Source organism: Streptomyces sp. a15 (assembly GCF_059026085.1).
This window is the reverse complement of record NZ_JBWLKM010000039.1, coordinates 13,948-70,451: the sequence shown is the minus strand read 5'-3', so window position 1 is coordinate 70,451 and position 56,504 is coordinate 13,948. Positions and strand designations below refer to the sequence as shown.

Below are 56,504 nucleotides of genomic sequence, written 5' to 3'. Positions count from 1 at the left end.
GCAGTGAGAAGAGCAGGACCGCCCCGGCCACCGTGAACGCGCCGCCGCTCGTCGCGCCGCGCTTCACGTCCCGCTTCAGCTGCGCCTTCGCCAGCGCGATCTCGTCGTGCACCAGCGCGGACATCTCGGTCGTCGCCGAGGCGAACAACTGGCCGATGCTGCGTTCGGCGCCGACCGGGCTGCCGTCGGGTGCGCTCATCGCGTTCTCCCTTTTCTGATGTGTGCCTGACTGATGTGCCTGACTGGGAACAGTCCTTTTGTGCCGTCCCGTCAGATCATGCCGGACGACCGTCCTCATCGCCTGCCCCGCCCGTCACTTCGGCAAGCGCGTGGCGTTCGGCGGCCTTCGCTTCGGCGATCCGGCGGTGCTCGGCGGCCTTGCGGTCGTAGATGGCGGCCATCCGCAGGTGGTACTCCGGCTCGTCCTCCTCGTAGACGTCCGGGATCCCGTCGAGGTCCTCGTCGCGCTCCTCGGCCTCCCACAGGCGGCGGTACTTGGCGTTCCGTATCTTCAGCAGCACGGTCGCCAGCACGGCCGCGATGACGGACCCCGTGAGTACGGCGGCCTTGACCTCGTCCGTCAGTGTCGCGTCGCCGTCGAAGGCCAGCTCGCCGATGAGCAGCGACACGGTGAAGCCGATGCCGGCGAGAGTCGCGACCGCGAACACGTCGGCCCACTCGAGGTCGTCGCTGAGCGAGGCCCGGGTGAAGCGGGCCGTCAGCCAGGTCCCGCCGAAGATGCCGACCGCCTTGCCGACGACCAGACCGAGAACCACGCCGAGCGTCTCCGGCCTGGTGAACACGTCCCCCAGCGCGCCTCCGGAGATCGAGACACCCGCGCTGAACAGCGCGAACAGCGGCACGGCCAAACCCGCCGAGAGCGGACGTACGAGGTGTTCGATGTGCTCACCTGGGGAGTGCTGCTCGCCCTCGCGGGTCGTGCAGCGCAGCATCAGGCCCATCGCGACGCCCGCGATCGTGGCGTGGACGCCGCTGTTGTACATCAGCGCCCAGATGACGAGCGCGAGCGGAACGTACACGTACCAGCCGCGTACGCCCTTGCGCAGCAGCAGCCAGAAGACGGCGAGGCCGAGGACCGCGCCGCCGAGCGCGGCGAAGTCGATGCTGTCGGTGAAGAAGACCGCGATGATCAGGATCGCGAAGAGATCGTCGACCACGGCGAGGGTGAGCAGGAACGCGCGCATCGCGCTCGGCAGGGAGGTGCCGATCACCGCGAGTACGGCGAGCGCGAAGGCGATGTCGGTGGCGGTCGGGACGGCCCAGCCCTGGAGTGAGCCGCCGCCGGTGACGTTGGTGAGCGTGTAGACGAGTGCCGGTACGGCCATCCCGCACAGGGCGGCGACGACGGGGAGCGCGGCCGCCCTGGGGTCCTTGAGGTCACCGGCGACCAGTTCGCGCTTGAGCTCGATGCCGGCCACGAAGAAGAAGACCGCGAGGAGCCCGTCGGCGGCCCAGTGGGCGACCGACAGGTTCAGGCCGAGGGACGCGGGGCCGAGGTGGAAGTGGCTGACGCTCTCGTAGCTGTCGTGCACCGCGGGGACGTTCGCCCAGACAAGCGCGGTGACCGCGGCGACGAGGAGCAGGACACCACCGACCGTCTCGGTGCGCAGCGCGTCCGCGACGAAGGTCCGCTCGGGGAGGGAGAGCCGGCCGAAGGCCTTGCGGGGGGCGGTGGGGCGGGGCGCGGTCACGGGGACCTCCGGTCGGTGGGCAGCATGGAGCACTTGCCGACCAGACTTCCCGGCGCACCTATTTGGTTAGCCTACCTAAAATAAGCGGGAGAGGAATCCGGCGATTCCTGCGTTAGGTGCGAAAGGGGCACCCGGCGCACTGATCGCCGGGTGCCCCAGACGGCCGTACTCAGTCCTCGCTGGGAGCCCCCGGCAGGTTCGCCTGGATGAGGTCCATGACGGTCGAGTCCGTCAGGGTCGTCACGTCACCGAGCTGGCGGTTCTCGGCCACGTCCCGCAGCAGGCGGCGCATGATCTTGCCGGAGCGGGTCTTCGGCAGCTCGGCCACCGGCAGGATCCGCTTGGGCTTGGCGATCGGGCCGAGGGTGGTGCCGACGTGGTTGCGCAGGTCGGCGACGAGGCCTTCGTCCTCGGCGTTCGCCGTGCCGCGCAGGATCACGAAGGCCACGATCGCCTGTCCGGTGGTCTCGTCCGCCGCGCCGACGACGGCCGCCTCGGCGACCGACGGATGGGAGACGAGGGCCGACTCGACCTCGGTGGTGGAGATGTTGTGGCCCGACACCAGCATCACGTCGTCCACCCGGCCCAGCAGCCAGATGTCGCCGTCGTCGTCCTTCTTCGCGCCGTCGCCGGCGAAGTACTTGCTCTCGAAGCGCGCCCAGTACGTGTCGAGGAACCGCTGGTCGTCGCCCCAGATGGTGCGCAGCATCGACGGCCACGGCTCGGTGAGGACCAGGTAGCCGCCACCGCCGTTGGGCACCTCGTTCGCCTCGTCGTCGACGACGGTCGCGGAGATGCCGGGCAGCGGCGTCTGCGCGGAACCGGGCTTGGTCGCCGTGACACCGGGGAGCGGCGAGATCATCATGGCGCCGGTCTCGGTCTGCCACCAGGTGTCGACGATGGGTGTCCGGTCGGCCCCGATGTGCTTGCGATACCACATCCAGGCTTCGGGGTTGATGGGTTCACCCACGGAGCCGAGGATCCTCAGCGAGGACAGATCGAATTTCGCGGGGATGTCGTCGCCCCACTTCATGAACGTACGGATCGCCGTGGGCGCGGTGTACAGGAGGGTCACTCCGTACTTCTGCACGATCTCCCAGAACCGGCCCTGGTGCGGCGTGTCCGGCGTGCCCTCGTACATGACCTGCGTGGCGCCGTTCGCGAGCGGGCCGTAGACGATGTACGAGTGGCCGGTGACCCAGCCGACGTCGGCGGTGCACCAGTAGACGTCGGTCTCCGGCTTGAGGTCGAAGACGGCGTGGTGGGTGTACGCGGTCTGCGTCAGGTAGCCGCCGGAGGTGTGCAGGATGCCCTTCGGCTTGCCCGTCGTACCGGACGTGTACAGGATGAACAGCGGGTGCTCGGCGTTGAACGCCTCCGGCGTGTGCTCGGCGGACTGCCGATCGACGATCTCGTGCCACCAGACGTCGTGGCTGTCGTTCCAGGCGACCTCCTGGCCGGTACGGCGGACGACGAGGACGTGCTCGACGTTCTCCACGCGGGCGACCGCGTCGTCGACGGCCGGCTTGAGGGCCGACGGCTTGCCGCGCCGCCAGCCGCCGTCGGTGGTGATGACGACCTTGGCGTCCGCGTCCTGGATACGGGTCGCGAGCGCGTCCGCCGAGAAGCCGCCGAAGACGACGGAGTGCGCGGCGCCGATCCGGGCGCACGCGAGCATCGCGATCGCCGTCTCGGGAATCATCGGCATGTAGACGGCGACCCGGTCGCCCTTCTGAACTCCCAGCTCCAGCAGGGCGTTCGCGGCCTTGGAGACCTCGTCCTTGAGCTCGGCGTAGGTGATGGCGCGGCTGTCGCCGGGCTCGCCCTCGAAGTGGATGGCGACCCGGTCGCCGTTCCCTGCCTCCACATGCCGGTCCACGCAGTTGTACGCCACATTGAGCTCGCCGTCCTTGAACCACTTGGCGAACGGCGGGTTCGACCAGTCCAGCGTCTCGGTCGGCTCGGTGGCCCAGGTCAGCCGGCGGGCCTGCTCGGCCCAGAAGCCGAGCCTGTCAGCCTTGGCCTGCTCATACGCCTCCGCGGTGACGTTGGCGTTCGCGGCCAGGTCGGCGGGGGGTGCGAACCTGCGCTCCTCGCGCAGCAGGTTGGCCAGGCTTTCGTTGCTCACGACATCTCCCAATCCCAGGGTTGTCCGCTGTGTCCCAGGCCACAGCTCATCAGACCCGGCGGCCCGGTGACAAGGGGCGACGGAAAATTGGTTTAGACCTGTACGTGCGGCTGTGGACGTCCGTTTCGGCGGCCGGGGTCATCCGTACCCACGGACGGCGACCAGGCAGAGTTCAGCCGATGTAACGCCTTTCACACCGGGCTGGGTGTCCGGCCCTCTGCCCGAGGGCCGCACACCCGCAGCACGCCTCGGCATCACACCGAGATGTCGGCCGCCCGCACACGGTCGAAGACCTCGTCCCCGTCCACCCCGGTGAGCAGGTACGCCTGGGCCTCTCCCACGTGGAAGTACATTCCGTGCAGCTCCAGCGCCCCGTCCCGCAGGGCCCGGGACACCGAGTCGTGGGCGCGCAGGTGCTCCAACTGCTGGACCACGTTGGTCAGACAGAGCTGCTCGACCGCGTCGGCGGGTGCCCGTCCGGCGAGTCGGGCCCACGGCCGGCTGTCGTCGGCCATGGACTCAAGGCTCGGCAGACCGTGCCGCAGCCACCGCTTGAGCGGTGTCTGGGCGCCCCCGGGCTCGGAGTTGAGCAGCGCCTGCATGGCCCCGCACCCGGAGTGCCCGCACACCGTGATGGAGCGCACCTTCAGCACCTCCACCGCGTACTCGATCGCGGCCGCCACCGAGTCGTCCCCGCTCTCCTGGCCGAGCGGCGGAACGAGGTTGCCCACATTCCGCACCACGAACAGGTCGCCCGGACCACTGGAGGTGATCATCGAGGTGACGAGGCGCGAGTCGGCACAGGTGAGGAAGAGCTGGGACGGCCGCTGCCCCTCGCGCGCCAGCCGGGCCAGCTCACCCCGCACGAGCGGTGCGGTATGGCGCTGGAACGCGCTGATGCCACGCGCCAGTTCATGCCCGCTCGCCTCACCGGGCGCGCGGCCGGGTGCGCCCGGTGTGCCGGGTCCGCCGGTACGTCCGTCGTGGGGCGACGCGGCCTGCGGTCGGTCGCACTGGTGGTTGCGCCAGGCCGTCCAGGGGCGGCAGCGGCAGCCGGCGGTGTCGGTGGCCGACTCGCTGTCCCCGTCCCCGGGGTGGAGGTCGGCCGTGGTTCCGGGCTCACCGATCCGGACGCCGGCGCGGCGGCCGGTGAGTTCGGCGGTGCCGCCCCGTGCGGTGTGCGCCTTCTGCCAGTCCTGCAGTGTCTCGTACGCCGCGTGGTCCATGAACGACCCGTCCAACTCCACGACGGCGTGGGCGCCTTGGGGTACGAGATGCAGGGCTCGGCTGAGCCGGGGCACCGCGAGGAACGTCAGCTGTCCTCGTACGTGTACGTGATGGACTCCTTCCTGCTCTTCGTGCGTGATGCGGGTGTGGGCGAGGCGGTTGAGGGCGACGGCCACGGCGACGGCGATGCCGAGCGTCACGCCCTCCAGGACGCCGAGGAGGACCACGCCGAGTGTGGTGACGGCGTACACCAGCACTTCTCGGTGGCGCGTGACCGTGCGGATGTGGTGCAGGGACACCATCTGGATGCCGACGGCCATCACCAGGGCGGCGAGCGAGGCGAGCGGGATGAGCTCCAGGATCGGGACCATCAGCAGCGCGGCGACTACTACGAGAACGCCGTGCACCATCGTGGAGTTCCGGCTGACGGCACCGGCCTGGACATTCGCCGAACTGCGCACGGCGACGCCCGCTACGGGCAGGCCGCCGAGCGAGCCGGAGACGATGTTGGCGGCGCCCTGTCCGAGCAGTTCGCGGTCCAGGTCGGAGCGTGAGACGCGGGCGGGCAGGCCGGGGCGGCCGGCCACCAGCTTGTCCACGGCGACCGCGCCGAGCAGCGACTGCACGCTGCACACCAGCGTGGTGGTGAGCACGGCGGCGACCAGGCCGAGCACCGGGCCTTCGGGAAGTCCGGCCAGTGCGTGGCTGCGCCAGGACGGCAGGTCGACCTTGGGCAGGGTCAGCCCGGCGAGCGAGGCGGCGGCGGTGGCCCCGGCGACGGCGACGAGCGCGGCCGGGATCCGGCGCAGCAGGCGTCCGGCCCGACCGGGAATCCGCGGCCAGAGCAGCAGCAGGGCCAGGGCCAGCGCGCTCACCGACACGGCGGCCGGGTGCAGGTCCGCCAACTGGGCAGGCAGCGCAAGGACGTTGTCGAGGACGGAGCTCTGCGGAGTGCCGCCGAGGACGATGTGCAGCTGGGCGACGGCGATGGTGACGCCGATGCCGGCGAGCATTCCGTGCACGATCGCGGGGCTGACGGCGAGGGCACTGCGGGCCACGCGCAGGCAGCCGAGGCCGAGTTGGGCGAGGCCGGCCAGGACGGTGATGGCGCAGGTCGTCCGCCAGCCGTAGCGCTGGATGAGGTCGGCGGTGACCACGGTGAGTCCGGCGGCGGGGCCACTGACCTGGAGCGGGGCGCCGCCGAGCCGGCCGGCGACGAGGCCTCCGACGGCGGCGGCGACTAGTCCGGCCTGCAGTGGCGCACCGGTGGCGAGGGCGATGCCGAGGGACAGCGGCAGGGCGATCAGGAAGACCGCGATCGAGGCCGAGATGTCGGCGCCCGCGATGCGGAAACGGCGGGGCGGGGACGGCGGCGGGCTGTGGGGCGGGTGGATGCGCTTCGGCCGAGTCGAGTCGGCGGTGCGGGCGGGGACGCAGGCTGACATTTTTTTCCCGTCTCCTCCGGGGCGGCGCGGTCGCGGATCTGGTGGTCCCCCGTCGGCGGGGGGTCGGGTCGGCGGCCGTGGGTCACGGCGTGCAGCGGCGGGATGATTCAACGCTCAGTAAATGGATCGTAATGCAGAGTAAAGACCGAGCATAGACTTTCCGGGCAAATGGGTGAATCAGTCACTCGGAGTGATGAAGCACCTATTTGATCGGCTTGTCGTACTAATTCCTTCTCGGTCCCGTGCGAGCTTGGCGGCCACAACACGCCCTCACCGGCGTCGGCCGAGAGAAGGAAGAAGGTGGGCGGAACATGGCCGCCACCCAGAGGATCGCCGCGGGCGCCGTGATCGCCGCGGTCTGTGCCGCATCCCTGGCCGGTTGCGCGATCGGCAGCGACGGTTCGAAGGAAGGAGCGCCGGGGCCGCAGAAGGCGAAGCCCGCCCAGGCGCCGCCCAAGAGCGCGGTCCGCCTGATCGGCGACGGCTCCACCTCGTACACCGGAGCCCAGCCCCACCTGCCCAGACCCGAACGTCTCAAGCCGGGCCAGAAGCCCCCGCAGTTCGTGGTGTTCTCCTGGGACGGCGCCGGCGAAGACGGCCAGAAGCTGTTCTCCCACTTCCGCAAGGTCGCCAAGGCGAACAACGCGACGATGACGTACTTCCTCAGCGGTGTGTACATGCTGCCGGAGGACAAGCGCGACCTGTACCGGCCGCCGCAGCACTCCCCGGGCCGCTCCGACATCGGCTTCAACGACGAGGAGGGCATCGCCGAGACCGTGAAGCAGCTGCGCATGGCGTGGCTGGAGGGCAACGAGATCGGCACCCACTTCAACGGCCACTTCTGCGGCAGCGGCGGCGGGGTCGGCGAGTGGTCGGTGGAGGACTGGAAGGACGAGATCGCTCAGGCGAAGCACTTCGTGAAGTCCTGGAAGACCAACACCGGCATGAAGAAGGCCTCCCCGCTGCCCTTCGACTACGACAAGGAGCTCATCGGAGCCCGCACGCCTTGCCTGGAGGGCCGGAAGAACTTCATGAAGGCCGCCCGCGAGCTGGGCTTCCGCTACGACACCAGTGGTGTCAACGACCAGGTCTGGCCCAAGAAGAAGCAAGGCCTGTGGGACCTGTCGATGCAGCTCGTGCCGTTCCCCGGGCACTCCTACGAGCAGTTGACGATGGACTACAACTTCATGGTCAACCAGTCGGGCACCACGACCCAGGGTGACCCCAGGAAACACGACCTCTGGGGCGACCAGATGCGCGACGGCCTCCTCAAGGGCTTCCACCGGGCCCACGACGGCAACCGCGCCCCCCTGATCATCGGCAACCACTTCGAGTCCTGGAACGGCGGCACCTACATGCGGGCCGTCGAGGAGGTCATCGAGGGCGTCTGCAACAAGCCCGACGTGCGCTGCGTGTCCTTCCGGCAGCTCGCCGACTGGCTGGACGCCCAGGACCCGAAGACCCTTCAGAAGCTGCGCTCCCTGAAGGTCGGCGAGGCCCCGAAGCAGAGCTGGGCGTCCTTCCTGTCGGGCCGCCCGGCCCCGGCCCCGAAGGGCGTGCCCGGAGCGCCGGCGGCCAACCGGCAGTAGCCATCAGGCAGTTACCGCGACGCTCTCGCCGAGTACGAAGGAGGGGTCGACCTGCGCCGCCAGGTCGGCCCCGGTGCGCTCGTTGCCCCAGGACCGGGCGCTCTTCAGGTGGAAGTGCACCATCTGGCGTGTGTAGCGCTCCCAGTCGCGCAGTTCGTACGTCGCGTCGACGGCCGACTGCAACCGGCTCAGGGCGCGGCGGTTGGCGTCCTCCAGGAGCTCGAACCGGGGCGGCCGGCCCTTCTCCAGCGCGCGCACCCAGTTGGAGTGCCCCACCGTCATGAGCAGGTCGTCCCCGACTTCGGCGCGGAGGAAGTCGAGGTCGTCCTGCCCCTGCACCTTGTTGCCGACGACCTTCAGGGTGACGCCGAAGTCGCGGGCGTACTCCTTGTACTGGCGATAGACGGAGACTCCCTTCCGGGTCGGTTCGGCGACGAGGAACGTGATGTCGAAGCGGGTGAACATGCCGGAGGCGAAGGAGTCCGAGCCCGCCGTCATATCCACCACGACGTACTCGTCGGGGCCGTCGACGAGGTGGTTCAGGCACAGCTCCACCGCTCCGGTCTTGGAGTGGTAGCAGGCGACCCCCAGGTCGGCGTCCGTGAAGGGGCCGGTGACCATCAAACGGACGGCGCCGCCCTCCAGTTCCACCGGCCGGGCACAGACGTCGTACACCGGGTTGTCCTCGCGCACCCGCAGCAGCGGGGAGCCCTCGCCGGGCGGGGTGGTCTTGATCATCGTCTCGGTGGAGGCGATGCGGGGGTTGGAGCCGCGCAGGTAGTCCTTGATCAGCGGCAGGCGCTCGCCCATCGCGGGCAGCGCGGCCGCCTCCGCCTCGTCCAGGCCGAGGGCCGGGCCCAGGTGCTGGTTGATGTCGGCGTCGACGGCGACGACCGGCGTTCCCCGTGGTCGCGAGGTGGCGGATGAACAGGGAGGACAGGGTGGTCTTACCGCTGCCGCCCTTCCCGACGAAAGCAATTTTCATGTTCACCAAGCGTAGTTGCGGGATAACTACAGGTGGCGGGTGTGCGTGAAGAAGACCACTCCTTCGTGGGGTGCGCGCCCGGGCTGCGTAGGGTCGTACTTATGAGTACGACAGGCGCGACCGCCGATCCGCTCGGGGCCCTGGGTTCGCTGCCCGGGGTGGCCGAGTCCGTGGAGTCCGTGCGCAAGGCCGTGGACCGGGTCTACGGGCATCGGGTCATGCGGCGCCGCAGCAACGAGATCACCTCCGAGGCCGCCCTGCGCGGCGCGCGCGGCTCGGGGGCGCTGTCCGGAGCGGACTGGGCCCTGGAGGAGGTGCGCCGCCGCACCGACTTCAGTGGTGACGACGAGGCGCGTGTCATGGGCGCCGCCCTGCGGCTGACCGCCGAGGCGGGGCAACTGCTGTCGATCTGGCGGCAGTCGCCCCTGCGCGTGCTGGCCAGGCTGCACCTGGTCGCGGCCGCCACCACGGGCGACGAAGTCGGGCGTCCGCGCCAAGCGGGCGAGCCGGTCGAGGAGCCGCTGGTCGAGCTGCCGCTGCCGAGCGCGACGGAGGTCTCCGGCCGTCTGGAAGGGCTCTCCGAGCTGATCATCGCGGGCGGTTCGGCGCCCGCGCTGGTCACGGCAGCCGTCGTACACGGCGAACTGCTCGCCCTGCGTCCGTTCGTCTCGCACAACGGCCTGGTGGCGCGCGCCGCCGAACGCATCGTGCTGGTCGGCAGCGGCCTGGACCCGAAGTCCGTCTGTCCGGCGGAGGTCGGTCACGCCGAACTGGGCCGCGCGGCCTACCTGGCGGCGCTCGAGGGGTATGTCTCCGGCACCCCGGAGGGCATGGCCGCCTGGATCGCCCACTGCGGCCGGGCGGTCGGACTGGGGGCGCGCGAATCGACAGCGGTGTGCGAGGCGCTGCAGCGCGGGGCGGCGTAGGAGGCCCCGGAAAGACTCCGGGAAAGGGTTGCGGCGGTACGAGGATTCGTACCGCCGCTGGCATGTCCACCGGGGTACCAAGCGTCCTCGAATGGTGCCCATCAGGTCGGGAACTTTGCCCGTCCCTGGTGCGGCTGGCCCGTAATCGACGGGTCGACGTCGCGTGGGTGCCCGGTGTGCATGCTCGGTCCGTGGGGCCAAATGCGTTCTTAAGGTGATCCTTTCGGATGTCCTTGGTCTCGCGGGCCGTTAACCCCTTTGTACTCCAGGACCGGAGCAAGCGGAAGCCCAGGAAGCACTTCTTTACTTTTGGGTTCAAAAGACATTAAACGGGCGTCGCCCTGGTCAGGCCGGAGTTGAACGGCGCCGGCTCGCGTACCAGACGAGGCCCGCGGTGGCCGCCGCGGCGCCTATTGCCGCGACCGCGACGAGCGCCGGACGGGGCGGCACGGAGAAGGCGGGGAGCCGCTGCTTGAGCCGGACCGGCCGGTGGAAATCGAGAATCGGCCACCCGCGCGCGAGCGCCTCGCGGCGCAGTGTGCGGTCGGGATTCACCGCGTGGGGATGGCCGACGGATTCCAGCATTGGCAGATCGGTCGCCGAGTCGCTGTAGGCATAGCAGCGCGAGAGGTCGTAGCCCTCGGACTCGGCCAGCTCCTTGATCGCCTCGGCTTTCGTCGGCCCGTATGCGTAGTACTCCACCTCTCCGGTGAAGCAGCCGTCCTCGCCCACCACCATGCGGGTCGCCACCACGCGGTCCGCGCCGAGCATCTCGCCGATCGGCTCGACCACCTCGGCGCCCGACGTGGACACGATGACGACGTCGCGTCCGGCGGTGTGGTGCTCCTCGATGAGGGAGGCGGCCTCGTCGTAGATGATCGGGTCGATGAGCTCGTGGAGCGTCTCGGCGACGATCTCCTTGACCTGCTGGACGTTCCAGCCGCGCACGAGCGCGGACAGATACTCGCGGGTGCGCTCCATCTGGTCGTGGTCCATACCGCCCACGAGGAAGACGAACTGGGCATATGCGGTACGCAAGGCCGCCCTGCGGTTGATCAGCCCGCCTTGGTAGAAGGACTTGCTGAAGGTGAGCGTGCTCGACTTCGCAATGACCGTCTTGTCCAGGTCAAAGAAGGCCGCTGTGCGGGGCAAGGAGTGGTTTTCCACAACCATGAGCATAGGCGCTGCCCATTCGGCGTAAGGTTGGCGCGTTGGTTTGCCTGAGAGGCCTCTCGGGTACACCATGGAAGTCACGGATCGTTCGCGACCGTGCTAACCCGGTCCGACTCCTCCCCCCCGAGTCGGCCGTGGAGACGACCCCCGCTCTCCCCCCCGGCGGGGGTCGTCGCATGTCCGGGTGGGTTTTTCCTCTTCTGTACGCGGCCGCTTGGCCGTGCTGAGGCGGCTGCGGCCGCCTCTTTCGCATGCCCATGATCCGTCACTGTGTGTAGCCAACGCGCTGCTCTCCGGAAGTCGCACAGCGGGTGGTACAGGGGTCACCGGTTTGGGTGACGGCGATATTCACAGGCGCTGAGTTGTCCACAGTTTTCGTCCAAGATCCACAAGATTTCCGGGATCGCTGCACCGTGATTCCAACGCGCCCGGCTCGCACCGAGTTCATGGCTGGTTCCGGTTAGTCGGATGCGTTTGGCCGGTTGGTATCGGCCGTTCATATGGAGGCCGGTTGCCGGTTCTTCACACGTTCGGGAATCGCGGGGCCATGGGGGCGCCGCGGAAGGGGGATGGACACCGTGGCCGCAGCCGTCACACACGATCCACCCGCCGCCGGAGGGCGGCAGGGCAAGCCGTTGATCGTCACGGAAGACGCCGAACTGCTGGACGACCTGCTGCGCCTGTGCGCGGCCGCCGGCGCCACACCAGAGGTCCACCACGGACTGCCGGACAACAGAGGCAGCTGGGAGGCCGCACCGCTCGTGCTGGTCGGCGACGACGCCGCACGGCGCGTGCGCGGGGCCGCACGCAGGCGCGGAGTGGTCCTGGTCGGGCGCGACCAGGACGACTCGGGGGTCTGGCAGCGGGCCGTCGAGATCGGCGCCGACCACGTCCTGATGCTGCCTGACGGCGAGCAGTGGCTGGTCGACCGCATCGCCGACGTGGCCGAGGGCATCGGCCGGCCCGCCCTCACCGTCGGCGTCATCGGCGGCCGGGGCGGGGCCGGGGCGTCCACGCTCGCCTGCGCGCTCGCCGTCACCTCCGCGCGCGAGGGACTGCGCACGCTCCTGGTGGACGCCGATCCGCTGGGCGGCGGACTCGACGTACTCCTCGGCGGCGAGAGCGCCGAAGGACTGCGCTGGCCCGCGTTCGCCGCCTCGCGCGGGCGGGTCGGCGGCGGCGCCCTGGAGGAGTCGTTGCCGCGACTGCACTCGCTGCGGGTGCTGAGCTGGGACCGCAGCGACTGTGTCGCCGTCCCGCCGCAGGCCGTACGTGCGGTGCTCGCCGCGGCCCGGCGCCGGGGCGGCACGGTCGTCGTCGATCTGCCGCGCCGCATCGACGACGGGGTCGCCGAGATCCTCGCCCAGCTCGACGTGGGGCTTCTTGTGGTCCCCGCGGAGCTGCGTGCCGTGGCCGCGGCGGGCCGGGTGGCCTCCGCCGTCGGCATGGTCCTGCGCGACCTGCGGGTCGCCGTCCGCGGGCCCTACACACCCGGGCTCGACGACCGCGAAGTGGCCCGGCTGCTCGGACTGCCGCTGGCCGGCGAGGTGCCTGTGGAGTCCGCGCTGCTGCGCCAGCACGGGGGCGAGACGCCGCCCGGCGCGGCCGCACGGGGGCCACTCGCACGCTTCTGCAAGGAGTTCTGGGAGCGGGCGTTGATGGAGGCGGGTGCCGCGTGAGTACGTTCTCGGGGCTTGAGCGGGTTGGCGGGGCCGGCGTCGGTTCGGCGAGCGGGGCGGGCGAGCGACGGCTGTCCGGTGGCGTGGCGGCAGAGGGACGGCTGTCCGGTCGCGTGGGGTCCGAGCGGTGGCTGTCCAACGGCGCGGCGGTCGCTCTCGAGAGCGGTGCGGACGTGACGCCGGGGCTGCTCGACGGGGTGCGGCAGTGGCTGGTCGAGAGCGGGGCCGAACCGACGCCCGCGCGCGTGGCACAGGCGTTGCGGGAGCAGGGGCGGGTGCTCGGGGATGCGGAAGTCCTCGGCGCGGCCGAGCAATTGCGTTCCGAGCTGGTCGGCAGCGGCCCGCTGGAACCGCTGCTCGCCGACCCGTCGGTGACCGACGTACTGGTGTCGGCACCCGACCGGGTCTGGGTGGACCGGGGCGGCGGCCTGGAGCTGACCACCGTCTCCTTCCCGGACGCGGCCGCCGTACGACGGCTCGCGCAGCGCCTGGCCGCGGTGGCCGGCCGCCGGCTCGACGACGCACGCCCCTGGGTGGACGCCCGGCTGCCCGACGGGACCCGGTTGCACGCGGTGCTGCCCCCGGTCGCCGTCGGCTGCGCCTGCCTGTCCCTGCGGGTCGTACGGCCGCGCGCGTTCACGCTCGACGAACTCGTGGCGGCCGGCACGGTGCCGCCGGGCGGGGACCGGGTGCTGAGGGCGCTGCTTCGGGCGCGGCTGTCCTTCCTCATCAGCGGCGGCACCGGCACCGGCAAGACGACGTTGCTGAGCGCCCTGCTGGGACTCATCGGGCCCGACGAGCGGATCGTGCTCGCCGAGGACTCGGCGGAGCTCAGGCCGGACCATCCGCACGTCGTACGGCTGGAGAGCAGACCCGCCAACCAGGAGGGCGCGGGCCTCGTCACGCTCCAGGACCTGGTCCGGCAGGCGCTGCGGATGCGGCCGGACCGGCTGGTCGTGGGCGAGGTGCGCGGGCCCGAAGTGGTCCATCTGCTGGCCGCGCTGAACACCGGTCACGAGGGCGGCTGCGGGACCGTGCACGCGAACGCGGCTGCCGACGTGCCGGCCCGGCTGGAGGCGCTGGGTACGGCGGCCGGGCTCGACCGGGCCGCCCTGCACAGCCAGTTGGCGGCCGCCTTGTCGGTCGTACTGCACCTCGTCCGCGACCGGACCGGGCGGCGGCGGATCGCCGAGGTGCACGTGCTGGAACGGGACCCTTCGGGGCTGGTGCGGACGGTGCCGGCCCTGCGGTGGGGCGCGGAGGGATTTGCGTACGAACGGGGGTGGGGGCGGCTGCGGGGGCTGCTTCGGGAGGAGTGCGGCTCGTGCGAGGCGAGGGATGAGTGCGCCTCGTACGAGGCGGGAGCGGGGTGCGGGGAGCGCTTTGGGTGCTCCGGAGTGCGGATCGAGGAGGCGCGTGGTGGTGAACGGGATGGGTGAGATGTCGACGGGAGCGGCTGTGATGTGCGTGGGGGCTGCTCTCTGGCTGCTCGGTGGGCGGCACCCTGGCGCTCGGCGGGCCCAGTTGCTGCTCGCGGGTGGCGGAGTGGTGGGTGCCGGGCCGCCCGCTTGGCGGCAACTGGCCAAAGAGCTGCGGCGGATTCGCGGGCGGCTGCGCCCCGAGTGGTGGGCGGTGGCCGTCGGGCTGGTGCTGGCGGTGCTGGGTTCCTCCGTGCTGCCAGCCGTCGCGGGGGCGGCCGGGGTGCCGTTGCTGCGGCGGGTGCGGTTGGCGGGGGAGGCGCGGCGCGCCCGGGAGCGTCGAGGGGACGCGGTGATCGCGTTGTGCGGGGCGCTGGCCGGGGAGGTGCGGGCCGGCCGGCAGCCGGGGGAGGCGCTGCTGCGGGCGGTACGGGAGGCCGACGGCGCTCTTGGTGAGGAAGAGGCGGCGGCGCGGGACACCGAACGGCTTGGTGACGCGCTGGTGGCGGTGCGGGGCTTTGGAGGGCTGGGTGGAGCTCGGGCTGCGCGGGGCTTCGGAGGGGCTGGTGTCGCTTGGGCGGCGAGAGGCTTCGGTGGGTCTGGTGGGTCTGGTGGGTCTGGTGGGTTTGGTGGGTCTGGTAAGTCCGGTAGGTCCGGTGGTGCTCGAGTGGCGCAGGACGCTGGTCGGCTTGGTGAGGCTCAGGCGGCGGTGCTGGCGGCGGCGCGGTTTGGGGGTGACGTTCCGGCCGCGCTTGCTGTTGCCGCGCGACAGCCGGGTGCCGAGGGGCTGGTGGGGCTTGCGGCCTGCTGGCGGGTTGCCGTGGACCAGGGCGCGGGCCTCGCGGCCGGACTCGACCGACTCGAAGGGGCATTGCGCGCGGAGCGTGATCAGCGGGCGGACCTGCGCGCGCAGCTGGCGGGTGCCCGGTCGACAGCGGTGATGCTCGCGGGCCTGCCGGTCCTGGGCCTTGCCCTCGGTACGGCCTTGGGTGCCGATCCGCTGCATGTACTGCTGCACACCGGGGCGGGACTGGGATGTCTGCTGGTCGGCGGGCTGCTGGAGGCGCTGGGGATGTGGTGGGCGATGCGGATCGTGCGGGTGGCGGAGGCGATGTGAGGGATGGGGCCGAGGCGCGGGGCGGGTGGCGGAGGCGATGTGTGGGACGCGGTCGGCGGACGGACGTGGCGGAAGCGGGAGTAGGCAGTGGTCTGGGAAGGGAGGCGGCGACGTGAGTGCGGAAGTTGTCCACAGGCTGGGGGCGGTGGTGGGGGTGGTGCTCGTCCTCGGGTGGCTCGCGCGGTGGCTGGAGTCGGTACGGCGGGAGCGGAGAGTGCGGCGGCGGTTGGCCGAGCTGTTGGTGGCGGAGGGGGAGACGTCCGCGGGGTCGCGTATCGACCTCCGGGACGTCGCTCGGCGGTGGCTGCCGATGGTGGGGGTGGCGTGTGCCGGGTGGGTTCTGGTCGGTGGGTTCGCCGGTGCGGTGGTGGGTCTGGTGGCCGCCGCCGGGTTGTGGCGGTGGCGGCTTCGGCAGGCGGCCGCCGGGGCCGAGACGGAGTACGACGCCCAAGAGGCGGCTCGGCAACTACCCCTCGCGGCCGACCTCCTGGCGGCCTGCATCGCGGCGGGCGCCGGTCCGGTGATCGCGGCCCAGGCGGTGGGCGAAGCCCTTGGTGGCCCGGTCGGAGAAGGGCTGGCACGGGGCGCGGCGGAGGTGAGACTCGGCGGCGAACCGGGCGAGGCCTGGCGACGGCTCGCCTCCACGCCGGGCGCCGGCACGCTGGCGCGGCTCCTGGAACGGGCCGGCGTCTCCGGACTCCCCGCGTCCGCACCGGTCGCCAGGCTCGCCGCGGACGCCCGCGCCGACTGGACGCGCGAGGCGACGGCACGGGCACGGCGGGCGGCCGTCATGGTCAGCGCGCCGGTGGGGCTGTGCTTCCTGCCCGCGTTCATCGCAGTCGGCGTACTGCCCGTGGTGATCGGACTGGCGGGCGGGGCGCTGGGAGGGGGTGGTGGATGACGCAGGACGGGAGCGACGGCACGTAGGAGGCGTAGGAGGCGTAGGCCAAGTGGCCGACGCACGGCAAGAAGTCAGCTGGTCAACGGAACGGAACCTCACGGGGGTTGAGATGCACAAGACGGTACGGGCACGGCTGGTTGCCCTGGTGCGCAGGGCGCGGGCGGCGCGGAGGGACGCGGGGATGGTCACCTCCGAGTACGCCATGGGGATCGTCGCGGCGGTGGCGTTCGCGGTGGTTCTCTACAAGGTGGTGACGAGCGGTCAGGTCAACGCGGAGTTGCAGAACATCGTGAAGCAGGCCCTCGATGCGCAGATGTGAGCGGGAGACGGACCGGGGTTTCGTCACGGCGGAGTCGGCCATGGTGCTGCCCGTGCTGGTGATCTTCGCAATGGCGCTGGTGTGGGGGCTGCTCGTGGTGGCCGCGCAGATCCAGTGCGTGGACGCGGCGCGTACCGGCGCCCGCGCCGCGGCCCGCCAGGACGCCGCCGACGCGGTCGTCGAGATCACCCGGCAGACGGCACCGCGCGATGCGGAGGTCACCGTCAGCAGGGAGGGGGGCCAGGTGCGGGTGGCGGTCGTGGCGAAGCCGCCTGCGCTGCACGGTCTGCCCTTCGAAGTGCGGGAGGAGGCCGTGGCGTTGGTGGAGGAGACGGCGGGGGAGGGGAGATGAGCGGCGGTTTCTCGGCCCGCCTCCGTGCGGCCGTTCGGAGCAGGGACCGCGGCTCCGCCACCGTGTGGAGCGTAGGGGCGATCGCCGTGCTGTGCGTGGTGTTCGGTGTCGTCCTCGCCATGGGACAGGCCGTCGTGACCCGGCATCGAGCGGCCGGCGGTGCGGATCTCGCGGCGCTCGCGGCGGCGGACCACTGGGCGGACGGCGGCACGGCGGCCTGCGCCCGGGCGGACCGGGTGGCGCGAGCCCAGGGCACGCGGCTCGTGCGGTGCGCGATCGTGGGCGAGACCTCGGACGTGACGGCGGCGTCGGGGCGGGGTCCGTTCGCGGCGGAGGTCAGGGCGCGGGCGGGACCTGCGGGACCGCCGGATCCGGTGCCGCCCCCGATTCCTCCGGCGCCTCCGCACGAGGCCCCTGCGGAGCATCTCCCGCCGCCACCGGAGATCCCTGCGGAGCAACCCCCGCCCCCACAGCCTCCTCCCCGGGTGCCCCCTGCAACAGCACCGTGAGCAACCGCACCGCCCCCCTCTTGTGCAGCGGGTCGTTGCCGTTGCCGCACTTGGGGGACTGGATGCAGGACGGGCAGCCGGCGTCGCACTCGCAGGAGGCGATGGCCTGGCGGGTGGCGGTCAGCCACTCGCGGGCGGTGTGGAAGGCGCGCTCCGCGAAGCCCGCGCCGCCGGGATGGCCGTCGTAGACGAAGACGGTCGGCAGGAGGGTGTCGGGATGCAGGGGGATCGACACGCCGCCGATGTCCCAGCGGTCGCAGGTGGCGAAGAGGGGCAGCATGCCGATCGACGCGTGCTCGGCGGCGTGCAGGGCGCCGCCGAGGATCTCCGGGTTGATGCGGGCGGCGTCCAGCTGGTCCTCGGTGACCGTCCACCACACGGCACGCGTGCGCAGCGTACGAGGAGGGAGGTCGAGTTTCGTCTCGCCCAGTACCTCACCGGTGATGAGTCGTCGACGCAGGAAGGAGACCACTTGGTTGGTGACCTCGACGGAGCCGTAGCACAGGCGGCCCTCGCCCCACGGGATCTCTACGTCCGTCTCCAGGACGGAGATGGACGTGGTGTCGCGGGCGACCGTCGAATACGAAGGGCTGGCCTGCTCGACCAGGGCGACCGAGTCCTCCAGGTCCAGCGAGCGCACCAGATACGTACGGCCCTGGTGCAGGTGGACCGCGCCCTCGTGCACGGTCGAGTGAGCGGCGCCCTCGTCGACCGTGCCCAGCAGGCGGCCCGTGCCGGCCTCGACGACCTGGATCGGCCGGCCGCCCTCGCCGCGGATGTCGGTGAGGTCGGCGGCCCGCTCCCGGCGGGTCCAGTGCCAGGCCTTCGTACGGCGGCGCAGCAGCTTCGCGGCCTCCAGCTGCGGGAGCAGTTCCTCGGTCGCGGGGCCGAACAGCACCAAGTCCTCGTCCGTCAACGGCAGTTCCGCGGCCGCCGCGCACAGGTGCGGGGCGAGCACGTACGGGTTGTCGGGGTCGAGAACCGTGGACTCGACGGGCTGGTCGAACAGGGCCTCGGGGTGGTGAACGAGGAAGGTGTCCAGCGGGTCGTCCCGGGCGACCAGCACTGCCAGCGCCCCCTGCCCGGCGCGCCCTGCGCGGCCCGCCTGCTGCCACAGGGACGCGCGGGTGCCCGGGTAGCCGGCGATCAGGACGGCGTCGAGGCCGGAGACGTCGATGCCGAGTTCGAGCGCGGTCGTCGCGGCGAGGCCGAGGAGTTCGCCGGAGTGGAGGGCCTGTTCGAGGGCGCGGCGTTCCTCGGGGAGGTAACCGCCGCGGTACGCGGCGACGCGCCGGGCGAGGGAGCGGTCGACCTCGGCGAGGCGTTCCTGGGCGATCACCGAGATGAGCTCGGCGCCTCGCCGGGAGCGTACGAAGGCGACCGTGCGGACGCCTTGGACGGCGAGGTCGGTCAGCAGCTCGGCGGTCTCGGCGGTGGCGGTACGGCGGACCGGCGCGCCCTTCTCGCCCTGCATCTCGGTGAGCGGGGGCTCCCAGAGCGCGAACACCAGTTCGCCGCGTGGGGAGGCGTCGTCGGCGACCTCGACCACCGGGAGGCCGGTGAGGCGGCCGGCGGCCACCGAGGGCTGGGCGGCGGTCGCGGAGGCCAGCAGGAACACGGGGGAGGCGCCGTAGCGGGCACAGAGGCGGCGCAGGCGGCGCAGCACCTGGGCGACGTGGGAGCCGAACACGCCGCGGTAGGTGTGGCACTCGTCGATGACGACGTACTTCAGCGACTTCAGGAAGGAGGACCAGCGGGGGTGGGACGGGAGTATGCCCCGGTGCAGCATGTCGGGGTTGGTGAGGACGTAGTTGGCGTACTGGCGGACCCATTCGCGTTCTTCGACCGGCGTGTCGCCGTCGTACACCGCGGGGCGCACGGAATGGCCGAGCGGTTGTGAAAGTTCCTTCACGGAGCGGCACTGATCCGCCGCGAGGGCCTTCGTGGGGGCCAGGTAGAGGGCGGTCGAGCCACGGCCGTTCGGGGCCTCGGAGCCGTCCAGGAGCGTCGACAGGACCGGGACGAGGTACGCCAGGGACTTGCCGGAGGCCGTGCCGGTGGCGACGACCACGGACTCGCCGTCCAGGGCGTGCTCGGCCGCGCGGGCCTGGTGTGCCCAGGGATGTTCGATGCCGCAGGCCTGCACCGCGGCGATGACCTCCGAGCGGATCCGGTCCGGCCAGACGGCATGGCGGCCCTCACGTGGGGGCAAGTGCTCCGTATGAGTGATGCGCGAAGCCCGGCTCGGTCCCGCGGCGAGCCGGTCCAGGATCGTGCCCGGCGAGAGCCGGGAGACGGGCTGCGCCGAGTGTCGATCGGATCGGTGATTCTTGGCCATCGGCACCGAGTGTGTCACTGGCGTGACGGACAATGGGACCAAGGCGTCGTGCACGCCTGCCGGTAAGTGATTGAATGCCATCGCGGCTGGCGAACCGTCCTGGGGGCTTCAAGCCGAGGTGTCCCGAGGGGCGACCGCTCGATAGCAAGGTGCTGGAGGATCCGTGGACCTGTCTCTGTCGACCGAAACCATCGGCGATCGCACGATCGTCAGGGTCGGTGGCGAAATCGACGTATATACCGCGCCCAAGCTGCGCGAGCAGCTGGTCGAGCTGGTGAATGACGGCAGTTTCCACCTTGTCGTCGACATGGAGGGCGTGGACTTCCTCGACTCCACCGGGCTCGGCGTACTGGTCGGCGGACTGAAGCGGGTGCGTGCCCATGAGGGCTCGCTGCGCCTGGTCTGCAACCAGGAGCGCATCCTGAAGATTTTCCGTATCACCGGCCTCACCAAGGTGTTCCCGATCCATACCTCGGTCGAGGAAGCGGTGGCAGCAACCGACTGACCACCGATCCGGGTGCGGGCACCCGTCCGCACCCGGACGGCAGAAGTTGACAAGGGGTCCGGGCGCCGGCAGCCCGGTCCCCCGACAGCACGCGCCCGTAGTTCCGAGGGGGATGCATGGCCACCGTTGAGCTCCGCTTCAGCGCGCTGCCCGAGCACGTCCGGACCGCCCGACTGGTGGCGGCAGCGGTGGCGCGCAGGGCCGGAGTGGACGAGGCCGTCCTCGACGAGGTCAGGCTTGCCGTGGGCGAGGCCTGTACCCGTGCCGTCGGACTGCACCAGAACGGTGGCATCACGGCACCGGTGAAGGTGGTGCTGACCGAGGAGGAGAAACAGTTCTCCATCGAGGTCGGCGACGAGGCGCCGCGCCACGCTCCCGGCGACCGGGCACCCGGTGCCGCCGGCGAGGAGCAGGATGCCGAGACCGAGGAGGACGAGATGGGCCTCGCGGTCATCAGTGGCCTCGTCGACGACGTGGAGGTCACCGCCGGGGAACACGGCGGATCGATTCGTATGACGTGGCCGACCACAACGTCGGTCACCGTGCTTCCCTGACGCCCCCGGCGTCGCCGACACACCCGTAACACTTCACCTCCGAGGGCCCTGCTGAGCAGGGCCCTCAGTGTTTTTTCAAGAGCATTTTGAATTCGTGAAGTAATTCACGATCAATTTCCGATCATTGGATCGAGTGAAAATGCTTTCGAGGCGTTACTCCGGGTGCAGCAGATTCCGGTTGCCGCATACTGTTTTGATCAGGAACAGATCTCTAGAATCCGTCCACATCTTGAGCTCAGCCCCAGCGTCAAGGAGGACGAATGGCGGGGCTTTCTTCCCCAGACCAGCTTGACCACTCCACAGCCCTCGCGGCAGCGGTACTGACCGACGGAAACCGGGTCCTGGTGTCGGTCATCGGCATCGTGGCCCTGGCCGCCCTCGTGGTGGCAGGTGTCCTGGTGCGCCAGGTACTCGCGGCGGGCGAGGGCACCGACAGCATGAAGAAGATCGCGACGGCGATCCAGGAGGGCGCGAACGCCTATCTGGCCCGGCAGTTGCGCACGCTCGGCGTATTCGCCGTGGTCGTGTTCTTCCTGCTCATGCTGCTGCCCGCGGACGACTGGAATCAGCGCGCAGGACGATCGGCGTTCTTCTTGATCGGCGCGGCGTTCTCGGCGACCACCGGCTATATCGGTATGTGGCTCGCCGTACGGAGCAATGTGCGCGTCGCCGCCGCCGCGCGCGAGGCGACACCGGCAGAAGGAGAGCCGGAAAAGGATCTCACCGCTGTCTCGCACAAAGCCATGAAGATCGCTTTCCGCACGGGCGGCGTCGTCGGCATGTTCACGGTGGGGCTCGGTCTGCTGGGCGCCTCCTGTGTGGTGCTGGTGTACGCGGCCGACGCGCCGAAGGTCCTTGAGGGCTTCGGTCTCGGCGCGGCGCTCATCGCGATGTTCATGCGTGTCGGCGGTGGCATCTTCACCAAGGCCGCCGACGTCGGCGCCGACCTGGTCGGCAAGGTCGAGAAGGGCATTCCGGAGGACGATCCGCGCAACGCCGCGACCATCGCCGACAACGTGGGCGACAACGTCGGCGACTGCGCGGGCATGGCGGCCGACCTCTTCGAGTCGTACGCCGTGACGCTGGTCGCCGCGCTGATCCTCGGCACGGCGGCCTTCGGCGACGCCGGACTCGCCTTCCCGCTGCTCGTCCCCGCGATCGGTGTCCTCACGGCGATGATCGGCATCTTCGCCGTGGCCCCGCGCCGCTCCGACCGCAGCGGCATGTCCGCGATCAACCGCGGCTTCTTCATCTCCGCGGTGATCTCGCTCGTGCTGGTGGCGATCGCCGTCTTCGTCTATCTCCCGGGAAGTTACGCCGACCTCGACGGCGTCACCGACCCGGCGATCCTGGGCAAGGGCGGCGACCCGCGGATCCTGGCCCTCGTCGCGGTGGCGATCGGCATCCTGCTCGCCGCCGTCATCCAGCAGCTGACCGGCTACTTCACCGAGACCAACCGCCGGCCGGTCAAGGACATCGGCAAGAGCTCGCTGACCGGCCCGGCCACCGTCGTCCTCGCCGGCATCTCGGTCGGGCTCGAATCGGCCGTCTACACCGCCCTGCTGATCGGCCTCGGCGTCTACGGGGCGTTCCTGCTCGGCGGTACGTCGATCATGCTGGCGCTGTTCGCGGTGGCCCTGGCGGGTACCGGCCTGCTCACCACGGTCGGCGTGATCGTCGCGATGGACACCTTCGGGCCCGTCTCGGACAACGCGCAGGGCATCGCCGAGATGTCCGGCGACGTCGAGGGCGCGGGCGCCCAGGTGCTCACCAACCTGGACGCGGTCGGCAACACCACCAAGGCCATCACCAAGGGCATCGCCATCGCCACCGCCGTCCTGGCGGCGTCGGCGCTCTTCGGGTCGTACCGTGACGCGATCATCACGGGCGCGCAGGACGTCGGGGAGAAACTCTCCGGTGAAGGCGCGCCGATGACCCTGATGATGGACATCTCCCAGCCCAACAACCTCGTCGGTCTCATCGCGGGCGCGGCGGTCGTCTTCCTCTTCTCGGGGCTCGCGATCAACGCCGTGTCGCGGTCGGCGGGTTCCGTGGTGTACGAGGTGCGGCGGCAGTTCCGCGAGCATCCCGGGATCATGGACTACAGCGAGAAACCGGAGTACGGCAAGGTCGTCGACATCTGCACCAGGGATGCCCTGCGCGAGCTCGCCACGCCCGGACTGCTCGCCGTGTTGGCGCCCGTCTTCATCGGGTTCACGCTCGGTGTCGGTGCCCTCGGCTCGTTCCTCGCCGGTGCCATCGGGACGGGCACGCTGATGGCGGTGTTCCTCGCCAACTCCGGTGGCGCGTGGGACAACGCCAAGAAGCTCGTCGAGGACGGCCACCACGGCGGCAAGGGCAGCGAGGCCCACGCCGCGACGGTGATCGGCGACACGGTCGGCGACCCCTTCAAGGACACCGCCGGCCCGGCGATCAACCCCCTGCTGAAGGTGATGAACCTGGTGGCGCTGCTCATCGCGCCCGCGGTCATCAAGTTCAGTTACGGCGACGACGAGAACCTCGGCGTACGGATCGCGATCGCGGTCCTGGCGTTCCTGGTGATCGCGGGCGCGGTCTACGTCTCCAAGCGGCGCGGGATCGCCGTGGGTGACGAAGACAACGCCGAGGAGCCCAAGTCGGTTGATCCTGCCGTGGTTTCGTAGCGGGGCTTGCCAGGGGCCCAGCTCACCGGGGCGGGCGGGAGGCGCGCGATGTCGCGCCGACCGCCCGCCCCGGTGCGTTCACGCCGTCATCGTGAGCCTTCTCTCTCAAGGCGTATAAGGCTTCAAAGTGTTACGAAATGGTCATCTGTCACACGGCTGACGCCCGCATGCCGTGTATGTTCCGGGGCCGAGAGCCATGGAAGGGACCAATCCGGTGAACAAGAAGCTCACGGCCGCACTGTCCGGCGGTGCGGTACTGGTACTGGCGCTGACGGGATGCAGCAGCGACGAAGGCAACAAGGAGCTGGACGCCTGGGCCAAGCGGATCTGCGACGCGGCGCCGGCGCAGAACGCGAAGATCGCGGCGGCCGACGCCGCGATCACGAAGGCGGCCAAGGACAGCCCGCCCAAGGAGCTCCAGAAGGTCGACGCCCAGGCCTTCCAGGACCTCTCCGAGGGCTTCAAGGCACGCGCGACTCTCCTGGAGGACGCCGGAGCGCCTCCGGGTGTCGACGACGGCGCTAAGAACCAGAAGGATGCCATCAAGAAGCTCACCGCCCTGTCCGCGACCTACGCCGACCTGAAGAAGCAGATGGACGGGCTGAACACGAAGGACCAGGGGAAGTTCGCGTCCGGGCTGAGCGAGGTCTCGGACGAGATGAAGGACGTGGTGAGCCAGCGCAAGAGCGCGCTCGACGCGCTGAAGAAGCTGGAAGCGAGCGGCGACACCAAGCAGGCACTGCTCGGCCAGGAGGGCTGCAAGCAGGCAACCGCGTCGGCCTCGGCCACCGACAGCTGAGTCGCCCTCGGCGGCCGGACGAGGGTCACAATGGGGGCGTGAGTAACGCCAGCCTGCACTCCCTGCCCTCCGTCGACCGCCCCGACGCCATCTCCCGGCTCCGGGACGCCCTGCTCGGGGCCTCCTTCACCGCCGACGGGTTGCTCGAGCTGCTCAGTGCGCCCGCGTACGCGGCGCTCGCCCGGAGCGAGATCGTGCCTGCACTCCGGGCGACACGCGGAGACACGCCGCTGGAGACGCTCGTACGGCTGTTCCTCTTGCAGCAGCCCGTGCCGCACGCGCGCGTGGAGGACGTTCTGCCCGTGGACGCCTGCCTGGAGAGCGGGTGGCTGCTTCGCGTCGACGGGGACCAGGTGGCCGCGGCCGTGGACGTACGGCCGTACGGCGGGCCCGATGGCGAGGACTGGTTCATCGTGTCCGACCTCGGGTGCGCGGTCGGCGGCGCCGGTGGCATCGGCAGCCGGGACGAGGGTGTCGTGCTCGGGGTGGGCGGCGCGTCCACGACGCTGGCCGGCATCACCGTCCGTACGCCCGTCTCCGCGGCCCTCGACCTCGGTACCGGCTCCGGGATCCAGGCGCTGCACGCCGCGCGGCACGCCATGCGCGTGACGGCCACCGACCTCAACCCGCGCGCCCTGCACATCACCGCGCTCACGCTGGCGCTGTCCGGCGCGCCCGCCGCCGACCGGCGCGAGGGCTCGCTGTTCGAGCCCATCCGGGACGACGAGACGTACGACCTGATCGTGTCGAACCCGCCGTTCGTGATCTCGCCGGGCGCCCGGCTGACGTACCGCGACGGCGGGATGGGCGGGGACGATCTGTGCCGCACGCTCGTTCAGCAGGCGGGGGAGCGGCTGAGCGAGGGCGGGTTCGCGCAGTTCCTCGCCAACTGGCAGCACGTGGAGGGGGAGGACTGGCAGGACAGGCTCAGGTCGTGGGTGCCACGCGGGTGCGACGCGTGGATCGTGCAGCGCGAGGTACAGGACGTCACGCAGTACGCCGAGCTGTGGCTCAGGGACGCCGGCGACCACCGGGGTGACGTGGCCGAGTACCAGGCGCGGTACGACGCGTGGCTGGACGAGTTCGAGGCGCGCAAGGTCAAGGCCGTCGGCTTCGGCTGGATCACGCTGCGCAGGACGGATGCCGCGGTGCCCTCGGTGACCGCGGAGGAGTGGCCGCACCCGGTCGAACAGCCGCTCGGCGACACGGTCCGGGCGCACTTCGAGCGCCTCGACTACCTGCGGGCGCACGACGACGCGGCCCTGCTCGCAGGGCACTTCAAGCTCGGCGCCGAGATCGTCCAGGAACAGGTCGGGCTGCCCGGTGCCGAGGACCCGGAGCACGTCGTGCTGCGCCAGAACCGCGGGATGCGGCGGGCCACGAAGGTGGACACGGTCGGCGCGGGCTTCGCGGGCGTCTGCGACGGCTCGCTGAGCGCGGGCCGCATCCTGGACGCGATCGCCCAACTGGTCGGCGAGGATCCGGTGTTGCTGCGCGACCGTACGCCCGCCCAGATCCGGCTGTTGGTGGAGCAGGGATTCCTCGACCCGGCCTGATCCCAGAGGGCCGGTCCCTCTACACGTCGTCACGTCTGAGGCATGCGTGCCCTCTTGAGTCGCGTGGGTCCGGTCTGGCGGGATTGCTCCGGAAAAGGGCTCCTGTCAGTGGTGGGTGCGAAGCTACCTTCGAGGGACAAACTTCGCGCGTTCTCGGGGGAGGCGCGCAGTCTCGGGGGAGGCGTGATGGCGGGGGAGACGCCGGATCAGGGCGAAGGAAGGGTCATCAACGGGCGGTACCGGCTGCTGCGGGCGCTCGGGGCGGGCGGCATGGGCCGCGTGTGGCTCGCGTACGACGAGGAGTTGGCCTGCGAAGTCGCGATGAAGGAGATCGCGCTTCCGGACGTGCCGATGGACTCGACCGAGCCCGTGATGGGGGTCCCCCCGCTCGAGCGAAGCCGAGAGTGGGGGAGCGTCGCGCGGGCCCGCAGCGAGGCCCGGCACGCGGCCCGGCTGCGCGGACACCCGCACGTGGCGACGGTGCACGACGTGGTGGTGCACGAGGGGCTGCCGTGGATCGTCATGGAGTACGTCCCGGACGCGATCGACCTCCAGGCGGTCGTACGGCGTTCGGGACCGCTCGAGCCCGCACAGGCGGCGCGCGTCGGACTCGCCGTCCTCGACGCGCTCACCGCGGGTCATCGCATCGGCATCCTCCACCGGGACGTGAAACCGGCCAACATCCTTCTGGCCCCGGACTCTTCGGGCGACCCGTACGCGCGCGTGCTGCTCACCGACTACGGCATCGCCCTCCAGCCCGAGTCCCAGGAGCCGCGGCTCACCGCCGCGGTCGGCATCCTCGGGACACCCGGCTATCTCGCCCCGGAGCGGGCCCGCGGTGAACCGCCCACGCCGGCCGCCGACATGTTCTCCCTGGGCGCCACGCTGTACGCCGCCGTCGAGGGCCGCGGCCCCTTCGACCGCCACGGCGACTACGCGACCCTCACGGCGCTGCTCGGCGAGGACCCGACCCCGCCGGTGCGGGCGGGCGAACTGACCCCGGTTCTGCTGGGTTTGCTCGTCAAGGATCCGGTGCGCAGGTTCTCGCCGGAGACGGTCGCGCGGGGACTGGAGCGGGTGGTGCAAGGGGGCGCGGGGCCTGGGGCGCCACCTGGTTGGGGTGCGGCGCCGGTCGCGGCGGCGGGCTTCGCCGCGCCGCCGGGAGGCTTCGGGCCGCCCCCCGAGGGGTTCGGCGCGACACCGGCGGGGGCGGGGTGGTCGCCGGAGGGCCAGGGTGCGGCCCTGGAGGGTCATGACGCGATGCCGCGGGGCCATGGCGGGGCATCGGGAGGCCAAGGTGCTTCGCCAGGGGGCCAAGGCGCTTCGCCGGGCGCCGGGGCGGTGGACGGCCCGCCGCCCGGGTACGTGGCGAGCACGCCGCCGGGCGGGTGGGGCGGCGGACCGGCGCAGGGGAGTCCGCAGCCGCCGGGTGCGCCACCGACGCCGAACACGCCGCAGACGCCGCACACCCAGGCGGGCACCGCCGGTGCGGGCGCTCTCGCGGGCCCCGGGGCCGGGGGCCCGGCCACTCCGGGATCCGGCGGTCCTGGCTTCGGCGGTGTCGGCTCGGGCGGTCCTGGCTCGGGAGGCCTGAGCGGTGGCGGGGCGGGATCCGGCGGTCCAGAATCCGGCGGCCCCGCGACACCCGGCGGAACGCCCGGCCCGTCGGCGTACGACCCGTGGCGGCAGCCCACGGCTCAGCCTCCGGAGGCCGGCAACCCTTATGCGCGGGCGTCCGGTTCGCCGTACGCGAGCGGCGGTGCCCAGCGGCCGTACGGTGGCAGTGCCCAATCGCCGTACGGCAGCGGCTCCCAGGCCTCGTACGGAGGCAGCGCCACGCAGTCGGCGTACCCCGGTGGCGTCCCCGCGCAGCCCGGATACGGCGGTTACGGCGGCCCGGGTGGGCCCGGCGTTCCCGGTGGGCAGGCTCCGCCCCCGCCGTCCCCCGCGAAGAAGCGGATCGCTCTCGTCGCCCTTGTCGTGGCCGCCGTGCTCGTCATCGCCGGTGGCGCGTGGGGGGTCGTTCTGGTGACCGGGGGCGACGACGGCAAGAAGGACGCCGCGACGAAGCGGTCGGCCTCGCCCAGTGCGAGCGGATCGCAGGGGTCGGCCTCGGCGCCGCCGGCGGGACCCGTGCTGCCGTACGGCGATGTCGTCGGGCTCGGAGAACCGCTGGAGCCCGGGGACTGTGTGCAGGCGGTGTGGTCGGGGACGCCGTTCAAGTCGGAGCCCAACCTGGGGCTGGTGGACTGCGCCGAGGACTGGCCGGACGGGCAGGTCGTCGCGATCGACACCGCCGCCGACCACGCAGACGCCCGCGCGCAGGGCGCGAAACGCTGCGAGAACCAGACCCGGACGCTCGTCGACGCGCTGCCGGACGCGGCCGGCTACGCCGTCGTACCGACGGAGGAGGGCTTCACCGCGGCGGCTGGCGGTACGGCGTGTCTCGTACTCGGCCGCCATGCCGCGATAGGCGGTGAGGTCGGCCGTTTCCGCGACGCGGGCACCGACTTGTGGGTCGGTCAGATGAGCGTCGGCGACTGCTGGGTCTACGAGGAACAGGAGGACAGTTACAACGCCCCGCTCACCGACTGCGCCAAACCCCACACCGACCAGGTCATCGGCAGCGTCCAGGCCCCGACCGGGATGACGTACAAGAAGGGCACCGACAACGCGACCAAGCTGTGCGGCAACAAGTTCGAGTCGACCTGGGCACCGGGGCAGGATCGGACCGTCTACGGCTGGGTGGCCGACCAGGACGACTGGGAAGAGGGCTTCAACAAGGTCGTGTGCACGGTGAGCCGGGCCGACAACAAGAAGACGACCGGAAAGATACCCGCGCCCGGCGCGGTCTGAGGCCGGCCGGCAGGCGCGGAGCGGAGGAGTCCACAGCCGCGTCGGTCCCGCGTTCACCTGGGGTTCGCCTGTCCGCCGCCCATGCGTGTCAGCCTCCACGGGCTGGGCACACGGGCTCGGGAGAAAAGGGGCAAGGGGAGCCATGGAGAGCGGACCGGCGATCTTCTCGGGAGTGGTGTTCGCCCTCTTCGGAAGTGGGCTGCTGGCGTGGACCGCAGCCCGCGTACGGCACCGGGAACCGGTCGCCCTCGGTGTGAGTCCTGTCGCATCGGCGACCGTCGCGAGCCTCGTCGCGCTGATCGCGCTGGCCCTTGGCATGTGGTGCTTCACGCGCGTGTAAGAACCGCGCGAGAGCTGCCTGAAGGCCGAGGCCCCGATAATTGGGAGGTCACCCTCCGGATAGGCGAGAAAAGGCCGGTGGGCACTCCGGGCGGCAGGAATGGCGGGAGTCGGGTTACCGTTCGAGTGGCCGTTGCGGGCTTTTCCCGTTTGACACGGGGGCGGGATGTACCGTCACACTCCGCAGCGTCACCATGACCCGACCCCGGGAGCAAGGCCTGGGGAGGCCCCAGCGTCGACCGGAGAGAAGAGCGAAGTTGTCCCCGACCAGCGAGACCGCGAAGGGCGGCCGCCGACTCGTCATCGTCGAGTCGCCTGCCAAGGCGAAGACGATCAAGGGCTATCTCGGCCCCGGATACGTTGTCGAGGCGAGCGTCGGGCACATCCGCGACCTCCCCAGCGGCGCCGCGGAGGTGCCCGAGAAGTACACCGGCGAGGTCCGCCGCCTCGGCGTGGACGTCGACCACGACTTCCAGCCCATCTACGTCGTCAACGCCGACAAGAAGGCCCAGGTCAAGAAGCTCAAGGACCTGCTGAAGGACTCCGACGAGCTCTACCTCGCCACCGATGAGGACCGCGAGGGCGAGGCGATCGCCTGGCACCTCCAGGAGGTTCTCAAGCCCAAGGTCCCGGTCAAGCGGATGGTCTTCCACGAGATCACCAAGGCCGCGATCCAGGCCGCCGTCGCCAACCCGCGCGAGCTGAACCAGAAGCTGGTCGACGCCCAGGAGACCCGCCGCATCCTCGACCGTCTCTACGGCTACGAGGTCTCGCCGGTCCTGTGGAAGAAGGTCATGCCGCGCCTGTCGGCCGGCCGTGTCCAGTCGGTCGCCACCCGGCTCGTGGTGGAGCGGGAACGCGAGCGCATCGCGTTTCGTTCTGCTGAGTACTGGGACCTGACGGGCACCTTCGCGACCGGCCGCGCGGGAGACGCGTCGGACCCGTCGTCGCTGGTCGCCCGCCTCCAGACCGTCGACGGCAGGCGGGTCGCGCAGGGCCGCGACTTCGACTCCCTGGGACAGATCAAGAGCGCGAACACCCTCCACCTCGACGAGGCCAACGCCCGCGCGCTGGCCGCCGCCCTGGAGAACACCCAGTTCTCGGTGCGGTCCGTCGAGTCGAAGCCGTACCGCCGCTCGCCGTACGCCCCGTTCCGTACGACGACGCTCCAGCAGGAGGCCTCGCGCAAGCTCGGCTTCGGCGCGAAGTCGACCATGCAGGTGGCCCAGAAGCTGTACGAGAACGGCTTCATCACCTACATGCGTACGGACTCCACGACCCTGTCGGACACGGCGATCAACGCCGCCCGCGCCCAGGTCACCCAGCTGTACGGCGCCGACTACCTCCCGGCCCAGCCGCGGACGTACGCCGGAAAGGTCAAGAACGCGCAGGAGGCGCACGAGGCGATCCGCCCCTCGGGCGATCGTTTCCGCACCCCCGCCGAGACCGGACTGACCGGCGACCAGTTCAGGCTGTACGAGCTGATCTGGAAGCGGACCGTCGCCTCCCAGATGAAGGACGCCACCGGCAACTCCGTCACCGTGAAGATCGGTGGCGCCGCCGCCGACGGCCGGGACGTCGAGTTCAGCGCGTCCGGCAAGACGATCACCTTCCACGGCTTCCTGAAGGCGTACGTCGAAGGTGCCGACGACCCGAACGCCGAGCTGGACGACCGCGAGCGCCGGCTGCCCCAGGTCAGCGAGGGCGACGCGCTGCGCGCCGAGGAGATCACGGTCGACGGGCACGCCACCAAGCCCCCGGCCCGCTACACCGAGGCCAGCCTGGTCAAGGAGCTCGAGGAGCGCGAGATCGGCCGCCCGTCGACGTACGCGTCGATCATCGGCACGATCCTCGACCGCGGCTATGTCTTCAAGAAGGGCACGGCCCTCGTGCCGTCCTTCCTGTCCTTCGCCGTGGTCAACCTCCTGGAGAAGCACTTCGGGCGGCTCGTCGACTACGACTTCACCGCCAGGATGGAGGACGACCTCGACCGCATCGCCCGCGGTGAGGCGCAGGCCGTGCCGTGGCTCAGGCGCTTCTACTTCGGCGAGGGCGCGGGCGGCGGCGGTGCCGCGGACGCCGGCAACGGCGACGGGGACCACCTCGGCGGCCTCAAGGAGCTGGTGACCGACCTGGGCGCCATCGACGCACGTGAGGTGTCGTCGTTCCCGGTGGGCGACGGCATCGTGCTGCGGGTCGGGCGCTACGGCCCCTACGTGGAGCGCGGCGAGAAGGACTCCGAGAACCACCAGCGGGCGGACGTGCCCGAGGACCTGGCCCCGGACGAGCTGTCCGTCGAGTTCGCGGAGGAACTGCTCGCCAAGCCGAGCGGCGACTTCGAGCTCGGTGCCGACCCGGAGACGGGCCGTCAGATCATCGCCAGGGACGGCCGCTACGGCCCGTACGTCACCGAGGTGCTCCCCGAGGGCACCCCGAAGACCGGCAAGAACGCCGTCAAGCCGCGTACGGCCTCGCTGTTCAAGTCGATGTCGCTCGACACGGTGACGCTGGCGGACGCCCTCAAGCTGATGTCGCTGCCGCGCGTCGTCGGCAAGGACGCCGAAGGCGTGGAGATCACCGCGCAGAACGGCCGCTACGGGCCGTACCTGAAGAAGGGCACGGACTCGCGCTCGCTGCAGACCGAGGACCAGCTCTTCACGATCACCCTCGAAGAGGCGCTGGAGATCTACTCCCAGCCCAAGCAGCGTGGCCGGGCCGCCGCCAAGCCGCCGCTGAAGGAACTGGGCGACGACCCGGTCAGCGGGAAGCCGGTCGTCGTCAAGGACGGCCGCTTCGGGCCGTACGTCACCGACGGGGAGACCAACGCGACCCTGCGCTCCGGCGACAGCGTCGAGGAGATCACCCCGGAGCGCGGCTTCGAGCTGCTCGCCGAGAAGCGGGCCAAGACGCCCGCCAAGAAGACGGCGAAGAAGGCGCCCGCCAAGAAGGCTCCGGCCAAAAAGGCTCCGGCCAAGAAGGCGACGGCGGCCAAGAAGACCGCCGCCAAGACGACCACCGCTGCGAAGAAGACGACCGCCAAGAAGACCACCGCGAAGAGGGCGACGGCTTCGAAGACGGCCGCCGACGAGTGACGGTCACCGTATTTCTGCACTGAGGGTTCGCAAAACGAACGCCCCGGCATCACTTTGGTGTCGGGGCGTGCGCACGTTCGGACGCGCGCCCCGGCCTGTCGGTGGGTCCCGATAGGCTGAAAGCATGACCCCAGCGGAGCAGCCAACGGCCCCTCACCCGGCCCCCGACGACGCCCTGGTCGCGGACTCCCGCGAGCGCGCCGTCCGCGCCCTGCTGCGCCGACCACAGCTGAAACGGCTGTGGAGCGCACAACTCGTGGGCGGAGTCGGTGACACCCTCGCGCTTCTGGTACTGGTCGTCCTCGCCCTCCAAGCGGCGATCGCCGAGGGCTCGTTCGGCGGCGGCTACCGGGGCGTGGCGTTCGCAGTGGCGACCGTTTTCGGGGTGCGCATCCTCGCGACGCTACTCTTCGGGGCCGTTCTCCTCGGCCCGCTGACCGCGCTCACCTCCCAGGACGGCCTGCTGGACCGCCGCTGGACGATGGTCGGCGCGGACGGGCTGCGGGCCGCGATGCTCATCGTGGCGCCCCTGTGGATCGACTGGACACCCGAGGACGCGCTGGCCGTCCTGTTGGTCACCGCCTTCGTGACCGGTGTCGCCGAGCGCTTCTGGACGGTGTGCCGCGAGAGCGCGGCGCCCGCACTGCTGCCCGCCCCACCCCCGGAGGGGGCGACGGTGCGACCGCTGCCGGACCACATGGACGCCCTGCGCCGCCTGACGCTGCGTACGACCTTCGTGGCGATCCCGCTCGCGGCCGCCGTGCTCGTCGTCGCGGGTCTGCTCAACAACCTGCTCGGCTCGGGAATCGCCTGGTTCGCCCAGCACCAGGCGGCCCTGGCCTCGTATGTCGCGGCCGGACTGTTCGCCGCGTCCCTGTCCGTGCTGACCTTCCTGGAGCTGCCCGGCACACGCACCCCGCGCGCGCGGTCGCCGCTGGAGGGGCTGCGCCGGCCCAAGACGGGCACCGGCGTCGACAAGGGCCGTACCGGCGCGATCCCGCTGCTGGTGCTCGCCTGCGCGGCGATCGCCGGGGCGGTGGCGGCCGCGGTCGCCGTGTCCGTGCTGCACGCCAAGGACCTGGGCGGCGGCCCGGTGATGTACGGGCTGCTGGTGAGCGCCCTGACCGGTGGCGTGGTCGTCGGCATCCGTACGGCGCCTTCGCTGCTGCCGACGCTGTCGCGGCGCCGCCTGCTGGCACTGGCGCTCGCCTTCACCGGCGTCGCGCTGCTGGCCGCCGGGCTCGTCCCGGACGTCACCAGCGTGGTGCTGATCCTCGCGCTGGCCGGCGTCGGCGCGGGCGTGGCCGCCAACACCGGGCACACGCTGCTCGACCTGGAGGCCGAGGAGTACCGCCGGGCGCGGACCACCGAGCATCTGCACGCGGTCGTACGGGTCTCCGTGGCCCTGGGCGCGCTGGTGGCGCCCCTGGTGGCGGCGGCGATCGGCCCGCACCGTCTGGAGAACGGCAAGTTCGTGTTCGCGCACGGCGGCGCGGCCTTCACCCTGATGCTGATCGGCGCGCTGCTGCTGCCGGTGGCCGCACTGGTGCTGGCCAAGGTCGACGACCGCTCCGGCGTGCCCCTGCGGCACGACCTGCGGGACGCGCTGCTCGGCGGCGACGACCCCGTGACGGCACCCGCCGGCACCGGTTTCTTCATCGCCCTGGAGGGCGGCGACGGGGCCGGGAAGTCCACCCAGGCCGAGGCGCTCGCCGAGTGGATCAGGGCGAAGGGGCACGAGGTCGTGGTGACGCGGGAACCGGGCGCCACCCCGGTGGGCAAGCGGCTGCGGTCGATCCTGCTGGACGTGTCCAGCGCCGGGCTGTCGCACCGGGCGGAGGCGCTGCTGTACGCGGCGGACCGCGCGGAGCACGTCGACACGGTCGTCCGGCCGGCCCTGGAGCGCGGCGCGGTGGTCGTCTCCGACCGCTACATCGACTCCTCGGTGGCCTACCAGGGCGCGGGCCGTGACCTGTCCCCGACCGAGATCGCCCGGATCAACCGCTGGGCGACGGACGGGCTCGTGCCCAACCTGACGGTGCTGCTGGATGTCTCTCCGGAGATCGCGCGTGAGCGGTTCACCGAGGCACCCGACCGGCTCGAGTCGGAGCCGGCCGAGTTCCACGCGCGCGTGCGGTCCGGTTTCCTGACGCTGGCCGCCGCCGACCCGGGGCGCTACCTGGTCGTGGACGCGGGCCAGGAGCCCGAGGCCGTCACGACCGTCGTACGGCATCGGCTCGACCAGATGCTGCCGCTGTCCGAGGCCGAGATCCAGGCCCAGGAGGAAGCCCGCCGGAAGGCCGAGGAAGAGGCCCGGCGCAAGGCGGAGGAAGAGGCCGCCCGCAAGGCCGAGGAGGAGCGCCTGGAGCGCGAGCGCCAGGAGCAGCTCGAACGGCTGCGCGCCGAGGAGGAGGAGCGCAAGCGGCGCGAGCTGGAGGAGGCGCAGCGGCGCGAGGCCGAACGGCAGGCGGAGGAGGCCCGGGTGCGGGCCGAGGAAGCGCGCCGCCGTGCCGAGGAGGAGCGGGCGCGGCTCCTCGCCGAGGAGAAGGTACGCGCCGAGGAAGAGGCCCGCCGCAAGGCCGCGGAGGACCGGCGCCGCAAGCAGGCCGAGGAGGAGGCGCGACTGCGTGCTGAGGCCGAGGCGCGGCGCCTGGAGAAGCAGCGGAAGGCCGAGGAGGCGCTGCTGCGCGCCGAGGAGGCCCGGCGGCTGGCCGAGCAGGCGGCGGCCGCGGCCCAGGCGGGGCCCAGGGCGCCGGGAAATCGGCCGGCTTCCGGCCCCGCGGCGGACGCGGCGACCGTGCCGACGCCCGTGGTGACGCCGACGAACGCGTCGGGCGGACCGGTGGACGAGACGGCCGTACTGCCGTCGGTGGCGCCGGGGGCCGCGGACGACGAGACCGCGGTGCTTCCCCCGGTGGCGCCGAGGGACACGGACGAGACCACGGTGCTGCGTCCCGTGCGGGACGAGCAGACGGACGGGCGGTCGTCCGGGGAGGCCGCCGGAGGGCCGGACGCCGAGGTGACGGCCGAGCTGCCGCAGCCGCCGGCTCCTGCGGGGGCGGCGGACGAGACGGCGGTGCTGCCGCCCGGTGCGGCGGACGAGACGGCCGTGCTGCCTCCCGTGCGGGACGAGACGCCCGGGGACCGGGTTCCGCCGGGGTACTTCCGGGACGATCCGGCCGGGGCCACCGGCGCCGGGGCGCAGCCGGACGGGACCGAGGACCGGACGCGCGAGATGCCGCAGGTCGACGAGTCCGGGGCACCGCGGCGACGCGGGCGGTCGGACTGGGCCGAGGAGACGCCGCTGGACGATCTGCCGACGTTGGCGGACGAACTGCTGGGGCCGCGCGGGGACGAGGAGTTCGACGAGGAGCAGGGGCGGCGCGGGCGCGGCCGGCGGGGTTGAGTTCGGCGGGGTTCAGTTCGCTGGGTCGGGGCCGACCCAGCGGCACACTGCCCGCAGGCCGCGTGGCCCGGACGTCCCCAGGCTGTACGTCTGCTCGCGGCCGGGGCGGCACGGTCCGCCCCGGCCGTTGTCAGTGCCACCCCACACAATGGAAGCCGCAACGCGAAACGTGACGAAAGGGCGGGGTGAGGGATGACCGTCTGGGACGACCTGGTCGGCCAGGAGAGGGTGTGCGAGCAGCTCGGTGCCGCTGCCCGGGACGCCGACGCCCTGGTCACCGCGGCCGCCGCCGACACACCGCCGCCCGAGGCGTCGAAGATGACCCACGCCTGGCTGTTCACGGGGCCGCCCGGTGCCGGGCGGAATCAGGCGGCGCGGGCCTTCGCCGCCGCCCTGCAGTGCGTCAGCCCGGACCGCGCACTCGGCGGGATCCCCGGCTGCGGGTTCTGCGAGGGGTGCCATACGGCGCTGATCGGCACCCATGCCGACGTCTCCACCGTCGCCGCCGTCGGGTCGCAGATCCTCGTCGACGACATGCGGGACACCGTCCGCAAGTCGTTCACCTCGCCGGCGAACGGCCGCTGGCAGGTCATCCTCGTCGAGGACACCGAGCGGCTGAACGAGAAGTCGGCCAACGCCGTCCTCAAGGCCGTGGAGGAACCCGCCCCCCGTACGGTCTGGATGCTGTGCGCCCCCTCCATCGAGGACGTGCTGCCGACCATCCGCTCCCGCTGCCGTCACCTGAACCTCTCGACGCCGGCGGTCGACGCCGTCGCCGACATGCTCGTACGCCGGGAGGGCGTCGAACCGGCCGCCGCGATGGCCGCCGCGCGCGCCACGCAGGGGCACGTCGAGCGGGCCCGCCGCCTCGCCACCGACCCCGCTGCTCGCGCGCGCCGGGCAGCCGTGCTGAAGCTGCCGCTGCGGGTCGACGACGTCGGCGCCTGTCTCAAGGCCGCCCAGGAACTGGTCGACGCGGCAGCGGACGACGCCAAGCAGCTCGCCGAGGACATGGACGGCAAGGAGACCGACGAACTCAAGACAGCGATGGGCGCCTCCCAGAGCGGCCGGATGCCGCGTGGCACCGCGGGCGTGATGAAGGACCTGGAGGACAAGCAGAAGCGACGCCGCACGCGTACGCAGCGCGACAGCCTCGACCTCGCCCTGACCGACCTCACCGGCTTCTACCGCGACGTCCTGGCCCTCCAGCTCGGCTCCCGCGTGGCGATCTCCAACGCCGACGCGGAGGAGGCCCTGGAGCGACTCGCCCGCGCCGGCTCCCCGGAGTCCACGCTCCGCCGCATCGAGGCGATCGCCGCGTGCCGCGAGGCCCTCGACCGCAATGTGGCTCCGCTACTCGCGGTGGAAGCGATGACGATGGCGCTGAGAGCGGGCTGAGGCTGAGCTGAGGGGAGGGCAGGGGAGCGGAGGGGGACGGGCGGGGACAAGTTGACCATGTCACTCGTACGAGCCATGGCATGCACGGAGGGCATTCAAGTAGCTGCGCAGAGTTACGCTCGGTTGATGTACATCAGGCGCAGCTTCCGCCCCCTCACCACGGCAGGCCAGACCGATCCGCCCGTCCAGTGCTCCCGAACACGCAGAGCCCGCACCAGCGGTGTTCTCCTCGCCGCCGCCGCGCTGCTCGTCTCAGCCTGCTCCTCCGGGAGTACGACGAGCTCCGGCAGCGCGGCGGCTCAGGCGGCGCTTGTCGCGTTGCCGGAGGCCACGCCGGCCGCCCTCGCGTCGTACTACGGACAGAAGGCGAACTGGCGCAGCTGCGGCGTCCCCGGCTTCGAGTGCGCCACGCTGAAGGCGCCGCTCGACTACGCGAAGCCGGCCGACGGCGACGTCCGGCTCGCCGTGGCGCGCAAGAAGGCCACGGGTCCGGGCAAGCGTCTCGGGTCGCTGCTGGTGAACCCGGGCGGGCCGGGCGGCTCGGCGATCGGCTACCTCCAGGCGTACGCCGGGATCGGCTACCCGGCCGAGGTCCGCGCCCGCTACGACATGGTGGCGGTCGACCCACGTGGCGTCGCCCGCAGCGAGCCCGTCGAATGCCTCGACGGGCGGGACATGGACGCGTACACGCAGGCGGACATGACGCCCGACGACGAGCGGGAGACCACCGAACTCGTCGACGCGTACAAGGAGTTCGCGGAAGGCTGCGGCGCCGACTCGCCTCGGCTGCTGCGCCATGTGTCCACGGTCGAGGCGGCCCGGGACATGGACATCGTGCGGGCGGCGCTGGGCGACCCGAAGCTGAACTACGTGGGGGCGTCGTACGGGACGTTCCTCGGGGCGACGTACGCGGGCCTCTTCCCGGAGCGGGCCGGCCGCCTCGTCCTGGACGGCGCGATGGACCCCTCGCTGCCCGCGCGCCGGATGAACCTCGACCAGACGGCGGGCTTCGAGACGGCGTTCCAGTCGTTCGCGAAGGACTGCGTGCAGCAGCCGGACTGCCCGCTGGGCGGCAAGAGCACGACGCCCGCCCAGGTCGGCCGCAACCTCAAGGCATTCTTCGAGAAGCTCGACGCCCGCCCGATCCCCACCGGCGACGCGGACGGCCGTACGCTCGGCGAATCCCTCGCCACCACCGGCGTGATCGCGGCGATGTACGACGAGGGAGCCTGGGCGCAGCTGCGCGAGGCGCTGACCTCGGCGATGAAGGAGAACGACGGCGCGGGTCTGCTGGTCCTCTCCGACAGCTACTACGAGCGGGACGCCGACGGCCGCTACGCGAACCTGATGTTCGCCAACGCCGCCGTGAACTGCCTCGACCTCCCGGCCGCCTTCGACACCCCGGACGAGGTACGAAACGACCTCCCCGCCTTCGAGAAGGCGTCCCCCGTCTTCGGCGAGGGCCTCGCCTGGGCCTCCCTGAACTGCGCGTACTGGCCGGTGGGCGCGACGGGCGAGCCGCACCGCATCGAGGCGAAGGGCGCGGCCCCGATCGTCGTGGTCGGCACCACCCGCGACCCGGCCACCCCCTACCGCTGGGCCCGGGCTCTGTCCGCCCAGCTCTCCTCCGCCCGCCTCCTCACCTACGAGGGCGACGGCCACACCGCCTACGGCCGCGGCAGCGCGTGCATCGACTCCACGATCAACGCGTACCTGCTCCGCGGCACCCCTCCGGTGGACGGAAAGCGCTGTTCATAGCCCCTGCGACGGGCCCCGGGGACCCCGCCCCCGGGGCCCGTACGGAGCACCCCCGGAAACTGTGTAGACTTTCCCACGTTGCTGATCGCACCATGGTGCGGACGGCGTGCCGCCTTAGCTCAGATGGCCAGAGCAACGCACTCGTAATGCGTAGGTCTCGGGTTCGAATCCCGAAGGCGGCTCTTTCAAACCCCGGGACAGACACGTCTGACCTGGGGTTTTTGCTTGCCTGGATGACGCAGGGCCCTCCGTGGGTGATCACGGAGGGCCCCTCTGCGTGAGCGTGTTGGGACAGTGTTGGGACACTGAACTGATGCGGTGTCAGGCAGTACGCGATCCCCGCTCAGCCCGAGAGGAGCTTCCCGGCCTCGGCCGGGTCCATCAGGTTTGACCATGCCTGTTCGGCGGGGAGCAGGTCCCGGTCGGGGAGGCGTGATTCGGGGAACCAGCCCTCGCGCTCGCAGCCGGGGACGATGTCCAGCACGATGCGGACGAGGTCGCCGGGGACGGAGCCGGTGATTCGTACCGCGACGTACGCCTCGTGCCCTTCCTGGGCGCGGATCTGGACGCCCAGGGTGAAGGTGTCGTACGCGACGGTGTGCTCTGCGCCGTCGAGGAGTGAGTCGCGGGCGAGCTGGGGGATCACGCTCTCCAGGCGGCGTACGAACCGGGTGCCCTCCTCCAACCGGTAGCGCAGGTGGTCATCCCGATCCGGGAGCAGACCGCCGACGTATGTCTGCGTGGTCAGCGGACGGGAGTGCTGGGCGTTGTAGGCGCTGCGGGCGGCCTTCGCGTCAGTGGCCAGGGCCGCGTAGAAATCATCGGCCGAGCCGTCCTCGCGCATGCCGGCGGCCACCAGCCATGGACACGGTTCGGACCGCCAGACAGCGCCTCGCCATCGTTGCACTTTGACCTTGAAGAGGACCTGGTCGTCGATTGCGCGGATGCGCTCATGCTGCGGCTCACTGTTGCCGTCGAACTGTTCGTGCGCCTTGTTCAGTGCGGGGTGATCGACTTCGTCGAGCGGTGCCGTGATCGGGGGAACGGGTAAGCGCAGATCCTCCGTCAGGCAGCGCAGGGTCGGGCGGGTTCGGTCCACCGCGGCGCTACCTCTCCTCGTCGATCCCGCCGAGCCGGTCGATGTCCTCGGCGGAGATCCCTGTCAGCAGCGCGACGCGCGCCTTGGTAGTGCCGTCCAGGACCCGCATCGACTCGGCCATGCCCTGTCGGATCTCCTCGCGCCGATGCTCTATGTACATGCGCACCGCGTCCGCCACCAGATCCTTCTTCGTCACCCCCAGGAAATGTGCTCCCTGGGTGATGAGTTGGTCTGTCTCGAGATCCACCTTCAGCGGAGCCGCTCTCCGTGGCTTTGATTCCGCAGCATGCGCAGTCATGTTCGATCCACCTCCGGTACCCCAGGGTACTCCGATACTCATTACTCCGTAGCGCGTTTCCTATGTCCATCGGAGTTCGTCGCTTGCGCGTGGGCTGGCGCCATCTGCGAAAACGACCCGGCAGCACGCCGCTCAGGGCGCACTGCTTGTCGAGGCTTCATGGGGGAGCGCGGAAGAGGCGTACGCCCGAACGGCACCGTGCAGGCCCCGGTTCGCCACCCGGTTCGCCACCTGTGAGATCAGCTCCCCGCACCTCGCCGCTCATCCCCGATCACCGTCCCTCGGTCCGACGTTGGGACCACGTTGGGGCAGGCGACCCTCGTTGGGACAGCGTTGGGACGTACTGCCCGAGAGAGAACAACCCAGCGGGGGACGAGAAGGGACTTGCCGGGACCGCGTAACAGCAGGTCAGGGCGGTTCCAGCATCGGCGCAGCGGACTATAACCAGGTCGAAGCTTGATCAGGGATCTTGGCGCTGGATCGCTCGTAATGCGTAGGTCTCGGGTTCGAATCCCGAAGGCGGCTCTGTGGAAGCCCTAGGACTCACTCGCCGTGACCTGGGGCTTTTGCTTTTCTGTGATCTTCCTTGACGACTCCCTGGCCCGCCTCGCGGGCACCATGATCGCCCTCGGTGGACAACCGGTGGACAAGCGTGCAGCGGGCGTGCGGAGCGGTGGACGTCGGGCGCTCGGGCAGAGGGCGGTCGTGCCACCCGGCGATGGGTGGCAGATCATCGTTGTGCGAGCAGCCGGCAACGGTCGGCGTTGGAGGGTTTCCATAAAACGGGGGAGCGGCGGCGGCTGGTGGAGAAGCAGCCAGGGGCGAGAACGCCCCACGCAACTCACTCCCTCGGCAGGCAGGTCGTCGAGCCCGCCGAGGCGCTGGCCGACCAACTGGGGCTAACGGGATAAGCCGGGCGGCTTCGTGGGCACCGCCCGGCCACGCCCGCTGGCGGTATCAGCAGCGGCCAGGGGAAGTGCTGCTGGAGAGGATCTGCTCGACGATAGGCCGTCCGACGTCGAAGGCGTCGGCGACAGGCAGGACCCGGGCGTCGGGGTGTTCGATGAGCCAGTCCTTGGCGGCGTCGGCGCTGGCGAAGAAGTGGACCTGGTTGCAGAAGGAGGCGCGGACGGAGGTCGGCGCGTCGGGGGTGACCAGGGAGACGACGGCGGTGGCCGGTTCGACGCTGGTGACGCCGTCGGGTGTCACGGTCAGGCGGACCGGTTCGCCGGTGGCCCGGCACGGGGAGGTGATCTGGGCGGTGTGGCCGAGGACGGCGGGGAAAGCGAGGGTGTCCAGCGCGCACCACGTGTAGAAGGTGCGGCCCCCGGTCTCGTAGCGGTGCGGGGTGGGGTTGAACGTGAGGCCGAAGCCGATGATGCGGCCTTCGGCGTCGTACTCGGTGTCCGGCATCGCGGACAGCGCCTCGCGGACCTCCTGCTCGGTGCAGTGAGCCTGGGCGGCGAGAGCGGTGACGGTGGCCGGCTCACCGGTGGCCAGCAGCGTCTGCAGCGGGCGTACCAGCCACATCTGCAGACCGGGGGCGCTGGTGAGGGAGGCGACGAAGCGGGTGGCGAACTGCTGGGTGTCGGTGTCCACGGCGGTTCCCTCCAAGGACTGGATGGATGGGTCCGATGCCTGGACCGTAGGGTCTGACCCCGGGGTGAGGGTCAAGCCCGTACGCCGCATCCCCTCGGGTCGTCCGCCCAGCAGCGGCCGTCCCCGTCTTCGTCCCTGAGTTCGGCGCGGTGCGTGTTCTCGAACGCGTCGATCCTGGCGAGGGTCTGCTCGGCGGCGGTGATACGGGCCCTCACCCGCTCCCTGGCGGTCTGCAGCCGCTCCGCCAGTGCGGGACCGAAGGGCCGGCCGGTGCGCTCCAGGTACGCGATGGTCAGTTCGCGGATCTCGGCCACGGTCAGCCCGAGGCCGCGCAGTCGGCCGATCCACCCCACGCACCACAGGGCGTCCGCGTCGAACAGCCGGTAATTGGCCGGGCTGCGGCCCAGGGTGTAGATCAGCCCAAGGTCGGTGTACTCGCGCAACGTCTTGACCGGCACGCCGGTACGACGGGAGAGTTCTCCCACCGTCATCGGCCTCATGCGCTGTCCGCTCATCGTGAAGCCTCCGATCTCTCGGGCTCTCAGCCGGCGCAGCAGGACAGCTTGGCGACGTCCGAGGTGAAGGTCTGGGCGGCGAGCTTGAGTCCTTCGGCCATGGTCAGGTAGGGGGCCCAGGTGTGGGCGAGCTGGTCGACGGTCATCTGGGCGGTGATGGCGTAGGTGGCGGCGCTGATGATGTCGCCGGCGCCGTCGGCAAGCACGTGCGCGCCGAGCAGGCGGCCGGTGCGTGCGTCGGTGACGAGTTTGACCAGGCCGCGGGTATCGCGGTTGGCCAGGGCCCGGGGAACGTACTGAAGTGGCAGGGTGCGGCAGTCGCACAGGATGCCGGCCTCGGCAACCTGTGCGTCAGTCATCCCGACGGAGGCGATGGCGGGGGTGGTAAAGGTGACCCGGGGCAGAGCGGTGTAGTCCAGGGTGCGCTGCGCACCGTCGAGGGCGTTGTCGGCGACGACGGTGCCGTGGGCGGCGGCGACGTACACGAACTGCGGGTGTCCGGTGACATCTCCGGCCGCCCAGATGCGGGGATTGTCGGTGCCCAGGTGCTCGTCGACGACGACCTCGCCGCGCGATCCGGTCTTCACGCCGACCGCGTCCAGGTTCAGCCCGGCGGTGACCGGGCGGCGGCCGGTGGCGACCAGCAGCTGCCCTGCCCGCAGCTCGATGTCCGGCCCATTGCCGCTGGTGGCGGTGAGGGTGTAGCCGGTCTCATCGCAGCGTACGGCCGTCAGGGCAGTGGACGTGTGCAAGGTGATGTCCTCGTCGGCGAGGACCGCTTCGAGGGCGGCGGAGATCTCGGGCTCCTCGAACGGGGCGAGCCGGTCCAGGGCCTCGATCACCGTGACCTGGGTGCCGAGGCGGGCGAAGAGCTGGGCCTGCTCCAGGCCGACCGCGTTGCCGCCCACCACGACCATCGACTCCGGCAAGCTGTCCAGCTCCATCGCGGTGGTCGAGGTCAGGTACCCGGCCTGCTCCAGGCCATCGACGGACGGCGCCCACGGGGCGGAACCGGTGGCGATCAGATAATGCGCGGCCTTGATCCGTCGGCTTCCGCCTCCGTTCAGGGTCACCTCAAGCGCGGGGCCGTCGGTGAACGCAGCGGTGCCGTGGACGATCTCGAAGCCGTACTCGGTCGCCAGGTCGATGTACTTCTCCGCCCGCAGCTGGGCGACCAGTGCGTCCTTGCCGCCGATCAGGGCCGGGAAGCCGACCGGGCCCGCACTGGTGGCGATGCCGGGGAACCGGTCCGCGATCTGCGCGCCGTGGCGGGCCTCGGCGGCGGCCAGCAGCGCCTTCGATGGCACGCAGCCGACGTTCACACAGGTGCCGCCGGTGGTACCGCGCTCGACGAGCACCACGCCCTTGCCCTTGGCGGTCGCGGCGATGGCGGCGGCGAATGCCGCCGAACCCGAGCCGATCACGGCCAGATCGATTCTGGAACGCATACCGGTCATGGCGCTGCCTCCTCGTTGCGGGCCGGGCTGCCTGGCCCCGGGTTTTCTATGCGGCTTGCCGAATACCAGACTGCCACCATACTATGCGGAGAGGCGAATAGCAGCGTGTGGAAAGGCCCCTGCCCATGACATCCACGACCGCCCCCGCATCCACCGGCCCGGCCGCCGACACCGAGGTCGCGTGCACCCACCTGGACACCACCGCCCGGTTCTTCCGGGCTCTGGCGGATCCCACCCGGCTGAAGTTGCTTGAGTTCATCCTGCGCGGCGAGCGCACCAGTGCCGACTGCGTCGAGCACGCCGACATCTCCCAGCCGAGGGTCTCGGTGCACCTGTCCTGCCTCGTGGACTGCGGCTACGTCACCGCCCGCCGCGACGGCAAGAAGCTGCGCTACTCCGTGGGCGATCCCCGGGTCGCCGACCTGGTCGTGCTGGCCCGCTCGCTGGCCGCGGACAACGCCGCCGCGCTGGACTGCTGCCCGCGCATCGCCTCGGCCGACCGCGCCTGAACAGCAAGGAAAGACCGCCATGACCACGCCTCGTCCCCCGCACCAGCGCGATCCGGACCGCTCCGGCCCCCACATGGCCGTCGCCGGGATCGGCGCCGCCCTGCTGATGATCGTCTGCTGCGCCGCTCCCGCCCTGATCGCCGCCGGTGCCCTCGCCGGGATCGGCGCCTGGATCTCCAGCCCGTGGGTGATCGCCGCCGGCGTCCTCCTGGCCGCCGCGGCCGTCACCGTGATCGTGCGCCGCCGCACCCGTGGTGACGCCTGCTGCCCGCCAGAATCCGCCCCCACAACTCCGGCCGACCGGGACCGCCCTGTGGACCCGGCCTCCGAGGAACGCCCGCATCACCGATGACGCACCTGCGGGTGTCAGGCGAGCGCGGCAGTCCCGCCTGACGGATCCTCGGGCAGGCGCAGCGTGATCACGTCGCCGGGCGGGCCGGGCGTGGTGCGGGGCCGCCGCCCACAGCGCAGGCAAGAGGCACACCGGGAGGATTCGGCAGAACAGTCCTGGCCACCGGCGGACTCCATCCCAGAGCGCCGAAGCGGATCGTGGCATCCAGCGTGTGCCCGAACCGGTCGGCCGGACAACCGTCTTGGGAATGAATCCCTGGACCGGCACGCCCGGCGCGAGGCACGCCGGCGCCCGTAGGAACTGCAGACACGGCGGTGAGGGGCGATGTACGCCGCTTCAGCCTGCATGGCGTAGGACCGCGCCGTGTCCGGCGATTCAGTCGAGGTCGAACAGCGGCCCGGTCAGGGTCAGGCCGAGGCCGCCGCCCGCGTGGGCGATCAGGGCGAGCAGCATGAGCGCGGCGCCCGCGAGCGCCATGTCCTTCTGGAAGTGAACCATCTCCATCTGCCGCGCCTGTGGCTCGGTCTCCTTCCAGAAGGCGTGCATCAGCATGGCGGTCGGCACGAGGAAGACGACCAGCAGCAGCGCCCCAAGGTCCGCCCAGACCCCGAGCAGCAGGCTCAGCCCGCCCGCGAGCAGCAGCACACCGCTGCCGAGCACGGCCGGAACCGGTGCCGGAACACCCCGCGACGAGGCGTAGCCGGCCATGGCCTTGGTCTTGGTCATGTGACCGACCGCGCTGCTGAGGAAGAGGGCTGAGAAGAGGATGCGTCCGATCAGCACCAGGACGTCCATGGCGGCCTCCAGCACGAGGTTGATTGAAGGTCCAACCACCTGCTTCGAGGTTACCTCCGGCGGCACGTCCCCGCGCGTACCGCGATACCGGCGCCAGACTGTAAGCGGGATCACCGTCGGGGCCCGGGGCGGCGGTTTAGCGTCGCACCATGGACGTCCAGCACGTGCCCGGAGGTGGAAGATCATGATGCGCGCTGTGTGGCATGGCGCGGTGCTGGCGGAGGCGGAGCGCACCGTGGTGGTCGAGGGCCATCACTACTTCCCGCCCGAGTCGCTGCACCGTCAGTACTTCACCGGGAGCCGGGCGAAGTCGCTGTGCTTCTGGAAGGGGCTGGCCCGCTACTACACGGTCACGGTCGGCGGGCAGGTGAATGCGAACGCCGCCTGGTACTACCCGCACCCCACCCCGCTGGCGAAGAAGATCAAGAACCATGTCGCCTTCTGGAACGGCGTCACGGTCGAAGCGCCGCCGGAGACCCGCCGGTGAGCGCCCGACGGCTTGCGCGCCTCGCGGCGTGGGCCGCCGGCGCCGCGGGTGCGGTGACCGCTGCCTATCTCGGGCTGGTGAGTGGCGCGCTGCCCGTCGATGTGGGCATCGGCCGGCGCACGCGCGCGCTGGGCCCGCAGACCGTCGGCATCGCCGCGCCCAGGGACGTGGTCTTCGATGTGATCGCCCAGCCGTACCTCGGGCGGGCCACCCGGGCGATGCGGGAGAAGGTGAACGTGCTGGAGCGGGGCAGCGACATAGTGCTTGCCGCGCACCACACCCCCATAGCAGGTGGGCGGCTGACCGCGACCACGGTGGAGACCGTGCGGTTCACCCGGCCCGAGCGCATCGACTTCCGCCTGGTCCGCGGCCCGGTGCCGCACGTCGTCGAGGCGTTCGTCCTCACCGACTACGCGTCGGGCACGCGGCTGACGTACGAAGGGGTGCTGGGCACCGACCTGTGGGGGCTGGGGCAACGCTGGGGGCAACTGGTCGCCGGCCGCTGGGAGGAGACGGTCGCGGCATCGCTGGCATCGGTCAAGGAGGAAGCGGAGCGCAGGGCCCGCCGGTGACGGCATGCCGCGTCATGTCATGTCGCGGCCCGGCCGCCGATCGCTTCGATGGCAGCGTGCACCGTCTTGCTGAGCTCCTGTGCGTCGGCGCCCGCGCGGGAGCGCAGATTCACCCCGTGTGCGAGAAGGGCTAGCACGTCGGCCGCCGTACCCGGATCGGCGCCGGGACCCAGCTGGCCCTGCGCCCGGGCGGCAACGAGTGCCGCATGCAGGGCGTCCCGTAGGCGCTGATGCTGCCGGTCGAGGATGGCGCGTACGCCGGGGTCTGCGTTCTCGGTCCCGGCGTGCGCGTTGGAGATCATGCAGCCCCATTGGGCGTAGGCGCCCGAACAGCGGGTGTCGATCAGCCCGTTGAAGAACTCGGTGATGGCGGGAAGGCCCCGGGCGTCCTCTGCGAGGCGGCCGAGGCTGGGCCGGGAGCGGTCCTGGGCGTACCGCTCCAGGGCGGCCTTGTAGAGCTCCTGCTTGCCGCCGAAGGTCGCGTACAGGCTGGAGCGGTTGAGCCCGGTCGCGGTCACGATGTCCTGGACCCCCGTCGAGGCCACACCCTGGCGCCAGAACAGCCGTACCACCGTGTCCAGGGTCGCGTCCGGATCGAAGTGCTTGATGTCCGGCATGGTTCACCCCGCCATCTTGAAATGAGAATTCCAAGATACCGCGTACACCGCTGGCTTCGAGTGCACGCGAGTCCTATCTTGAAACAGTCGTTCCAGGATCGATCTATGTGTCATGGAGGAACCATTCCGATGAGCCTCAACGCCGAACTTCGCGCGTTCTACGACAGCCGTCAGCAGCAGATTCCCGCCGACATCCGGGCGGTCATGAACCGGGCCGGCCGGGAGCTGGCCGACTCCGGCCAGGCCGACCGCGCGCTGTCCGTGGGCGCCACCGCCCCCGGCTTCAGCCTGCCCTCGGCGAGCGGGAAGACCGTCGCCCTGCGCGAGCTGCTGGCCGACGGCCCGGTCGTGCTGACCTTCTACCGCGGCTCCTGGTGCCCCTACTGCAACATCGCCCTGCGCTCCCTCCAGCAGCACCACGACGCCATCACCGACCGCGGCGCCAGCCTGGTGGCCATCTCCCCGCAGATCCCCGACGAGTCCCTGTCACTAGCCGAGAAGCACGACCTCGCCTTCGACGTCCTCAGCGACATCGGCTCCGACACCGCCAAGCAGTACGGCCTCGCCTTCGACCTGCCCGACGACCTGGCCGCCGTGTACGACAAGCTCGGCTTCGACCTCCATCGTGTCAACGCCGGCCACCCGCGCACCCTGCCGCTGCCCGCCACCTACGTCATCGACCGCGACGGCACCATCCGCTGGGCCTTCGTCGCCGCCGACTACACCACCCGCGCCGAACCGGCCGGCATCCTCGCCGCCCTCGACACCCTCGGCTGACCCCCGCTCCCGCTCCCGCGCCTGCGCGCCCGTACGCCGTCAGCGGCGCAGCAGATGCCGCACGGCGACGATCCCCTGCATCGCGGCAGCCGGGCGCAGCAACGCGGGGCGGGGCCGCTCCGGCATCGTGCCGCGGCTAACGGCGAGGGCGGTGACCGCGGCGACCGGCAGCGCCCACGCGGCGATCGCCGAGGCCCGTACCACACGGCTGGGGTCGTGCCGCAGGACGAGCCAGGTCCAGAACGCGGCGTCGGCGAAGGAGTCGGCGTAATCGCCGAACGGGGACACGGTGGCCTGGCGGCGGGCCAGGTGGCCGTCGGCCAGGTCCGAGGCGATCGCCAGCACCCCCGAGACACGACTCGACCCCACGATCGTGGCGGGGAGGTTGCCCCGCAGCAGGGTGAGCGCATCGGCCGGCGAGAGCCGGTCGCGGTGCTCCAGCAGGCCCAGATGGAGGGCCCCCAGAGTCCAGCTGGTCGCCACCCATCTTTGCCCCTCCCGGGTTCGGGTGAGGGCGAGCAGCAGGCCGTGCAGGGCGGTGATCTGCGCGAGGGCCCGGGGACGGCGGGCCGCCTGCCGAACCGACCGGTCCGCGGCCTGCCACAGGAACCGGGCGACGGCGTGAGGTCTCCAGCGGTCCTGTTTCAGCGGCCCCAGCAGGGCGTTGGTCGCGGCGCGGCTGTCGGTGACGTCGGATACCGGCACGACGGCCCGCCTTTCTCTCTTCGGGGTGCGCGGGATGCGTTGCGCTCACGGTAGGCGGTCGACCCATGGCCGGAACGTGAGCGCGCGCACGTAAGACCAGTGCCGTTCCGCAGCGCCATATCCTGGAAGCAGGAGGCCCGCCATGTCGTCACTGCGCATTGGACACGCCGAGCGGGAACAAGCCCTCGAACGCCTCAAGACGGCCTTCGCCGAGGGCCGGTTGGACGAGCCGGAATTCGAGGAGCGCGCCGGGCGGGCCATGCGGGCTCGCTCGCAGGACGAGCTGAGCCCACTGCTGGACGATCTGCCCGCGGACCCGACCGAGCCCTCCGGTGCCGGCCCCGCCTCGCTGCGCGAGCGCGTAGGCGACCGGCTGGTCCGGGCACTGCGGTGTGCGGTGTTCTGCTGGCTGCCCCCACCCCGCGCACGCGATTGATCCCCGGAGTGTCCCCGGCACCTATCGCTTCGGACGGTCGCTGCCCCGGTGGGCGATGGGTGATTCCCCGGCCGGGACGGTGGCGGGGGTCGTGCCCAGCCGGGACGCACCCCACACCAGCGTGCCGATCAGCAGCACCAGCGTGAGCGGATAGAACACCGGGCGCAGCGGGATCAGCACCGGCAGGAGTGCCGCGGCGGTGCCGGCGCCGAGGACGAGCAGGAGCGTCGGTACGCAGCAGGCGAAGCCGAGCAGGAACGCCGGGAGGACGCCGAGCAGCCGCGCGTATCTGGTGCGTCGACAGGAGGCCGCCTGCCGTGCCGCCAGTCCGGCGACCGCGATGTTGCAGCCGACGAGCGCGGCGACGACTGTGCCGAGCAGCAGGTTGACCGGACTGAGGAACACCGCCACATGCGCGGTCGGATGGAGCGCGAGCACCGGCTCGAACAGGTACGGCGCCCGCGCGTGGAAGAGCTTCCCGGGGGCGGACTGGAACACGGGGACGCCGGTGAACCGGCCGGAGGCCGACACCGCGAGATCACCGATGGAGAACAGGTACCCCACCAGCACCAGCGCCGCAGCTGCCAGTGCGACCCGCCGGTGACGGCGCACGGCGAGAGCGGCGCGCACCCGGCGAGGAGTGGCCGTGGTGGCGGCGAGGGCGGTGTCCCATGCATCGCCTGCCCTGGCGAGCGCGGTCACGAGCCTGCTCATTGCCGGACCTGGGTGTTCGGGTAGAAGGCGTACCAAGCGAACCACATGGAGTCGAGGAAGTCGGCGGGCTCCCACTTGTCGCCGACGCGCTGGAAAACTCGGGCGGTGTCGAGCCGGTCGTCCCAGCGCGCGAAGACCTGCGTGCCCGCAACTTCGGCGTGCACCGTCTGGGCCTTGCGGACGAGTTCCTTGTGGATCGCCAGTCGCTCGGTGCCGGCCCGTACGCCGATCACGACGTCCTTGTCGGGGAAGCGGTCGCTCGAGGCGAGCACGGGAAAGAACGGGCGGCCCTTGACGTAGTAGCCACTGCGGTCCGGATAGGAGCCGTAGGGATCGCTGCCGTAACTGCGCAGGGCGCCGGTGTCGGTGGACAACACCTGGGTGTCCGGATGCGTGGCCCGCCAGTCCTTCCAGGTGGTCCACACCAGGGGGACGGTGTCCAGCTTCGTGCCTTTGAGCGGGCCGCTGATCGCGGTGCCGAGCAGCTGGGGCCACTGCGAGCCGGTCTGCCGGTCGTACATCAGCAGGTTGGAGTTGACGAGCTTGCCGGTGGTGCCGAACGTCAGCTCCGGCGTGCCGGGCGGCGCGCGGAATCCGATCACCGTGCCGGTGAGCGGGCAGTAGGTGACCGCCAGCGGCTCACCGGCCACGGTGTTGTTGACGATCTCGTGCCACACCAGCACCTGCTGCGGATAGGCCCGTACCTCGCCGCCGTACTCAAGGCCGAACACCGGCTCGTCGTCCGCGAGGAAGCCCGCATCGCGCGCCGCAGCGAACCGGGGCCGGTCGACGGAGGGGATCCCGTCCTTGCCCGGTCCGCCGGAGACCGCCGCACCGGCCAATGTCTCCAGCGACGGATCCTGGCCCGGCTGCACTGCTGGCACCGTCTCGGACGGGCGGTCGGAGATGGCCTGCCAGCCCAGGACGCCTCCGCCCAGGAGCAGAGCGGCAAGCCCCCCGATCACCCCGGCGCCCTTGATCACCTGCCGGCGATCCGGCTTGGGCTTTGGCTGAGCGTTCACCGGGCATCACCCCTGACTACGCGGGATCCGCGTGATACGCACTCGTCGAAGGCGGGTCCCGTGCTGCTGATGGTCTCGCGCATGGGGTGTCTGTTCGGTGAGCGCGCTTACAGTTCTCGGCTTCCAGCGCGACATACGTTCGGAGCATGGTGCTGCGGATCGTGCTGGGTGCGGTGTATACGGCGATGGCGGTCGGCCAGCTCGCCTCTTTCGGTCACATGCCCGGGATTTTGGCCGCCTACGGGCTTGTCGACGGCGTCGCCGTGACCGCGCTGGCCGTGGCACTGATCGCGGGCGAGCTGGTGTGCGGGGTCTGGTTCCTGGCCCGCCCGCGATCGAAGGTGCTTCCTCCGGTGTGGGTGTTCACGGCCGTCTCGCTGGTGTGGTCGCTCCTTGCCGTGCAGGCGTATGCACGCGGGCTCACCGTGTCCAACTGCGGCTGCTTCGGCCTCTACCTGTCCCAGCGGCTGAGCTGGTTCGTGCTCGCCCAGGACGCTTTGACGCTGCTCTACGCGGGGCTGCTGCTGCGCGGGGCCCGTAGCGCTCCCGCAGCGCCCGCGGAATCCCCGCCCGCGATGGAGGAGGCCGATCCTGATGTCCGCATCCCGTGAACGCTCCGACCTGCGCGGCATGCTGTCCGCGATCGGTGCCGGGCTGCTGCTCGTGCTGTCCTGTGCGGGCCCGCTGCTCGTGGCCGGCGGCGCGGCTGTCACCGTCGGCGGTGCGCGAGGCAGCCCCTTGCTGATCACCGTCGGTGCGGTGATGGTGCTCACCGCTCTCACATCGCTGTCGTCCATGCCCTGCGACGCCGGGCCCACCGCGGCCGTGGTGCAGCGCGGTGACCATCGGCCCGGGTTCACGGCCCGGGCCCCTTTCGAGTGGAGGAGCCGAGATGACCCAAGCCCCCGCGCCGCGGCGCAAGGTGGAACGCGACGAGGTGTTCGTCGAGTTCACCAAGTCGATCTGCCCGTTGTGCAAAGTGCCGGTCGACGCCCAGGTCAACATCCGCGAGAACAAGGTCTATCTGCGTAAACGATGCCGCGAGCATGGCGAGTTCGAGGCGCTGGTGTACGGGGACGCCGAGGAATACGTAGCGTCGGCCCGGTTCAACAAACCCGGCACCATCCCCCTGGCCTTTCAGACCGAGGTGCGGGACGGCTGCCCGAGCGACTGTGGGCTCTGCCCCGAGCACAAGCAGCACGCCTGCCTCGGCATCATCGAGGTCAACACCGGCTGCAACCTGGACTGTCCGATCTGCTTCGCGGACTCCGGTCACCAGATGGATGGTTACTCCATCACCCACGAGCAGTGCGAGCGGATGCTCGACGTCTTCGTGGAGTCCGAGGGCGAGGCGGAGGTGGTGATGTTCTCCGGCGGCGAGCCGACCATCCACAAACACATCCTGGACTTCATCGACCTCGCCCAGGCCCGCCCCATCCGCAACGTCAACCTCAACACCAACGGCATCCGGCTCGCCTCCGACACACGGTTCGTCGCCGAGCTCGGCAAACGCAACCAGGTGCCGGGCAAGTCGGTGAACATCTACCTCCAGTTCGACGGTTTCGACGAGCGCACCCACCGGGAGATCCGGGGCCGGGACCTGCGGACGTTCAAGCAGCGGGCGCTGGACAACTGCGCCGAGGCCGGGCTGACCGTCACCCTGGTCGCGGCGGTCGAGCGCGGCCTGAACGAGCACGAACTCGGAGACATCGTCGAGTTCGGCATCGACCACCCGGCGGTGCGGTCGGTGGCCTTCCAGCCGGTCACCCATTCCGGCCGACATGTCGAGTTCGATCCCCTGAACCGGCTCACCAACCCCGACGTAATCAAACTGATCAACGCCCAGCGACCCCAGTGGTTTCAGAAGGGCGACTTCTTCCCCGTCCCCTGCTGCTTCCCCACCTGCCGCTCCATCACCTACCTGCTCGTCGACGGCGAACCCGGAAACCGCACCGTCATCCCCATTCCCCGGCTCCTCCAGATCGAGGACTACCTCGACTACGTCACCAACCGCGTGATGCCCGACGCCGGGATCCGCGAGGCGCTGGAGAAACTCTGGTCGGCATCCGCGTTCATGGGAACGGAAACCACCCAGGAGCAGCTGCGGACCACCGCCGAAGCCCTGGACTGCGCGGACGCCTGCGGCATCGACCTGCCCCAGGCCGTCAAGGACCTGAACGACAAGGCGTTCATGATCGTGGTGCAGGACTTCCAGGACCCCTACACCCTCAACGTCAAACAGCTGATGAAGTGCTGCGTCGAGGAGATCACCCCCGACGGGCGGCTGATCCCGTTCTGCGCGTACAACTCCGTCGGCTACCGCGAACAGGTCCGCGCCCAGATGTCCGGCGTGCCCGTCGCCCCGGTGGTGCCCAACGCCCTGCCGCTCGCCGGACGGCTCACCGACACCCCTTACGGCTCCAAGACCGCCCGCAGCACGAAGCCCCGGCCCGCCGCCGAGGAGGACACACGATGACTGACCAGAACGCCCGCCCACCCGCGATGGGCGATGGGCTCAAAGCCTGCTGTGCTGCCGCGTACTCCTCCGACGTCGTCGCTCTGCTGCTTGGCGACTCCTACCATCCCGGCGGCACCGCCCTGACCCGCCGTCTCGCCGACACTCTCAGACTCCCCGAGAACGGCCGCGTCCTGGACGTGGCCTCGGGCCGGGGCACCACCGCGCTCCTCCTCGCCGACATCTACGGGGTGCGGGTGGACGGCGTGGACTACGCACCCGGCAACACCGCCCTCGCTCAGGGAGCGGCGCAGGCCGCAGGGCTTGCGGACCGGGCCGGGTTCGTCACCGGCGACGCGGAACAACTGCCCTACCCGGACGGCATGTTCGACGCGGTGGTGTGCGAGTGCGCCCTGTGCACCTTCCCCGACAAATCCCAGGCCGCAGCCGAGTTCGCCCGTGTCCTGCGGCCCGGCGGACGGGTCGGCATCACCGACGTCACCGCCACCCCCGACCGGCTCCCGCCCGAACTGACCGGCCTGGCCGCGCGGATCGCCTGCATCGCCGACGCCCGCCCGCTCGACGAGTACGCCGAGATCCTGGCCGCCGCCGGGCTGCGTACCCTCCGCTCCGAACGCCACGATGCGGCCATGACCCGCATGATCGACCAGATCGAGGCCCGGCTGAACCTGCTGCGCCTGACCGCCCCGGCCAAGCTCGCCGACGCCGGCGTGGACCTGGAGGCGGCCCCGGCCGTCCTCGCCGCTGCCCGCGCCGCCGTCGCGGACGGCACCCTTGGCTACGCCCTGCTGATCGCCGAGAAATCCCCCTGACGATGGCACGATCTACCGGCCCGTACGTAAGCACGCTCACATACCTGTATCCGTCACTGGTCCTAGCGTCGGCGTTGAAGCGAACATCCCGCGCAGGAGAGGACTTGACGATCATGACAGCCACTCTGCAGGTATCCCCGAGAACCGCTGTCATCCCGGTCTACGCGGCCTACGGCGCCGCGGCCGGTGTGGTCGGCGGGATCGGGTTCGGCATCTGGATGTCGGTCTCCAGGCCGATGATGGACACCGCGGTGATCACCATGGTCGCCGGTCTTCTCGGATCGACCAACGCCTTCGTCGGGTGGCTGGTCCACCTGGGCATCGCAATCTTCGCCGGCATCGGCTTCGGCGTGCTCCTGGGGCCGTTCGCCCAGAAACTGGCGCCCGCCCTCGTGCTCGGTTTGGCCTACGGCGCCGTGTGGTGGTTCATCGGCGCCCTGTGGATCATGCCCGCCAACATGGGCATGCCGGTCTTCGAATGGAACGACGTCACCAGCTCCAGCCTCGGCGGCCACCTGGTCTTCGGGCTGCTCGCCGGCCTGACCTTCTCGTGCATCGCGCAGGTGATGGGCAAGCGGACGGGCCCGGCCGCCAGATGAGCCGGATACCGCCCGCGTCAGCCAATGACCCGGGCACTGCGCCGCCGGGGGCTGCACTGCGCGGCAGCACCCCAGGCGGCGCCGCGATGCCCTACTGTCTGGCCGAGGGCGCCGCCGGGCTGGCCAGCCCGGCATGGGGAGCCGCGCCCCCACCCTGGGCACCAGGACGACGCGAGGAGACACACCACATGATCGACCCCGGTCCGGACGCCGAGAAGACCTGGTGCCTGGCCGAGGTCGACATCTTCTGCGACCTGTCCGAACAGGAAATGGAGGCCATCGCCGCCGCGGCGCCGATGAAGACCTACACGGCCGGGGAAATCCTCTACTCCCCGACCCAGCCCTGCGAAGTGCTGTTCATCCTCAAAAAGGGCCGGGTACGGATCTTCCGGGTCTCCGCCGACGGCCGGGCGCTGACCACCGCGATCATCACCCCGGGCACCATCTTCGGCGAGATGGTCCTCCTCGGGCAGCGCATGTACGACAACTACGCCGAAGCCCTCGACGACGCCGTCGTGTGCGTGATGAGCCGCGCCGATGTGCACAAGTTCCTGCTGGCCGACGCCCGGATCTCCGCCCGCATCACCGCGATGCTCGGCCGCCGCCTGGCCGACCTCGAACAGCGCCTGTCCGACAGCGTCTTCAAATCCGTCGCGCAGCGCATCGCCACCACCCTGACCACCCTCACCACCGCCCAGCCCCCGGCCGGGCCGTTGCGGCCCGGCGCCCGCCACCCGCAGATCGCCCTCACCCACGAACAACTCGCCGCGCTGGCCGGCACCTCCCGCGAGACCTGCACCAAGGTGCTGCGCGAGTTCGCCGACCGCGGCCTGCTCCGGCTGGCCCGGGGCCGCATCACCGTCCTGGACCCGGCGCGCCTGCAGGACGAAGCCGGATAGCCGCACGCGTAGGAGAGGGGGCTTCTCGCGAGCTGGACTCGCTGACTTACGACAGACCCCCGGCCTGGCGCGGGCCCGCCCCGGTGGCACGGGGGAAGCCACCGGGGCGGGATGCCCAGCATCGTAGGGCGCGCTGGCCCTGCTGGATACCTACTCGGGCTTCTTGACCATGGTCTTGCCGCAGCAGCACGTCGGGCTCTGCTGGCCGGTGCAGGTCGGCGGGGCCGCCTTGGTCACGGTCAGCTCGCACCCGCAGGCCGCATCGGGGCAGCGGTAGACCTCGCCCTCGCGGAACGGCATGGTCATCACCTCTCTCGTCGCGTTCCCATCCGTACATCCGTGACGCTAGAACCCGGCCCCAGGGGCAAGGTCAAGAATGGAGGGGAGGAGGAGGCACGAACATGGTGCTACCGGGACTGACCATCGGACAGGCCGCCCAGGCTGCGGGGCTGACCCGCAAGGCGATGCGGGTCTACGAGGCCAAGGGCCTGCTGCCCGCCGCCGAGCGAACCACGTCCGGCTACCGGCTCTACAGCCCGGCCGACGTGGAGCTGCTGGTCTTCATTCGCCGGGCCCGCACCCTCGGCCTGCACCTGGACGACATCCGCGACGTGCTTGCCACCCGCGACGGCGGCATCCCCCCGTGCGCCACCGTCCGCGACCTGCTCGATGCACGCATCGCCGAGATCGACGCCATCGTCGCCGAACTGCTCGCCCTGCGCACAGACCTGGTGAACACTCGCGGCAGAGCCGACCACTCCACCGACAAGCAGCCGGTCACCGTCTGCGCGATCATCGAGGACGCGTATAGCGTCAGCGGCGGCTCGTCGTCCCCGGAGTAGGCAGAAGGAACTGATCAGCATCGCCGCCGCGCTGCTGACGGTGGTCGACAAGCCCGTCTGAGGACGGAGTGGCCCGGCGAGTGTTCGGGCGGTCGGGACGACACCGACGGCACACATGCCGGGACAAGCCCGTCTGAGGACGGAGTGGCCCGGCGAGTGTTCGGGCGGTCGGGACGGC

At 71.0% G+C, this 56,504-nt stretch carries 49 protein-coding genes, 1 tRNA gene and 2 pseudogenes (1 of these 52 running past the window's edge); 34 read left to right on the top strand and 18 right to left on the bottom strand.

Going from position 1 to position 56,504, the window contains the following annotated elements:
- The 4 genes from AC5P09_RS31415 to AC5P09_RS31400 all read right to left on the bottom strand — a co-directional run.
- Positions 1-199: the beginning of a phage holin family protein gene (locus tag AC5P09_RS31415; RefSeq protein ID WP_493877122.1), read on the bottom strand. The gene continues 296 nt to the left of window position 1, outside the view; the window shows 199 of its 495 coding nt (coding positions 1-199); its start codon is at positions 197-199; the stop codon falls past the left edge of the window.
- Positions 200-275: 76 nt separating this feature from the next.
- The gene (nhaA, locus tag AC5P09_RS31410; protein WP_493877121.1) at positions 276-1,712 is read right to left on the bottom strand and encodes a Na+/H+ antiporter NhaA; all 1,437 of its coding nucleotides are present in this window, start codon (positions 1,710-1,712) and stop codon (positions 276-278) included.
- A 169-nt stretch (positions 1,713-1,881) separates the two neighbouring features.
- Positions 1,882-3,840, bottom strand: a complete 1,959-nt coding sequence (gene acs, locus AC5P09_RS31405; RefSeq protein WP_493877120.1) for an acetate--CoA ligase — start codon at positions 3,838-3,840, stop codon at positions 1,882-1,884.
- A 254-nt stretch (positions 3,841-4,094) separates the two neighbouring features.
- Positions 4,095-6,512 carry a bifunctional SulP family inorganic anion transporter/carbonic anhydrase gene (locus AC5P09_RS31400; RefSeq protein ID WP_493877119.1) on the bottom strand — a complete coding sequence of 806 codons (2,418 nt, stop codon included), beginning with the start codon at positions 6,510-6,512 and terminating at the stop codon, positions 4,095-4,097.
- 311 nt (positions 6,513-6,823) lie between these two features.
- Here AC5P09_RS31400 and AC5P09_RS31395 point away from each other — a divergent pair, with 311 nt between their 5' ends.
- Positions 6,824-8,101: a polysaccharide deacetylase family protein gene (locus AC5P09_RS31395; protein ID WP_493877118.1), complete on the top strand. Its 1,278-nt coding sequence runs from the start codon at positions 6,824-6,826 to the stop codon at positions 8,099-8,101.
- A 3-nt stretch (positions 8,102-8,104) separates the two neighbouring features.
- Here AC5P09_RS31395 and AC5P09_RS31390 read toward each other — a convergent pair.
- Positions 8,105-9,086, bottom strand: a pseudogene (locus tag AC5P09_RS31390) (ATP-binding protein).
- Between the two features lie 101 nt (positions 9,087-9,187).
- Here AC5P09_RS31390 and AC5P09_RS31385 point away from each other — a divergent pair.
- Positions 9,188-10,012, top strand: coding sequence for a Fic family protein (locus AC5P09_RS31385; protein ID WP_493877117.1), 825 nt, complete (start codon positions 9,188-9,190; stop codon positions 10,010-10,012).
- A gap of 345 nt (positions 10,013-10,357) precedes the next feature.
- Here the strand turns inward: AC5P09_RS31385 and AC5P09_RS31380 are convergent, their stop codons facing one another.
- Positions 10,358-11,191 carry an HAD family hydrolase gene (locus tag AC5P09_RS31380; protein WP_493877116.1) on the bottom strand — a complete coding sequence of 278 codons (834 nt, stop codon included), beginning with the start codon at positions 11,189-11,191 and terminating at the stop codon, positions 10,358-10,360.
- Positions 11,192-11,754: 563 nt separating this feature from the next.
- Here AC5P09_RS31380 and ssd point away from each other — a divergent pair.
- The 7 genes and pseudogenes from ssd to AC5P09_RS31345 all read left to right on the top strand — a co-directional run.
- The gene (gene ssd, locus AC5P09_RS31375) at positions 11,755-12,864 is read left to right on the top strand and encodes a septum site-determining protein Ssd (RefSeq protein WP_493877115.1); all 1,110 of its coding nucleotides are present in this window, start codon (positions 11,755-11,757) and stop codon (positions 12,862-12,864) included.
- A 131-nt stretch (positions 12,865-12,995) separates the two neighbouring features.
- Complete coding sequence (locus AC5P09_RS31370; RefSeq protein ID WP_493877132.1) at positions 12,996-14,303, top strand: TadA family conjugal transfer-associated ATPase; 1,308 nt, start codon at positions 12,996-12,998, stop codon at positions 14,301-14,303.
- Positions 14,296-15,399, top strand: a complete 1,104-nt coding sequence (locus AC5P09_RS31365; RefSeq protein ID WP_493877131.1) for a type II secretion system F family protein — start codon at positions 14,296-14,298, stop codon at positions 15,397-15,399. The genes AC5P09_RS31370 and AC5P09_RS31365 overlap by 8 nt, the downstream gene beginning before the upstream one ends.
- Before the next feature lie 112 nt (positions 15,400-15,511).
- Positions 15,512-16,300 (top strand): type II secretion system F family protein, encoded by a 789-nt coding sequence (locus AC5P09_RS31360; RefSeq protein WP_493877114.1) that lies wholly within the window; start codon positions 15,512-15,514, stop codon positions 16,298-16,300.
- 109 nt (positions 16,301-16,409) lie between these two features.
- The gene (locus AC5P09_RS31355) at positions 16,410-16,619 is read left to right on the top strand and encodes a DUF4244 domain-containing protein (protein WP_493877113.1); all 210 of its coding nucleotides are present in this window, start codon (positions 16,410-16,412) and stop codon (positions 16,617-16,619) included.
- Complete coding sequence (locus tag AC5P09_RS31350) at positions 16,606-16,971, top strand: TadE family type IV pilus minor pilin (RefSeq protein ID WP_493877112.1); 366 nt, start codon at positions 16,606-16,608, stop codon at positions 16,969-16,971. The genes AC5P09_RS31355 and AC5P09_RS31350 overlap by 14 nt, the downstream gene beginning before the upstream one ends.
- Positions 16,968-17,363 (top strand): annotated as a pseudogene (locus AC5P09_RS31345) (Rv3654c family TadE-like protein); the annotation flags it as partial. The gene AC5P09_RS31350 and the pseudogene AC5P09_RS31345, both read left to right, overlap by 4 nt.
- On the opposite strand, the gene AC5P09_RS31340 reads toward AC5P09_RS31345, so the two are convergent.
- Complete coding sequence (locus AC5P09_RS31340) at positions 17,308-19,899, bottom strand: DEAD/DEAH box helicase (RefSeq protein ID WP_493877111.1); 2,592 nt, start codon at positions 19,897-19,899, stop codon at positions 17,308-17,310. The pseudogene AC5P09_RS31345 and the gene AC5P09_RS31340 sit on opposite strands and share 56 nt — an antisense overlap.
- Positions 19,900-19,981: 82 nt before the next feature.
- Here AC5P09_RS31340 and bldG point away from each other — a divergent pair, with 82 nt between their 5' ends.
- The 12 genes from bldG (at position 19,982) to AC5P09_RS31280 (ending at position 38,926) form a co-directional block, all read left to right on the top strand.
- A complete protein-coding gene (bldG, locus tag AC5P09_RS31335) occupies positions 19,982-20,323 on the top strand; it encodes an anti-sigma factor antagonist BldG (RefSeq protein WP_024885807.1) in 342 nt (113 codons plus the stop codon).
- Positions 20,324-20,439: 116 nt separating this feature from the next.
- Positions 20,440-20,877 carry an ATP-binding protein gene (locus AC5P09_RS31330; RefSeq protein WP_493877110.1) on the top strand — a complete coding sequence of 146 codons (438 nt, stop codon included), beginning with the start codon at positions 20,440-20,442 and terminating at the stop codon, positions 20,875-20,877.
- Positions 20,878-21,137: 260 nt separating this feature from the next.
- Positions 21,138-23,540 carry a sodium-translocating pyrophosphatase gene (locus tag AC5P09_RS31325; protein WP_493877109.1) on the top strand — a complete coding sequence of 801 codons (2,403 nt, stop codon included), beginning with the start codon at positions 21,138-21,140 and terminating at the stop codon, positions 23,538-23,540.
- 196 nt (positions 23,541-23,736) lie between these two features.
- Entirely contained in the window at positions 23,737-24,339 is a 603-nt protein-coding gene (locus AC5P09_RS31320; protein WP_307676374.1) for a small secreted protein, read from the top strand.
- 38 nt (positions 24,340-24,377) lie between these two features.
- Complete coding sequence (locus AC5P09_RS31315; protein ID WP_493877108.1) at positions 24,378-25,895, top strand: DUF7059 domain-containing protein; 1,518 nt, start codon at positions 24,378-24,380, stop codon at positions 25,893-25,895.
- A gap of 186 nt (positions 25,896-26,081) precedes the next feature.
- A complete protein-coding gene (locus tag AC5P09_RS31310) occupies positions 26,082-28,751 on the top strand; it encodes a serine/threonine-protein kinase (RefSeq protein WP_493877107.1) in 2,670 nt (889 codons plus the stop codon).
- A 142-nt stretch (positions 28,752-28,893) separates the two neighbouring features.
- Positions 28,894-29,091 carry a hypothetical protein gene (locus AC5P09_RS31305; protein WP_493877106.1) on the top strand — a complete coding sequence of 66 codons (198 nt, stop codon included), beginning with the start codon at positions 28,894-28,896 and terminating at the stop codon, positions 29,089-29,091.
- A gap of 256 nt (positions 29,092-29,347) precedes the next feature.
- The gene (gene topA, locus AC5P09_RS31300; RefSeq protein ID WP_493877105.1) at positions 29,348-32,182 is read left to right on the top strand and encodes a type I DNA topoisomerase; all 2,835 of its coding nucleotides are present in this window, start codon (positions 29,348-29,350) and stop codon (positions 32,180-32,182) included.
- A gap of 124 nt (positions 32,183-32,306) precedes the next feature.
- Entirely contained in the window at positions 32,307-35,588 is a 3,282-nt protein-coding gene (gene tmk, locus AC5P09_RS31295) for a dTMP kinase (RefSeq protein WP_493877104.1), read from the top strand.
- A 192-nt stretch (positions 35,589-35,780) separates the two neighbouring features.
- Positions 35,781-36,986: a DNA polymerase III subunit delta' gene (locus AC5P09_RS31290; protein ID WP_493877103.1), complete on the top strand. Its 1,206-nt coding sequence runs from the start codon at positions 35,781-35,783 to the stop codon at positions 36,984-36,986.
- A 126-nt stretch (positions 36,987-37,112) separates the two neighbouring features.
- Positions 37,113-38,744, top strand: coding sequence for an alpha/beta hydrolase (locus tag AC5P09_RS31285; protein ID WP_493877102.1), 1,632 nt, complete (start codon positions 37,113-37,115; stop codon positions 38,742-38,744).
- 108 nt (positions 38,745-38,852) lie between these two features.
- Positions 38,853-38,926: transfer RNA gene (locus tag AC5P09_RS31280), tRNA-Thr, on the top strand.
- Between the two features lie 161 nt (positions 38,927-39,087).
- Here AC5P09_RS31280 and AC5P09_RS31275 read toward each other — a convergent pair.
- From AC5P09_RS31275 to merA, 5 genes are all read right to left on the bottom strand, one after another.
- Positions 39,088-39,843, bottom strand: a complete 756-nt coding sequence (locus AC5P09_RS31275) for a hypothetical protein (protein ID WP_493877101.1) — start codon at positions 39,841-39,843, stop codon at positions 39,088-39,090.
- Positions 39,844-39,850: 7 nt separating this feature from the next.
- Positions 39,851-40,090 (bottom strand): hypothetical protein, encoded by a 240-nt coding sequence (locus AC5P09_RS31270; protein WP_493877100.1) that lies wholly within the window; start codon positions 40,088-40,090, stop codon positions 39,851-39,853.
- Positions 40,091-41,098: 1,008 nt separating this feature from the next.
- Positions 41,099-41,740 (bottom strand): organomercurial lyase MerB, encoded by a 642-nt coding sequence (merB, locus tag AC5P09_RS31265; protein WP_493877099.1) that lies wholly within the window; start codon positions 41,738-41,740, stop codon positions 41,099-41,101.
- A gap of 71 nt (positions 41,741-41,811) precedes the next feature.
- Entirely contained in the window at positions 41,812-42,255 is a 444-nt protein-coding gene (locus AC5P09_RS31260; RefSeq protein ID WP_493877098.1) for a MerR family transcriptional regulator, read from the bottom strand.
- 26 nt (positions 42,256-42,281) lie between these two features.
- A complete protein-coding gene (gene merA / locus AC5P09_RS31255; protein WP_493877097.1) occupies positions 42,282-43,712 on the bottom strand; it encodes a mercury(II) reductase in 1,431 nt (476 codons plus the stop codon).
- Between the two features lie 125 nt (positions 43,713-43,837).
- On the opposite strand from merA, the gene AC5P09_RS31250 reads away from it, so the two are divergent.
- Together AC5P09_RS31250 and merT (AC5P09_RS31245) are read left to right on the top strand one after the other, a co-directional pair.
- Positions 43,838-44,221, top strand: a complete 384-nt coding sequence (locus tag AC5P09_RS31250; protein ID WP_493877096.1) for an ArsR/SmtB family transcription factor — start codon at positions 43,838-43,840, stop codon at positions 44,219-44,221.
- 19 nt (positions 44,222-44,240) lie between these two features.
- Positions 44,241-44,573, top strand: a complete 333-nt coding sequence (merT, locus tag AC5P09_RS31245; RefSeq protein ID WP_493877095.1) for a mercuric ion transporter MerT — start codon at positions 44,241-44,243, stop codon at positions 44,571-44,573.
- A 375-nt stretch (positions 44,574-44,948) separates the two neighbouring features.
- Here merT (AC5P09_RS31245) and AC5P09_RS31240 read toward each other — a convergent pair whose 3' ends face one another.
- Positions 44,949-45,368 carry a DoxX family membrane protein gene (locus AC5P09_RS31240; protein WP_493877130.1) on the bottom strand — a complete coding sequence of 140 codons (420 nt, stop codon included), beginning with the start codon at positions 45,366-45,368 and terminating at the stop codon, positions 44,949-44,951.
- Positions 45,369-45,552: 184 nt separating this feature from the next.
- Here AC5P09_RS31240 and AC5P09_RS31235 point away from each other — a divergent pair, with 184 nt between their 5' ends.
- A complete protein-coding gene (locus AC5P09_RS31235) occupies positions 45,553-45,855 on the top strand; it encodes a DUF427 domain-containing protein (protein ID WP_493877094.1) in 303 nt (100 codons plus the stop codon).
- Complete coding sequence (locus tag AC5P09_RS31230) at positions 45,852-46,427, top strand: SRPBCC family protein (RefSeq protein WP_493877093.1); 576 nt, start codon at positions 45,852-45,854, stop codon at positions 46,425-46,427. Before AC5P09_RS31235 ends, AC5P09_RS31230 begins: the two co-directional genes overlap by 4 nt.
- A 17-nt stretch (positions 46,428-46,444) precedes the next feature.
- Here AC5P09_RS31230 and AC5P09_RS31225 read toward each other — a convergent pair whose 3' ends face one another.
- On the bottom strand, positions 46,445-47,044 hold the full coding sequence (locus tag AC5P09_RS31225) for a TetR/AcrR family transcriptional regulator (RefSeq protein WP_493877092.1): 600 nt from the start codon (positions 47,042-47,044) through the stop codon (positions 46,445-46,447).
- A 129-nt stretch (positions 47,045-47,173) separates the two neighbouring features.
- On the opposite strand from AC5P09_RS31225, the gene AC5P09_RS31220 reads away from it, so the two are divergent.
- A complete protein-coding gene (locus AC5P09_RS31220; RefSeq protein ID WP_493877091.1) occupies positions 47,174-47,821 on the top strand; it encodes a peroxiredoxin-like family protein in 648 nt (215 codons plus the stop codon).
- Between the two features lie 39 nt (positions 47,822-47,860).
- Here the strand turns inward: AC5P09_RS31220 and AC5P09_RS31215 are convergent, their stop codons facing one another.
- Positions 47,861-48,526 (bottom strand): CDP-alcohol phosphatidyltransferase family protein, encoded by a 666-nt coding sequence (locus AC5P09_RS31215; protein ID WP_493877090.1) that lies wholly within the window; start codon positions 48,524-48,526, stop codon positions 47,861-47,863.
- A gap of 142 nt (positions 48,527-48,668) precedes the next feature.
- Here AC5P09_RS31215 and AC5P09_RS31210 point away from each other — a divergent pair, with 142 nt between their 5' ends.
- Positions 48,669-48,962, top strand: a complete 294-nt coding sequence (locus tag AC5P09_RS31210; protein ID WP_493877089.1) for a DUF1707 SHOCT-like domain-containing protein — start codon at positions 48,669-48,671, stop codon at positions 48,960-48,962.
- A 21-nt stretch (positions 48,963-48,983) separates the two neighbouring features.
- Here the strand turns inward: AC5P09_RS31210 and AC5P09_RS31205 are convergent, their stop codons facing one another.
- Entirely contained in the window at positions 48,984-49,676 is a 693-nt protein-coding gene (locus AC5P09_RS31205) for a hypothetical protein (RefSeq protein ID WP_493877088.1), read from the bottom strand.
- The gene (locus AC5P09_RS31200; protein ID WP_493877087.1) at positions 49,673-50,698 is read right to left on the bottom strand and encodes a DUF3179 domain-containing protein; all 1,026 of its coding nucleotides are present in this window, start codon (positions 50,696-50,698) and stop codon (positions 49,673-49,675) included. The genes AC5P09_RS31205 and AC5P09_RS31200 overlap by 4 nt, the downstream gene beginning before the upstream one ends.
- A gap of 146 nt (positions 50,699-50,844) precedes the next feature.
- Between AC5P09_RS31200 and AC5P09_RS31195 the strand changes: the two genes are divergently transcribed.
- From AC5P09_RS31195 to AC5P09_RS31170, 6 genes are all read left to right on the top strand, one after another.
- Positions 50,845-51,309: a MauE/DoxX family redox-associated membrane protein gene (locus tag AC5P09_RS31195; protein ID WP_493877086.1), complete on the top strand. Its 465-nt coding sequence runs from the start codon at positions 50,845-50,847 to the stop codon at positions 51,307-51,309.
- Positions 51,293-51,730, top strand: a complete 438-nt coding sequence (gene merT / locus AC5P09_RS31190) for a mercuric ion transporter MerT (RefSeq protein ID WP_493877085.1) — start codon at positions 51,293-51,295, stop codon at positions 51,728-51,730. Before AC5P09_RS31195 ends, merT (AC5P09_RS31190) begins: the two co-directional genes overlap by 17 nt.
- Positions 51,621-53,174 (top strand): radical SAM protein, encoded by a 1,554-nt coding sequence (locus AC5P09_RS31185; protein ID WP_493877129.1) that lies wholly within the window; start codon positions 51,621-51,623, stop codon positions 53,172-53,174. The genes merT (AC5P09_RS31190) and AC5P09_RS31185 overlap by 110 nt, the downstream gene beginning before the upstream one ends.
- Positions 53,171-53,986: a class I SAM-dependent methyltransferase gene (locus AC5P09_RS31180; protein ID WP_493877084.1), complete on the top strand. Its 816-nt coding sequence runs from the start codon at positions 53,171-53,173 to the stop codon at positions 53,984-53,986. Before AC5P09_RS31185 ends, AC5P09_RS31180 begins: the two co-directional genes overlap by 4 nt.
- Before the next feature lie 113 nt (positions 53,987-54,099).
- Positions 54,100-54,585 (top strand): hypothetical protein, encoded by a 486-nt coding sequence (locus AC5P09_RS31175; RefSeq protein ID WP_493877083.1) that lies wholly within the window; start codon positions 54,100-54,102, stop codon positions 54,583-54,585.
- A 188-nt stretch (positions 54,586-54,773) separates the two neighbouring features.
- A complete protein-coding gene (locus tag AC5P09_RS31170; protein WP_493877082.1) occupies positions 54,774-55,484 on the top strand; it encodes a Crp/Fnr family transcriptional regulator in 711 nt (236 codons plus the stop codon).
- A 150-nt stretch (positions 55,485-55,634) separates the two neighbouring features.
- Here AC5P09_RS31170 and AC5P09_RS31165 read toward each other — a convergent pair whose 3' ends face one another.
- Positions 55,635-55,784, bottom strand: coding sequence for a hypothetical protein (locus AC5P09_RS31165; protein ID WP_493877081.1), 150 nt, complete (start codon positions 55,782-55,784; stop codon positions 55,635-55,637).
- A 101-nt stretch (positions 55,785-55,885) separates the two neighbouring features.
- Between AC5P09_RS31165 and AC5P09_RS31160 the strand changes: the two genes are divergently transcribed.
- The gene (locus AC5P09_RS31160) at positions 55,886-56,326 is read left to right on the top strand and encodes a heavy metal-responsive transcriptional regulator (protein WP_493877080.1); all 441 of its coding nucleotides are present in this window, start codon (positions 55,886-55,888) and stop codon (positions 56,324-56,326) included.
- The last annotated feature ends 178 nt before the right edge of the window (positions 56,327-56,504 follow it).

Excerpts from the sequence above, each read along its gene's own strand:
- AC5P09_RS31400 (WP_493877119.1), bottom strand. The coding sequence starts at position 6,512 with ATGTCAGCCTGCGTCCCCGCCCGCACCGCCGACTCGACTCGGCCGAAG.
- AC5P09_RS31395 (WP_493877118.1), top strand. The coding sequence starts at position 6,824 with ATGGCCGCCACCCAGAGGATCGCCGCGGGCGCCGTGATCGCCGCGGTC.
- AC5P09_RS31385 (WP_493877117.1), top strand. The coding sequence starts at position 9,188 with ATGAGTACGACAGGCGCGACCGCCGATCCGCTCGGGGCCCTGGGTTCG.
- AC5P09_RS31380 (WP_493877116.1), bottom strand. The coding sequence starts at position 11,191 with ATGCTCATGGTTGTGGAAAACCACTCCTTGCCCCGCACAGCGGCCTTC.
- ssd (WP_493877115.1), top strand. The coding sequence starts at position 11,755 with ATGGACACCGTGGCCGCAGCCGTCACACACGATCCACCCGCCGCCGGA.
- AC5P09_RS31365 (WP_493877131.1), top strand. The coding sequence starts at position 14,296 with ATGGGTGAGATGTCGACGGGAGCGGCTGTGATGTGCGTGGGGGCTGCT.
- AC5P09_RS31355 (WP_493877113.1), top strand. The coding sequence starts at position 16,410 with ATGCACAAGACGGTACGGGCACGGCTGGTTGCCCTGGTGCGCAGGGCG.
- AC5P09_RS31350 (WP_493877112.1), top strand. The coding sequence starts at position 16,606 with ATGCGCAGATGTGAGCGGGAGACGGACCGGGGTTTCGTCACGGCGGAG.
- AC5P09_RS31340 (WP_493877111.1), bottom strand. The coding sequence starts at position 19,899 with ATGGCATTCAATCACTTACCGGCAGGCGTGCACGACGCCTTGGTCCCA.
- AC5P09_RS31330 (WP_493877110.1), top strand. The coding sequence starts at position 20,440 with ATGGCCACCGTTGAGCTCCGCTTCAGCGCGCTGCCCGAGCACGTCCGG.
- AC5P09_RS31325 (WP_493877109.1), top strand. The coding sequence starts at position 21,138 with ATGGCGGGGCTTTCTTCCCCAGACCAGCTTGACCACTCCACAGCCCTC.
- AC5P09_RS31320 (WP_307676374.1), top strand. The coding sequence starts at position 23,737 with ATGGAAGGGACCAATCCGGTGAACAAGAAGCTCACGGCCGCACTGTCC.
- AC5P09_RS31310 (WP_493877107.1), top strand. The coding sequence starts at position 26,082 with ATGGCGGGGGAGACGCCGGATCAGGGCGAAGGAAGGGTCATCAACGGG.
- AC5P09_RS31305 (WP_493877106.1), top strand. The coding sequence starts at position 28,894 with ATGGAGAGCGGACCGGCGATCTTCTCGGGAGTGGTGTTCGCCCTCTTC.
- tmk (WP_493877104.1), top strand. The coding sequence starts at position 32,307 with ATGACCCCAGCGGAGCAGCCAACGGCCCCTCACCCGGCCCCCGACGAC.
- AC5P09_RS31290 (WP_493877103.1), top strand. The coding sequence starts at position 35,781 with ATGACCGTCTGGGACGACCTGGTCGGCCAGGAGAGGGTGTGCGAGCAG.
- AC5P09_RS31285 (WP_493877102.1), top strand. The coding sequence starts at position 37,113 with ATGTACATCAGGCGCAGCTTCCGCCCCCTCACCACGGCAGGCCAGACC.
- AC5P09_RS31260 (WP_493877098.1), bottom strand. The coding sequence starts at position 42,255 with ATGAGCGGACAGCGCATGAGGCCGATGACGGTGGGAGAACTCTCCCGT.
- merA (WP_493877097.1), bottom strand. The coding sequence starts at position 43,712 with ATGACCGGTATGCGTTCCAGAATCGATCTGGCCGTGATCGGCTCGGGT.
- AC5P09_RS31250 (WP_493877096.1), top strand. The coding sequence starts at position 43,838 with ATGACATCCACGACCGCCCCCGCATCCACCGGCCCGGCCGCCGACACC.
- merT (WP_493877095.1), top strand. The coding sequence starts at position 44,241 with ATGACCACGCCTCGTCCCCCGCACCAGCGCGATCCGGACCGCTCCGGC.
- AC5P09_RS31240 (WP_493877130.1), bottom strand. The coding sequence starts at position 45,368 with ATGGACGTCCTGGTGCTGATCGGACGCATCCTCTTCTCAGCCCTCTTC.
- AC5P09_RS31235 (WP_493877094.1), top strand. The coding sequence starts at position 45,553 with ATGATGCGCGCTGTGTGGCATGGCGCGGTGCTGGCGGAGGCGGAGCGC.
- AC5P09_RS31225 (WP_493877092.1), bottom strand. The coding sequence starts at position 47,044 with ATGCCGGACATCAAGCACTTCGATCCGGACGCGACCCTGGACACGGTG.
- AC5P09_RS31220 (WP_493877091.1), top strand. The coding sequence starts at position 47,174 with ATGAGCCTCAACGCCGAACTTCGCGCGTTCTACGACAGCCGTCAGCAG.
- AC5P09_RS31210 (WP_493877089.1), top strand. The coding sequence starts at position 48,669 with ATGTCGTCACTGCGCATTGGACACGCCGAGCGGGAACAAGCCCTCGAA.
- AC5P09_RS31205 (WP_493877088.1), bottom strand. The coding sequence starts at position 49,676 with ATGAGCAGGCTCGTGACCGCGCTCGCCAGGGCAGGCGATGCATGGGAC.
- AC5P09_RS31195 (WP_493877086.1), top strand. The coding sequence starts at position 50,845 with ATGGTGCTGCGGATCGTGCTGGGTGCGGTGTATACGGCGATGGCGGTC.
- merT (WP_493877085.1), top strand. The coding sequence starts at position 51,293 with ATGTCCGCATCCCGTGAACGCTCCGACCTGCGCGGCATGCTGTCCGCG.
- AC5P09_RS31180 (WP_493877084.1), top strand. The coding sequence starts at position 53,171 with ATGACTGACCAGAACGCCCGCCCACCCGCGATGGGCGATGGGCTCAAA.
- AC5P09_RS31175 (WP_493877083.1), top strand. The coding sequence starts at position 54,100 with ATGACAGCCACTCTGCAGGTATCCCCGAGAACCGCTGTCATCCCGGTC.
- AC5P09_RS31170 (WP_493877082.1), top strand. The coding sequence starts at position 54,774 with ATGATCGACCCCGGTCCGGACGCCGAGAAGACCTGGTGCCTGGCCGAG.
- AC5P09_RS31165 (WP_493877081.1), bottom strand. The coding sequence starts at position 55,784 with ATGCCGTTCCGCGAGGGCGAGGTCTACCGCTGCCCCGATGCGGCCTGC.
- AC5P09_RS31160 (WP_493877080.1), top strand. The coding sequence starts at position 55,886 with ATGGTGCTACCGGGACTGACCATCGGACAGGCCGCCCAGGCTGCGGGG.